This window comes from Mycobacterium sp. NGS45 (assembly GCF_059812645.1).
Genome location: NZ_JCALDB010000009.1, coordinates 1 through 55,461, shown reverse-complemented (window position 1 = coordinate 55,461; position 55,461 = coordinate 1). Strand labels below are relative to the sequence as shown.

55 protein-coding genes and 2 pseudogenes (1 of these 57 only partly in view) are annotated in these 55,461 nt (G+C 68.5%); 44 read left to right on the top strand and 13 right to left on the bottom strand.

The window, feature by feature from the left end; all coding sequences use genetic code 11:
* Positions 1-567 carry the 3' portion of a TetR/AcrR family transcriptional regulator gene (locus tag AC5Y3P_RS10215; RefSeq protein WP_500045778.1) on the top strand. 81 nt of this gene lie to the left of the window's left edge, so the window shows 567 of its 648 coding nt (coding positions 82-648); its start codon lies off the left edge, out of view; it ends in the stop codon at positions 565-567.
* Here the strand turns inward: AC5Y3P_RS10215 and AC5Y3P_RS10210 are convergent.
* Positions 539-1,996 carry an NAD-dependent succinate-semialdehyde dehydrogenase gene (locus tag AC5Y3P_RS10210; RefSeq protein ID WP_500045777.1) on the bottom strand — a complete coding sequence of 486 codons (1,458 nt, stop codon included), beginning with the start codon at positions 1,994-1,996 and terminating at the stop codon, positions 539-541. The two genes, AC5Y3P_RS10215 and AC5Y3P_RS10210, sit on opposite strands and share 29 nt — an antisense overlap.
* 89 nt (positions 1,997-2,085) lie before the next feature.
* Positions 2,086-2,691 carry a TetR/AcrR family transcriptional regulator gene (locus tag AC5Y3P_RS10205; RefSeq protein WP_500045776.1) on the bottom strand — a complete coding sequence of 202 codons (606 nt, stop codon included), beginning with the start codon at positions 2,689-2,691 and terminating at the stop codon, positions 2,086-2,088.
* Positions 2,692-2,763: 72 nt separating this feature from the next.
* On the opposite strand from AC5Y3P_RS10205, the gene AC5Y3P_RS10200 reads away from it, so the two are divergent.
* The 5 genes from AC5Y3P_RS10200 to AC5Y3P_RS10180 all read left to right on the top strand — a co-directional run bounded on the left by AC5Y3P_RS10200 (position 2,764) and on the right by AC5Y3P_RS10180 (position 8,077).
* Complete coding sequence (locus tag AC5Y3P_RS10200; protein WP_500045775.1) at positions 2,764-3,930, top strand: spirocyclase AveC family protein; 1,167 nt, start codon at positions 2,764-2,766, stop codon at positions 3,928-3,930.
* Between the two features lie 35 nt (positions 3,931-3,965).
* Positions 3,966-4,754, top strand: coding sequence for a CbbQ/NirQ/NorQ/GpvN family protein (locus AC5Y3P_RS10195; RefSeq protein WP_500045774.1), 789 nt, complete (start codon positions 3,966-3,968; stop codon positions 4,752-4,754).
* Positions 4,751-6,448, top strand: a complete 1,698-nt coding sequence (locus AC5Y3P_RS10190; RefSeq protein ID WP_500045773.1) for a nitric oxide reductase activation protein NorD — start codon at positions 4,751-4,753, stop codon at positions 6,446-6,448. Before AC5Y3P_RS10195 ends, AC5Y3P_RS10190 begins: the two co-directional genes overlap by 4 nt.
* Positions 6,449-6,470: 22 nt before the next feature.
* Positions 6,471-6,929 carry a PPOX class F420-dependent oxidoreductase gene (locus tag AC5Y3P_RS10185; protein WP_500045772.1) on the top strand — a complete coding sequence of 153 codons (459 nt, stop codon included), beginning with the start codon at positions 6,471-6,473 and terminating at the stop codon, positions 6,927-6,929.
* Positions 6,930-7,033: 104 nt separating this feature from the next.
* Positions 7,034-8,077, top strand: a complete 1,044-nt coding sequence (locus AC5Y3P_RS10180; protein WP_500045771.1) for a coiled-coil domain-containing protein — start codon at positions 7,034-7,036, stop codon at positions 8,075-8,077.
* A gap of 2 nt (positions 8,078-8,079) precedes the next feature.
* Here AC5Y3P_RS10180 and AC5Y3P_RS10175 read toward each other — a convergent pair whose 3' ends face one another.
* The gene (locus tag AC5Y3P_RS10175) at positions 8,080-8,853 is read right to left on the bottom strand and encodes a DUF1906 domain-containing protein (RefSeq protein ID WP_500045770.1); all 774 of its coding nucleotides are present in this window, start codon (positions 8,851-8,853) and stop codon (positions 8,080-8,082) included.
* A 133-nt stretch (positions 8,854-8,986) separates the two neighbouring features.
* Between AC5Y3P_RS10175 and AC5Y3P_RS10170 the strand changes: the two genes are divergently transcribed.
* Genes AC5Y3P_RS10170 through AC5Y3P_RS10125 form a run of 10 tightly spaced genes read left to right on the top strand, consistent with a single transcriptional unit; the run spans position 8,987 to position 17,173 of the window.
* Positions 8,987-9,970, top strand: coding sequence for a thiamine pyrophosphate-dependent dehydrogenase E1 component subunit alpha (locus tag AC5Y3P_RS10170; protein WP_500045769.1), 984 nt, complete (start codon positions 8,987-8,989; stop codon positions 9,968-9,970).
* Positions 9,971-9,974: 4 nt separating this feature from the next.
* Positions 9,975-11,000, top strand: coding sequence for an alpha-ketoacid dehydrogenase subunit beta (locus AC5Y3P_RS10165; protein ID WP_500045768.1), 1,026 nt, complete (start codon positions 9,975-9,977; stop codon positions 10,998-11,000).
* Between the two features lie 5 nt (positions 11,001-11,005).
* Positions 11,006-12,532 carry an AMP-binding protein gene (locus AC5Y3P_RS10160; protein WP_500045767.1) on the top strand — a complete coding sequence of 509 codons (1,527 nt, stop codon included), beginning with the start codon at positions 11,006-11,008 and terminating at the stop codon, positions 12,530-12,532.
* Positions 12,532-13,587: an acyl-CoA dehydrogenase family protein gene (locus AC5Y3P_RS10155; protein WP_500045766.1), complete on the top strand. Its 1,056-nt coding sequence runs from the start codon at positions 12,532-12,534 to the stop codon at positions 13,585-13,587. Before AC5Y3P_RS10160 ends, AC5Y3P_RS10155 begins: the two co-directional genes overlap by 1 nt.
* 2 nt (positions 13,588-13,589) lie before the next feature.
* Positions 13,590-14,801 (top strand): acyl-CoA dehydrogenase family protein, encoded by a 1,212-nt coding sequence (locus AC5Y3P_RS10150; RefSeq protein WP_500045765.1) that lies wholly within the window; start codon positions 13,590-13,592, stop codon positions 14,799-14,801.
* A gap of 1 nt (position 14,802) precedes the next feature.
* Positions 14,803-15,150, top strand: coding sequence for a 2Fe-2S iron-sulfur cluster-binding protein (locus tag AC5Y3P_RS10145; RefSeq protein WP_500045764.1), 348 nt, complete (start codon positions 14,803-14,805; stop codon positions 15,148-15,150).
* The gene (locus AC5Y3P_RS10140) at positions 15,143-15,571 is read left to right on the top strand and encodes a Zn-ribbon domain-containing OB-fold protein (protein ID WP_500045763.1); all 429 of its coding nucleotides are present in this window, start codon (positions 15,143-15,145) and stop codon (positions 15,569-15,571) included. Before AC5Y3P_RS10145 ends, AC5Y3P_RS10140 begins: the two co-directional genes overlap by 8 nt.
* Positions 15,571-16,716 (top strand): thiolase family protein, encoded by a 1,146-nt coding sequence (locus AC5Y3P_RS10135; RefSeq protein WP_500045762.1) that lies wholly within the window; start codon positions 15,571-15,573, stop codon positions 16,714-16,716. Before AC5Y3P_RS10140 ends, AC5Y3P_RS10135 begins: the two co-directional genes overlap by 1 nt.
* Positions 16,717-16,728: 12 nt before the next feature.
* Complete coding sequence (locus AC5Y3P_RS10130) at positions 16,729-16,920, top strand: ferredoxin (RefSeq protein WP_500045761.1); 192 nt, start codon at positions 16,729-16,731, stop codon at positions 16,918-16,920.
* 34 nt (positions 16,921-16,954) lie between these two features.
* Positions 16,955-17,173 carry a biotin/lipoyl-containing protein gene (locus tag AC5Y3P_RS10125; RefSeq protein ID WP_500045760.1) on the top strand — a complete coding sequence of 73 codons (219 nt, stop codon included), beginning with the start codon at positions 16,955-16,957 and terminating at the stop codon, positions 17,171-17,173.
* Positions 17,174-17,175: 2 nt separating this feature from the next.
* On the opposite strand, the gene AC5Y3P_RS10120 is transcribed toward AC5Y3P_RS10125, so the two are convergent.
* Complete coding sequence (locus AC5Y3P_RS10120) at positions 17,176-18,189, bottom strand: NADP-dependent oxidoreductase (RefSeq protein ID WP_500045759.1); 1,014 nt, start codon at positions 18,187-18,189, stop codon at positions 17,176-17,178.
* A gap of 142 nt (positions 18,190-18,331) precedes the next feature.
* A complete protein-coding gene (locus AC5Y3P_RS10115) occupies positions 18,332-19,171 on the bottom strand; it encodes a dienelactone hydrolase family protein (RefSeq protein ID WP_500045758.1) in 840 nt (279 codons plus the stop codon).
* Between the two features lie 55 nt (positions 19,172-19,226).
* Between AC5Y3P_RS10115 and glmS the strand changes: the two genes are divergently transcribed.
* A complete protein-coding gene (glmS, locus tag AC5Y3P_RS10110; RefSeq protein ID WP_500045757.1) occupies positions 19,227-21,095 on the top strand; it encodes a glutamine--fructose-6-phosphate transaminase (isomerizing) in 1,869 nt (622 codons plus the stop codon).
* 23 nt (positions 21,096-21,118) lie between these two features.
* On the opposite strand, the gene AC5Y3P_RS10105 is transcribed toward glmS, so the two are convergent.
* Complete coding sequence (locus tag AC5Y3P_RS10105) at positions 21,119-22,645, bottom strand: HNH endonuclease signature motif containing protein (RefSeq protein WP_500045756.1); 1,527 nt, start codon at positions 22,643-22,645, stop codon at positions 21,119-21,121.
* A 359-nt stretch (positions 22,646-23,004) separates the two neighbouring features.
* Between AC5Y3P_RS10105 and AC5Y3P_RS10100 the strand changes: the two genes are divergently transcribed.
* The 14 genes and pseudogenes from AC5Y3P_RS10100 to AC5Y3P_RS10035 all read left to right on the top strand — a co-directional run bounded on the left by AC5Y3P_RS10100 (position 23,005) and on the right by AC5Y3P_RS10035 (position 37,138).
* A complete protein-coding gene (locus AC5Y3P_RS10100; RefSeq protein ID WP_500045755.1) occupies positions 23,005-24,420 on the top strand; it encodes an NAD(P)H-hydrate dehydratase in 1,416 nt (471 codons plus the stop codon).
* Positions 24,421-24,457: 37 nt separating this feature from the next.
* Positions 24,458-25,846, top strand: a complete 1,389-nt coding sequence (gene gad / locus AC5Y3P_RS10095; RefSeq protein WP_500045754.1) for a glutamate decarboxylase — start codon at positions 24,458-24,460, stop codon at positions 25,844-25,846.
* Positions 25,847-25,878: 32 nt separating this feature from the next.
* Complete coding sequence (gene alr, locus AC5Y3P_RS10090; RefSeq protein WP_500045913.1) at positions 25,879-27,051, top strand: alanine racemase; 1,173 nt, start codon at positions 25,879-25,881, stop codon at positions 27,049-27,051.
* Between the two features lie 16 nt (positions 27,052-27,067).
* Positions 27,068-28,135 carry an alpha/beta fold hydrolase gene (locus AC5Y3P_RS10085; RefSeq protein ID WP_500045912.1) on the top strand — a complete coding sequence of 356 codons (1,068 nt, stop codon included), beginning with the start codon at positions 27,068-27,070 and terminating at the stop codon, positions 28,133-28,135.
* Positions 28,128-28,598 (top strand): tRNA (adenosine(37)-N6)-threonylcarbamoyltransferase complex ATPase subunit type 1 TsaE, encoded by a 471-nt coding sequence (tsaE, locus tag AC5Y3P_RS10080; protein WP_500045753.1) that lies wholly within the window; start codon positions 28,128-28,130, stop codon positions 28,596-28,598. The genes AC5Y3P_RS10085 and tsaE overlap by 8 nt, the downstream gene beginning before the upstream one ends.
* Positions 28,595-29,248, top strand: a complete 654-nt coding sequence (gene tsaB, locus AC5Y3P_RS10075; RefSeq protein WP_500045752.1) for a tRNA (adenosine(37)-N6)-threonylcarbamoyltransferase complex dimerization subunit type 1 TsaB — start codon at positions 28,595-28,597, stop codon at positions 29,246-29,248. Before tsaE ends, tsaB begins: the two co-directional genes overlap by 4 nt.
* Positions 29,245-29,712, top strand: coding sequence for a ribosomal protein S18-alanine N-acetyltransferase (gene rimI / locus AC5Y3P_RS10070; RefSeq protein WP_500045751.1), 468 nt, complete (start codon positions 29,245-29,247; stop codon positions 29,710-29,712). The genes tsaB and rimI overlap by 4 nt, the downstream gene beginning before the upstream one ends.
* Positions 29,709-30,734 carry a tRNA (adenosine(37)-N6)-threonylcarbamoyltransferase complex transferase subunit TsaD gene (gene tsaD, locus AC5Y3P_RS10065; protein WP_500045750.1) on the top strand — a complete coding sequence of 342 codons (1,026 nt, stop codon included), beginning with the start codon at positions 29,709-29,711 and terminating at the stop codon, positions 30,732-30,734. The genes rimI and tsaD overlap by 4 nt, the downstream gene beginning before the upstream one ends.
* A 230-nt stretch (positions 30,735-30,964) precedes the next feature.
* Entirely contained in the window at positions 30,965-31,267 is a 303-nt protein-coding gene (groES, locus tag AC5Y3P_RS10060) for a co-chaperone GroES (RefSeq protein WP_500045749.1), read from the top strand.
* Positions 31,268-31,359: 92 nt separating this feature from the next.
* On the top strand, positions 31,360-32,985 hold the full coding sequence (groL, locus tag AC5Y3P_RS10055) for a chaperonin GroEL (RefSeq protein WP_500045748.1): 1,626 nt from the start codon (positions 31,360-31,362) through the stop codon (positions 32,983-32,985).
* A gap of 145 nt (positions 32,986-33,130) precedes the next feature.
* Positions 33,131-34,645 carry an adenylate/guanylate cyclase domain-containing protein gene (locus tag AC5Y3P_RS10050; protein ID WP_500045747.1) on the top strand — a complete coding sequence of 505 codons (1,515 nt, stop codon included), beginning with the start codon at positions 33,131-33,133 and terminating at the stop codon, positions 34,643-34,645.
* A gap of 235 nt (positions 34,646-34,880) precedes the next feature.
* Positions 34,881-34,955: pseudogene (locus AC5Y3P_RS10045) on the top strand (DUF2510 domain-containing protein); the annotation flags it as partial.
* A gap of 72 nt (positions 34,956-35,027) precedes the next feature.
* Positions 35,028-35,579: a DUF4352 domain-containing protein gene (locus AC5Y3P_RS10040; RefSeq protein WP_500045911.1), complete on the top strand. Its 552-nt coding sequence runs from the start codon at positions 35,028-35,030 to the stop codon at positions 35,577-35,579.
* A 50-nt stretch (positions 35,580-35,629) separates the two neighbouring features.
* Positions 35,630-37,138 carry an adenylate/guanylate cyclase domain-containing protein gene (locus tag AC5Y3P_RS10035; RefSeq protein WP_500045746.1) on the top strand — a complete coding sequence of 503 codons (1,509 nt, stop codon included), beginning with the start codon at positions 35,630-35,632 and terminating at the stop codon, positions 37,136-37,138.
* Here the strand turns inward: AC5Y3P_RS10035 and AC5Y3P_RS10030 are convergent.
* A complete protein-coding gene (locus AC5Y3P_RS10030; RefSeq protein WP_500045745.1) occupies positions 37,135-37,701 on the bottom strand; it encodes a TetR/AcrR family transcriptional regulator in 567 nt (188 codons plus the stop codon). The genes AC5Y3P_RS10035 and AC5Y3P_RS10030 overlap by 4 nt on opposite strands.
* 144 nt (positions 37,702-37,845) lie before the next feature.
* Between AC5Y3P_RS10030 and AC5Y3P_RS10025 the strand changes: the two genes are divergently transcribed.
* Complete coding sequence (locus AC5Y3P_RS10025; protein ID WP_500045744.1) at positions 37,846-38,793, top strand: oxygenase MpaB family protein; 948 nt, start codon at positions 37,846-37,848, stop codon at positions 38,791-38,793.
* 50 nt (positions 38,794-38,843) lie between these two features.
* Positions 38,844-40,346, top strand: coding sequence for an adenylate/guanylate cyclase domain-containing protein (locus tag AC5Y3P_RS10020; RefSeq protein ID WP_500045743.1), 1,503 nt, complete (start codon positions 38,844-38,846; stop codon positions 40,344-40,346).
* Positions 40,347-40,373: 27 nt separating this feature from the next.
* Here AC5Y3P_RS10020 and AC5Y3P_RS10015 read toward each other — a convergent pair whose 3' ends face one another.
* Positions 40,374-40,718: a hypothetical protein gene (locus AC5Y3P_RS10015; protein ID WP_500045742.1), complete on the bottom strand. Its 345-nt coding sequence runs from the start codon at positions 40,716-40,718 to the stop codon at positions 40,374-40,376.
* A gap of 119 nt (positions 40,719-40,837) precedes the next feature.
* On the opposite strand from AC5Y3P_RS10015, the gene AC5Y3P_RS10010 reads away from it, so the two are divergent.
* On the top strand, positions 40,838-41,383 hold the full coding sequence (locus AC5Y3P_RS10010; RefSeq protein ID WP_500045910.1) for a TetR/AcrR family transcriptional regulator: 546 nt from the start codon (positions 40,838-40,840) through the stop codon (positions 41,381-41,383).
* A gap of 27 nt (positions 41,384-41,410) precedes the next feature.
* Here AC5Y3P_RS10010 and AC5Y3P_RS10005 read toward each other — a convergent pair whose 3' ends face one another.
* Together AC5Y3P_RS10005 and AC5Y3P_RS10000 are read right to left on the bottom strand one after the other, a co-directional pair.
* The gene (locus AC5Y3P_RS10005) at positions 41,411-42,238 is read right to left on the bottom strand and encodes a DUF7373 family lipoprotein (protein ID WP_500045741.1); all 828 of its coding nucleotides are present in this window, start codon (positions 42,236-42,238) and stop codon (positions 41,411-41,413) included.
* Positions 42,174-42,662, bottom strand: a complete 489-nt coding sequence (locus AC5Y3P_RS10000; protein WP_500045740.1) for a DUF7373 family lipoprotein — start codon at positions 42,660-42,662, stop codon at positions 42,174-42,176. The genes AC5Y3P_RS10005 and AC5Y3P_RS10000 overlap by 65 nt, the downstream gene beginning before the upstream one ends.
* A 75-nt stretch (positions 42,663-42,737) precedes the next feature.
* Here AC5Y3P_RS10000 and AC5Y3P_RS09995 point away from each other — a divergent pair, with 75 nt between their 5' ends.
* Both AC5Y3P_RS09995 and AC5Y3P_RS09990 read left to right on the top strand, forming a co-directional pair.
* A complete protein-coding gene (locus AC5Y3P_RS09995; RefSeq protein WP_500045739.1) occupies positions 42,738-43,466 on the top strand; it encodes a hypothetical protein in 729 nt (242 codons plus the stop codon).
* On the top strand, positions 43,463-45,016 hold the full coding sequence (locus AC5Y3P_RS09990; protein ID WP_500045738.1) for an HD domain-containing phosphohydrolase: 1,554 nt from the start codon (positions 43,463-43,465) through the stop codon (positions 45,014-45,016). Before AC5Y3P_RS09995 ends, AC5Y3P_RS09990 begins: the two co-directional genes overlap by 4 nt.
* A 3-nt stretch (positions 45,017-45,019) precedes the next feature.
* On the opposite strand, the gene AC5Y3P_RS09985 is transcribed toward AC5Y3P_RS09990, so the two are convergent.
* A complete protein-coding gene (locus AC5Y3P_RS09985) occupies positions 45,020-45,310 on the bottom strand; it encodes a WhiB family transcriptional regulator (protein WP_500045737.1) in 291 nt (96 codons plus the stop codon).
* 387 nt (positions 45,311-45,697) lie between these two features.
* Between AC5Y3P_RS09985 and AC5Y3P_RS09980 the strand changes: the two genes are divergently transcribed.
* The 3 genes from AC5Y3P_RS09980 (at position 45,698) to AC5Y3P_RS09970 (ending at position 48,331) form a co-directional block, all read left to right on the top strand.
* The gene (locus AC5Y3P_RS09980; protein ID WP_500045736.1) at positions 45,698-46,483 is read left to right on the top strand and encodes a hypothetical protein; all 786 of its coding nucleotides are present in this window, start codon (positions 45,698-45,700) and stop codon (positions 46,481-46,483) included.
* Between the two features lie 122 nt (positions 46,484-46,605).
* A complete protein-coding gene (locus tag AC5Y3P_RS09975; RefSeq protein ID WP_500045909.1) occupies positions 46,606-47,184 on the top strand; it encodes a sigma-70 family RNA polymerase sigma factor in 579 nt (192 codons plus the stop codon).
* Entirely contained in the window at positions 47,177-48,331 is a 1,155-nt protein-coding gene (locus AC5Y3P_RS09970) for an anti-sigma-D factor RsdA (RefSeq protein ID WP_500045735.1), read from the top strand. The genes AC5Y3P_RS09975 and AC5Y3P_RS09970 overlap by 8 nt, the downstream gene beginning before the upstream one ends.
* A 37-nt stretch (positions 48,332-48,368) precedes the next feature.
* Here the strand turns inward: AC5Y3P_RS09970 and AC5Y3P_RS09965 are convergent, their stop codons facing one another.
* Complete coding sequence (locus AC5Y3P_RS09965) at positions 48,369-48,773, bottom strand: DUF5319 domain-containing protein (protein WP_500045734.1); 405 nt, start codon at positions 48,771-48,773, stop codon at positions 48,369-48,371.
* A 96-nt stretch (positions 48,774-48,869) separates the two neighbouring features.
* Between AC5Y3P_RS09965 and guaB the strand changes: the two are divergent.
* The 5 genes and pseudogenes from guaB to AC5Y3P_RS09940 all read left to right on the top strand — a co-directional run bounded on the left by guaB (position 48,870) and on the right by AC5Y3P_RS09940 (position 54,422).
* Positions 48,870-50,466: pseudogene (gene guaB, locus AC5Y3P_RS09960) on the top strand (IMP dehydrogenase).
* Between the two features lie 23 nt (positions 50,467-50,489).
* The gene (locus AC5Y3P_RS09955) at positions 50,490-51,617 is read left to right on the top strand and encodes a GuaB3 family IMP dehydrogenase-related protein (protein ID WP_500045908.1); all 1,128 of its coding nucleotides are present in this window, start codon (positions 50,490-50,492) and stop codon (positions 51,615-51,617) included.
* Positions 51,618-51,777: 160 nt separating this feature from the next.
* Positions 51,778-53,514, top strand: coding sequence for a GMC oxidoreductase (locus tag AC5Y3P_RS09950; protein WP_500045733.1), 1,737 nt, complete (start codon positions 51,778-51,780; stop codon positions 53,512-53,514).
* Between the two features lie 143 nt (positions 53,515-53,657).
* Positions 53,658-53,981 carry a CD225/dispanin family protein gene (locus tag AC5Y3P_RS09945; protein WP_500045732.1) on the top strand — a complete coding sequence of 108 codons (324 nt, stop codon included), beginning with the start codon at positions 53,658-53,660 and terminating at the stop codon, positions 53,979-53,981.
* 9 nt (positions 53,982-53,990) lie between these two features.
* Entirely contained in the window at positions 53,991-54,422 is a 432-nt protein-coding gene (locus tag AC5Y3P_RS09940; RefSeq protein WP_500045731.1) for a DUF2752 domain-containing protein, read from the top strand.
* Here the strand turns inward: AC5Y3P_RS09940 and AC5Y3P_RS09935 are convergent.
* Positions 54,413-55,405 (bottom strand): alpha/beta hydrolase, encoded by a 993-nt coding sequence (locus AC5Y3P_RS09935; protein ID WP_500045730.1) that lies wholly within the window; start codon positions 55,403-55,405, stop codon positions 54,413-54,415. The two genes, AC5Y3P_RS09940 and AC5Y3P_RS09935, sit on opposite strands and share 10 nt — an antisense overlap.
* Positions 55,406-55,461: the final 56 nt, after the last annotated feature.

Below are 55,461 nucleotides of genomic sequence, written 5' to 3'. Positions count from 1 at the left end.
GCCTGCCGCTGCTTTGCGCAGTACGGCTACGGACCGGCGACCAATGGCCTGATCGCCGACATGGCCGGGGTGACCGCCGGCTCGGTCTACTACCACTTCGGTTCCAAGAGCAAGCTTTTCGACGCGGTGTGCGAGTACGTGTACGGCAAGATCATCGCGGCCTCCAGTGAGGCACTGGCCGGCGCGCACTCGGTGCGGGGCCTACTGCGCACCGTGCTCGACGAGTCGATGCGGATCAACCACGCCTCCCCGGAACTGGCCGGGTTCGTGGCCACCGCACCCATCGACGCCCGCCGGCACCCCGAGTTGACCGAGGCGTTCGGCAAACAGGCCGAGCGGATCGCCGGCACGCTGGCGCAGCGTGTTTCGGCCGGCCAGCAAGGCGGGTTGATTCCGGCCGATCTGGACCCGGTCGCAGTCGCCGGGATGATCAGCGCCGTGGTCGACGGCTTCGCGCATGCGGCGGCGTCCACCGATGTTGCGGCGATGGACGCGATGACCGCGCTGTTCGACCGCTTGCTGTTGGAATCCGATTCGGTCAGCGAGCGTCCAGTGCGAGGTACTTGACCTCCAGGTACTCGGCGATCCCTTCGAAGCCGCCCTCGCGGCCCAGTCCGGACTGCTTGACCCCGCCGAACGGTGCGGCGGCGTTGGACACCAGGCCGCGGTTGATCCCGATCATGCCGGCCTGCAACGCCTCGGAGACCCGCAGCGTGCGCCGCACGTCGTTGGTGAACAGGTAGTTCACCAGGCCGTACTCGGTGGCATTGCTCAACTCGACGGCCTGTTGCTCGGTGTCGAAGGTCGCGATCGACACCACCGGCCCGAAGATCTCCTCGCGGCTGAGCCGGCAATCGGCGGGCACCTCGGACAACACCGTGGCCGGGTAGCCGAATCCGGGCCCGTCGGGCAGCTCGCCGCCGAGCCGCAGCCGGGCACCGGCGGCCACCGCGTCCTGCACCAGGTCGTGCACCCGGGCGCGCTGCCGGGCGTTGATCATCGGTCCCAGGTCCACCCCGTCGTCGGTGCCCGCTCCGGTGCGGATGGCCGAAACCCGTTGCAGCAGCGCCTCGGTGAACGACTCGGCGATACCGGACTGCACCAGGAACCGGTTGGCGGCCACGCAGGACTGGCCCCCGTTGCGGAACTTGGCCAGCATCGCGCCGTCCACGGCCTGGTCCAGGTCGGCGTCGTCGAACACCAGGAACGCGGAGTTGCCACCGAGTTCCATCGAGGTGCGGATGACGTTCTGCGCGGCCCCGCCGAGCAGGGTGCGGCCCACCGGGGTGGAGCCGGTGAACGACAGCTTGCGCAGCCGCGGATCGGCCAGCAGGGGAGTGCTGATCTGCGCCGGCCGGCTGGTCGGGAGCACATTGACCACCCCGGCCGGCACACCGATGTCGTGCAGCACCTTGGTCAGCAGCAGGCTGGACAGCGGTGCGTCCTCGGCCGGCTTGATCACGCTGGTGCAGCCGGCGGCCAGGGCCGGGCCGATCTTGCGGGTGATCATGGCCAGCGGGAAGTTCCACGGCGCGATCAGCAGGCTGGGGCCGACCGGCTGGCGCAGGGTCAGGATGCGCGCGTCGTCCTCCGGGGTCTCGCGGAACTCGCCGGAGACCCGCACGGCCTGCTCGGCGAACCAGCGCAGGAACTGCGCGGCGTAGTTCACCTCACCGCGGGACTCGGCCACCGGCTTGCCCATCTCCAACGTGATCAGCCAGGCGAATTCCTCGGTGTGGGCGACCAGTTCGTGATACGCCGCCGTCAGCAGGTCGGCGCGCTGCCGGGCCGAGGTGCCCGCCCAACCCGACTGCGCGGCGGCCGCGGCGGCCAGCGCGGCGGTTGCGTCGGCGTCGGCGGCGTCGGCCACCTCGGTGAGCGCGGCGCCGGTGGCCGGGTTCAACACCTCGAAGGTCGCACCGTCGAAGGCCTGGCGCCATTTGCCGTCGATGTAGCAGTCGGTGGGAATCGAGTCGAGCAACTCAGCGACGTCCATGCTGGCCAAAGTCCTTCCGCGGGCAACTGACAGTACGATACCGTACTGCAGCGGGTACAGCTTGGTTCGCCCCGGCGGTGTGCCCGAACCTAGTCCGGCAGTTTGATCACCGAGGTGTACATCTCGATCACCGGCCGGTACAGGTCGATGCCGTCGAGCTGACTGCCCAGGATCACCGAGTCGCTGGTGGCCACCAAGGTTTCGGCGAAGGTCAGCGGTGGGATCGACAGCGTGGCGCCGAGCTTGGCCATGGATTCGACGATGAACTCGGCGAGTTTGTCGACCACCTCGGAGCGTTTGGCCGCCACCCGCTCCCGGGCCTCTGGGTTGCGGTGCAGATACAGCATGAACTCCAGCCCGAGCGCGGCCTGCTGGGCACCGCGGTCGATGCTCAGTTGGCGCCAGCGCTCGGCGATCTGGTCGAGTTCGTGCGCCCCCACCCGGTTCGCCGACGCCATCACCTCGGCGAAGCTGTCGAAATACCGGCGCCAGTAGCGGTCGCTGACCGCCAGGAACAGGTCCTCCTTGGTGGCGAAATGTTTGTAGATCGCGCCCTTGGTGTAGCCCGCGGCGTAGGCGATGTCATCGAGAGTCGCTGCCGTGAAGCCCTTTTCGCCGAACACCGTTTCGGCCGCATCCAACAGCAGGGAGCGGGTGTGTTCGAGCCGGCGCTCCCGGGTCCACCGCTGGGTCATGTCAACGAGTCTGCCACAAGTATCTGAAAATCTATTGAGTCACTCAGATACTCATGAGTATATTGACCCTCTGTGAGCGAGTTGGGGAACCAGAAACCTTCGAAGTCCGAGTCGTTGAGCACCGTCGGTCAGCTCGGCGCCACCCCGGCGCCGTCGGCGCGACGGGTCAAGATCTGGGCCACCGCCGGCGGCCTGATCCTGGCCTTGCAGATCTACGTCTGGATCCGCTGGATCACCGGCCCCTACTTCACCCCGGTCGATCCCGGCCCGACCGAGCCGCCGACGTTCATGAAAGTGGCGTTGATGCTCTGGCAGATCGGGTCGCCGGCGCTGTTCCCGGTGGCGATCTGGTGGTTCATCATCCGGCCGTGGCGGCGCGAGCGGCGGATCACGTTGGACGGCATGATCATGGTGTCCACCGGGTTGTTCTTCTTCCAGGATCCGCTGCTGAACTACATCAACACCTGGTGCACGTACAACGCGTGGGCGTTCAACATGGGCTCCTGGGCCCCGCACGTCCCCGGCTGGCTGTCCCCGGAGCGGCCCGGCGCCCAGGTCGCAGAACCGTTGGGTATCAACGTCTCCGGCTACGCCTTCGGTGTGCTGCTGTGCACCATCCTGGGCTGCTGGGTCATGCGCAAAGCCCAGCAGCGCTGGCCGAACCTCGGCACCAAGGGGCTGATCGGCGTCGCGTTCGCCTTCGGCTTCGTCTTCGACTTCGTGATGGAGGGCTTGGTCCTGATGCCGCTGGGGATGTACACCTTCCCCGGCGCCATCCAGTCGCTGTCGATCAACGCCGGCACCTACTACCAGTGGCCCATCTACGAAGGATTCATGTGGGGCGGTGTGCAGGCCGCGCTGTGCTGCCTGCGCTTCTTCACCGACGACCGCGGCCGCACCGTCGTGGAACGCGGACTGGACAACGTCCGCGGTGGTTTCGCCAAGCAGCAGTTCGTCCGGTTCCTGGCGATCTTCGCCGCGGTCAGCGCCTCGTTCTTCGTGTTCTACATCATCCCGGCGCAATTCATGGCCACGCATGCCGATCCGTGGCCCGAGGACGTGCAGAAGCGGTCCTACTTCACCTCGGGTCTGTGCGGTGACGGCACCGACCGGCCCTGCCCGGATCCCTCGCTGCCGATACCCACCCGGCACTCCGGCTACATCAACGTCGACGGCGAGTTGGTGCTGCCCGACGGGGTGGACATGCCGCCGGTGATACCGCACGAGGGTCGGGAGTGACGATGTCGACACACAACGGCACGATCACGGCCGAAATGACTTCTGCCGCACCGTTCTACCGTCCGGTGAGCGACGAGGTGCAGGTGTTCCGGGCCGCGGCCCGGCGCGGGCTGCCGGTGTTGTTGAAGGGTCCGACCGGGTGCGGCAAGACCCGGTTCGTCGAGGCGATGGCACACGAACTGGGCCGCGAACTGGTCACCGTCGCCGGTCACGAAGATCTGACGTCGGCCGACCTGGTGGGCCGGTTCCTGCTCAAGGGTGGTGAAACCGTGTGGGTGGACGGGCCGTTGACCCGCGCGGTGCGGGCCGGCGGCATCTGCTACCTGGACGAGGTGGTCGAGGCGCGCCAGGACACTACCGTGGTGATCCATCCGCTGGCCGACCACCGCCGGGAACTGCCGATCGACCGGCTCGGTACCACGTTGGCCGCCGCGCCCGGATTTCAGCTGGTGATCTCCTACAATCCGGGTTATCAGTCGGTGTTGAAGAACATCAAGGAATCCACCCGGCAGCGGTTCGTGGCTATCGAGCTGGATTTCCCGCCGCCGCAGGTCGAAACCGAGATCGTCGCGCACGAGGCCGGTGTCGACGCCGACACCGCCGCGGTGCTGGTGCGGATCGGCAACGCGATCCGCAATATCGACGGCTCACCGCTGCGCGAGGCGTCCTCGACCCGGATGCTGGTGCTCGCCGGTGGGCTGGTCGCCGAGGGGCTCACCGTCCGGCGCGCGGTGCAAGCCGCGGTGGTCGAAGCGCTGTCCGATGACCGCGACGTGATCGGCGCGCTCGGCGAGCTCGTCGACGCCATCCTGCCGGCGACGTGACCGGCCCGGAATCCCAAGGGCCGCAGCGCCTGCAGCTACTGGCCGGCTATCTGGCCGGGCGCGCACTCGACGTCACCGCAGCCGCCGCGGGTCAGCCGGCCCACACCGACGGTCAGGCGATTTTCGTCTCGCGCGACGCCGCCCTGGACCAGCAGCGCCGCGAAGTGCTGATCCAGGCCGGCCTGCTCGGCGCCGGCAGCCTGGACGCGGCTCTGGTCCGGCAACTGCGGGCACGTCCCGGCTTGGCCCGCCGCTATCTCGGGATCGAAGGCCATCGGGTACTGGCCGAACTGGCCGACCGGTTGCCGTTGGCCGCGGTGCTCGGTGTCGACGGCGCACCGGCCAGTGCGTCCCCGGACGAGTCACTGCGGTTGGCGCGCAGCCGAACCCGGATAGCCGAGCCGCCGCCATGGTTCGGTGTGATCAAGCCGGCCGCGCTGACCGGCGGCGCCGCCGCCGCGGCCGCCGCGGCCACCGATCAGGATCTGCACTTCGAGATCACCGCCCCGGCAGAAGATTCCGCGGATGACCCCGACGACGATGACGACGACGGGCCGGCGCAGCGCAGCAAAATCCTCGGGCTCTTCGACAACCCGCTGTTCAATTCCGAAGCGGTGGGCGACTTCCTGCGCAAACTGTTGGGCAGCTCGTCGGGTTCCGGGGAGAGCGAGTCCGGCGGCGCCGAACTGCGGGCCCGGTCCGCGCGCCGGGGCCGCACCCCGGGTCCGCAGGCCCGCCCGTTGCCCACCCGGATCCGGTTCACCGACGAGGCCAACCCGGGCGCGGCCGTCGGGGTCGGGGGAGCGCTGCACCCGGAATGGGACGAACACCGCCAGCGCTACCGACCCGAGTGGTGCCGGGTCATCGACTACCCGTTCACCGCGCCGGCCGACGTCGCGGCCGCCGGGATCGTGCCCGACGAGGTGCTGCGCCGGCGGTTGTCCCGGATCGGATTGGGTCTCAAGACGCTGCGGCGCCGGCCCGACGGTGACGACCTGGACATCGAGGCGCTGGTCGACCTGTCGGTGGATCTGCGGTCGGGCTTTTCGCCGGACGAACACATCTACGCCGAACACCGCAAGATCGCCCGCAACCTCGGCGTGCTGATCCTGCTGGACGCCTCGGGCTCGGTGACCGACACCGACCCGGCCGGTCTGGCGGTGCACGACCACCAGCGCCGTGCGGCCGCCACCATCGCCGCCACCCTGGAAGACCTCGGTGACCGGGTCGCGGTCTACGCCTTCTGGTCCAAGGGCCGATCCGCGGTGCACCTACCCGCACTCAAGACGTTCGACCAGCGGTTCACCGCGCTGAGCCGGGCCCGGCTGCACGGGTTGCAGCCCTCGAACTACACCCGGCTGGGCGCGGCCATCCGCGGCGCCGGGCAGATCCTCGCGACGCAGGCCGGCACCCCGAACCGGCTGCTGCTGGTGCTCTCCGACGGCCACCCCTACGACCACGGTTACGAAGGCCGCTACGCCGAAGCCGACGCGCACCGGGCGCTCGACGAACTGCGCCGTGACGGCGTCGGATGTCTGTGTCTGTCGGTCGGCACCGACACCGACGTCGACGCGCTCGAGCGGGTGTTCGGTTCGGCCAGCCACGCCGGCGCCGCGACCCTGGCCGAGTTGTCGCCGCGGATGGACGAACTGTTCCTGTCCGCGCTGCGCGAGCTGGCCGCGCCCCGCAGCTGAGATCCGGCCGTACGGTGGTCCGATGAGCAGAAAATTCGCCACCGCGGACCGGGTCGGTCGGAACGAGATGCTCGACTTCGTCCGGCCCCGGCACAAGATGATTCTGACTACCTTCCGGGCCGACGGGACGCTGCAGAGTTCCCCGGTCACCGGCGGCCTGGATGACGCCGGACGCATCGTGATCGCGAGCTACCCGCAGCGGGCCAAGTCGGTCAACCTCAGTCGTCGTCCGCGGGCCAGCGTCGTCGTGCTCTCCGATGACTTCAACGGTCCCTACCTGCAGGTCGACGGGGACGCGGAAGTCATCACGCTGCCCGACGCCGTCGAACCGCTCGTCGAATACTTCCGTGCGGTCGCCGGTGAACACTCGGACTGGGACGAATATCGGCAGGCGATGCGGGACCAGGGCAAGTGCCTGATCCGGGTCAGCCCGACGCACTGGGGACCGATCGCCACCGGCGGTTTTCCGCCGCCGCGCTGAGGCGGCCGGGTGGACATCCTCGACACCAGTTCGTAGCCTGTCCGAGGAGTCGAGAGAGCTGGGCCACGATCGGTCCTCGCAGATCTAAGGACCGAACTACCGGTATGAACAACATTCGCCGCTGCGTACAGCGAACGGTGTGCTGCATCGTGGCCGCGGGCGTGGCGGTGTCCGTCTCGATGACCCAGGTGGGCGCTGAACCGGCGGCTGACGCACTGGCCAAACTCGATGAACTGTCCCAACAGGCGCTGCAGGCCCGCGAGGCTCTCACCGCCGCCCAAGCGGACTTCGACGCCAAGACCGCCGAGCAGACCGCGACCGAAGAACGCCACCGGGCCGACCTGGCCGCGCTCGAGGCCGCCAACGCCGAGCTGGGGCCGCGCCAGTCGGCGGCCAACCGGATGGCGATGGTGAGCTACATGCGCGGAGGCACCGGTCAGCTATCGGCGGTACTGAGTGCGAAGTCCCCGCAACAGCTGATCGACGATCTGTCGCTGCAACGCGTGATCGCCCAGCAGACCGCGCACCAAATCGAGGACCTACGCTCGGCGCGGACGCGTGCGGCTGCGGCCGCGGCGGCCTCCGAGCAATCGGCCGCCGACGCCCGGGCCGCCGCCGAACAGGCCGACCGGGTGCGCGCCGAGCTGCAGGACAAGGTCAAGGAACTGCTGACCCAGATCTCGGCCGCCGAGGGTCAGTACGCCGCGCTGACACCGCAGCAGCGGGACATCGTGAACAACGCAGCGGCGCTGGTTGCGCCCGCCCCGCAGTTCGCGCTCGCCCCCGACATCGCCGAGGCGCTGCCCGTCGGGGTCGCCCCCGAGGCCGGGTTGCAGCCCAACACCGTGCTGGCCGCCCGCGCCGTCAGCGCGCAATTCCCCCAGATCGCCCACATCGGCGGGGTCCGGCCGGACTCGCTGCCGTGGCATCCGAGCGGCCTGGCGATCGACATCATGATCCCCAATCACGACACTGCCGAGGGGATCGCGCTCGGCGACGCGATCCTTGCCTATGCGCTCGCCAATGCCGGCCGGTTCGGGTTACAGGATGTGATCTGGCGCGGCACCTACTACACGCCGGGCGGCCCGGCCGGGTCGGGTTACGGCCACTACGACCACGTGCACATCACCACAACACCGCGCCGCTGACCTCAGGGATGCAGGTTCCACTGGCCGCAGTCGGCGGCCAGCACGTCGTTGACGTCGACCCGGATGCCGCCGACCACCGGTCCCGGATTTGATGCGGTGTCGATGATGCGCTGATAGAGCACCGCCGCGGGGTGGATCTTGCCGCCGGACCAGGACCGGGTCTGCCAGATCCACTTGCGCCCGGCGGTGCTCGAGTTGCCGATCACGCCGTCCTCGAGGGCCCACTGGCAGACGTTCACACCGGCGTAGATACCGGTGCGCAGCACCCCGATCACCGAGTTGATCCCGCGAAACCAGGGCAGCGCCTGGCTGTTCCAGGTGTTGCGGTCGATGTCGTCGTCGACGCTGAAGAAGATCGGCGCGGTCTGTCCGCCGCCGGCGGCGGTGTGCAGCTGCCAGCCGGTGCGCGCGTCGGCGACGCCGCCGGCGAACCCGCGGGTGAAGTCCGACGGTGCGGTGCCACCCGGCTTGCCGTACTGGTAGTTGCTGACGATCACCAGTCCGGCGGCGTGCAAGGAGCGGGCGTAGGGAAGCGTGATCGGTTTGGCGCCGAACGACGAGCCCGGCCGCGAGGTCGATACGTAGTTGATCACCCCGGAATGGCCGGCGGCGCGGATGTCGGCGGCCGGGATCTGCTTCATCGCGAAATCGATCAGGGTGGCCCCGGCGGCCGACGCCGTGGGTGCCGCGACGCCGGCCGACGCCGCGCCCAAACCGGCCAGCGCCGTCGTCGCACCGGCATAGCGCAGGGCGTCACGTCGGGTGATGGGCCGCATCGCGCGATGTTAACAAAGTGACGGCTGCTACCTATGGTGCCGCGCCGAGCTCCGGCTGCTCGTCCGGCATTGACACTCGATAGTGACGAGTGTTACTAATTAATTAGCTAACCGACTAATAGATTGGGAGTCGATGACGTCCACGGCAGATATCGGCCTCGGGCTCACCGAGCTGACACAGATTTTCCGGACGGCCACCCGGATCAAGGTGTGCGATGAGAAGTTCCGTTCCTTGATCCTGACCGGCCAGGTCAGCGCCCAGTATTACTCGCCGCGCGGCCAAGAGATCGTGTCCTCGTCGGTCGGCGCGCTGCTGCGCCCGGACGACTATCTGGTCACCACCTACCGCGGTCTGCACGACCACCTGGCCAAGGGTGTCCCGATGCGCGAGCTGTGGGCCGAGTTCTTCGGCAAAGCCACCGGAACCTGCAAGGGCAAGGGTGGCCCGATGCATATCACCCACCCGGATTCCGGGCTGATGGTCACCACCGGCATCGTCGGCAGCGGACTGCCGATCGCCAACGGTCTGGCGCTGGCCTCTCAGCTGCAGGGCAGCGACCGGGTCACGATCGTCAACTTCGGCGACGGTGCGACCAACATCGGCGCGTTCCATGAGGCGTGCAACCTCGCGGCGCTGTGGAAGCTGCCGGTGGTGTTCGTGTGTCACAACAACCGCTACGCCGAGCACACCTCGTTCGAGGACGGCACCAGCGTGGACCGGGTGGCCGACCGCGCCGCGTCGTACAAGATGCCCGGCGTCCGGGTGGACGGCAACGACCCGGTGGCGATGTACACCGCGGCGCGCACCGCGATCGAGCGGGCCCGCGCGGGCGAAGGCCCAACCCTGTTGGAGGCCATGACCTTCCGGTTCTACGGCCATCAGATGTCGGACCAGAACGAGTACATGAAGCCGGGCGAACTCGATGCCGAACGCGGTAACGACCCGGTGCTGCGGCTGCGGGCCCGGCTGATCGAAGACCAGGTGCTCACCGAGGCCGAGATCGAGGCCATCGAGGCCGAGGCGAAGGCCGAGGTGCAAGACGCCTTCGTGTTCGCCGAATCCAGCCCGGTGCCCGAGCTCTCCGAGCTGCTGACCGACGTCTACGGAGAGGTGTGAGGTCATGACCACCACAGAAAGCACAGCAACAGCAGTGGAAACCACCCCGATGCTCGGCTTCCAGGCGCTCGGCAGCGCGCTGGACGATGCCCTGGGCCGTGACCCGTCGGTGTTCCTGCTCGGTGAGGACATCGCCGACCCCAGTGGCGGCGTGTTCAAGGTGTCGGCGGGCCTGTCCACCAAGTACGGCACCGACCGGGTGCGGGCCACCCCGATCAGCGAGCAGGCCATCATCGGTGCCGCCGTGGGCGCCGCGATCGCCGGCATGAAACCGGTCGCCGAGATCATGCTGATGGACTTCCTGGCCGTGTGCATGGACCAGGTGTCCAACCACGCCGCCAAACTGCGCTACATGTCGGGCGGGCAGACCACCGTGCCGCTGACCATCCGCTGCGCGGCCGGCGCCGGCATGCAGTTCGGTGCCCAGCATTCCGAGATGCTGGAAGCCTGGCTGACCCACGTCCCCGGCCTCAAGGTCGTGGTGCCGTCCAACCCGGCCGACGCCAAGGGTCTGCTCACCGCCGCGATCTTCGACCCCGACCCGGTGGTGGTCGTCGAGCAGAGTCTGCTGTATTTCGCACCGCCGCAGCCGGTTCCGGTCGGCCACCACGTGGTGCCGCTGGGCTCGGCGGCCACCGTGCGCGAGGGCCAGGACATCACCTTGATCAGCTACGGTCGCCAGGTGCACACCAGCCTGGCTGCCGCCGAACGACTGGCCGCCGACGGCATCGAGGCCGAAGTGATCGACCTGCGCTCGCTGGTGCCACTGGACGAGAAGACCGTGCTGGAATCGGTGGCCCGCACCCGCCACGCCGTGGTAGTCCACGAAGCGGTGCGGCGCAACGGGTTCGGGGCCGAACTGTCCGCGCTGATCACCGAGAACCTGTTCGGCGAGCTCGGCGCCCCGGTGGCCCGGGTGGCCGGCCCGAACACCCCGATCCCGTTCGCCAAGGTGCTCGAGGATGCCTTCGTGCCCGGCGAAGACGCCATCGTCGCGGCGGCCAAGAACGCCCTGTCGCGGAACGGCTAACCTTCGTGGTTCATGCGATCGAGCAATACGCTCGTTTGGATCCCGACGCGGTCGCGCTCACCGACGGCAGCACCGCATGGACCTGGCCACAGCTCAATTCACGGCTAAACCGAGCCGTGAATTGGATGCTGGCGCAGGACATCCCCGCCGGCAGCCGGGTGGCGGTGCTGGGCGCCAACAGCGTGCACGTGGTGCTGGCGCACCTGGCCACCACCTACGCCGGACTGTCGACGGTGCCGGTGAACTACCACCTGACCGCCGATGAGATCGGCTACATCCTGCGGGACGGCGCCGTGCACACCGTGTTGTGCAGCGCCGATGCCGCGGCCACCGTGCGCGCGGCCGATTCGGACGTGCAGGTGTTGTCCTGGCCGGAGTTGGACAACGTGCTGGCCGAGTACCCCGACACCGAGCCGTCGGCCGACATCGCGCCGGCCAAACCGCTCTACTACACCTCCGGGACCACCGGCTACCCCAAAGGTGTCGAACTGCCGGATCAGATGTTTCCCGGCGGCGCGTCGATGGTCGAATACGTGCAGCGGATCATCGATTCACCGATCCGCACCCCCGGCAAGCATCTGGTGGTCGCACCGATGCACCACACCGGGCCGATGGCCGGCGTACGCGGCATCCTGGCCGGCCAACCCCTGGTGATCCTGCCGCGCTTCGACGCCGAGCAGGTGCTGGCCACCATCGAGGCCGAGCACGTCGAGGCCACCATGATGGTGCCCACCCACTTCTCCCGACTGCTGCAACTACCGGCCGAGGTTCGTGACCGCTACGACGTCAGCAGCATGCGCAGCATCGTGCACACCGGCGCGGCCTGCCCGGTCGAGGTCAAGCGCGCCATGATCGAGTGGTTCGGCCCGATCCTGATCGAGGCCTACGGCTCCACCGAAGCCGGCACCGTCACCTTGATCACCGCCGCGGAATGGCTGGAGCATCCGGGTTCGGTGGGCCGCGCCATGCCAGGCTACGAATTGACCATCCGCACCGCCGACGGCGAGCTACTGCCCACCGGCACCGAGGGATTGGTGTGCGTGCAATCCCTGGTCGGACACCACCCGACCTATCACGGGGATCCGGAGAAGACCCGACGCAGCTATGTCGCCGACGGCGTGTTCGCACTCGGCGAGATCGGCTACCTCGATGCCGACGGCTACCTGTTCCTCACCGACCGCGCCTCGGACATGGTGGTCAGCGGCGGCGTCAACGTCTACCCGGCCGAATCCGAGGCCGTGCTGCGCCGGCACCCGGGGGTGGTCGACGTCGCCGTCATCGGCATCCCGCACCCCGACCTCGGCGAGCAGTTGTGCGCGCTGGTGCAGGCCAACGACCCGAACCTGGACCCCGCCGAACTGGTGGCCTGGGCCCGGGATCGCCTGGCGCACTACAAATGTCCGAACCTGGTCGAGTTTGTCGACTTCGATCTGCGTTCGGTGATGGGAAAACTGAACAAGCGGCAGCTGCGAGATCAGTACCTGGCCCGCCGCGCCACTACGCCGGTCATGCGGCCGGCTGGGAGGCCCTGATGGACACCGCCGAATTGACCCGCGAGGCCGCCCCCGTGGCGTTCGCGTTCACCGAGGAACACACCGCGCTGCGCGAGATGCTCACCGAGTTTTTCGTCGCTCCGGGCGAAACCGGCTGGCGCAAACTGCTTTCCGAGGTCGGCGCCGACGAGATCGTGTTCGACGCCGGCCAGCCGGGGGCCTCCGCCACCGCGGTCGACCTGGCCATCCTGGCCGAGCAGGCCGGCGCGGCACTGTTCGGCGGCCCGCTGCTGCCCAGCGTGGCAGCCGGTGTGCTGGCGGCGAGCGTCGACGCGCCCACCCTGCTGGATCCGCTGCGCGACGGCACCCGCACCGTGGGCGCCGCGTGGGGTGCCCACCTGAGCGTCGATGCGGCCGGCGCCGTCTCGGTCGCGGCCGCCCCGGTGTGGAACGCCGGTGCCGACGACGTCGTCGTGGTCGGGACCGTCGACGGCGCACCCGTGGTCGCGCTGCTCACCGATGTCGCCGACGGCCTGACCGAGTTCTCCGGGCTGGATCTGACCCGTCCGGTGGGCCGGCTGGAGGTGCGAAACGTCAAGCCGGCCATCCTGCTGCGCGGCGACGAGGCCGCCGCGGTGCGCGCCGCGCTGACCCGCCGGGTCGACCTGGTCACTGCGGCCGAGCTGCTCGGTGTGGCCCAGCACGCATTGACCGGGACGGTCGAATACGTGGACAAGCGAATCCAATTCGGCCGCAGCATCGGTTCGTTTCAGGCGGTCAAGCATCGGCTGGTGGATCTGTTGGCCGCGGTGGAACTGGCCCGCTCGGCGGTTTACGGCGCGGCCTGGCACCTGGGCAGCGACCCGCAGGCGGTCAGCACCGAGATCGATCTGGCCGTGGCTGCGGTGTTGGCCCGCAAGGCTGCGCTGGCGGTCACCAAGGCCACCGTGCAGTTGCACGGCGGCATCGCGGTCACCTGGGAGCACTGGGCGCACCTGTACCTGCGCCGGGCCAATTCGGTGCTGGCGCTGACTGGTTCACCGGGGGAGCATCGGGGCCGGCTGGCCGATTTGATCGATCGACGGGATGCATGAGCGTGTCTGAATCATCGGAACTCGACTACGACCAACTGCGCGCCGAGGTCAACCGCTGGGTGGCCGAACACTTCCCGGCGAAGTTCCGCGGCGCGGTGCAACCCGGCAGTGCCACCACGCTGTACGACTTCGACCCGGCCGCGGCCGCGGGCTGGTATGCCGCACTGGGGGAGCGCGGCTACAGCGTGCCGCACTGGCCCCGGGAGTACGGCGGTCTGGGTTACACCGAACAGCAAGCCGCCGTGGTGCGTTCGGTGTTGCATGAGCACGGCGCCGGGCTGCCGGAGTACTACTTCGTGCCGCCGATGCTGATCGGGCCGGCCATCATGGACTGGGGCACACCGGAACAGCAGCAGCAGTATCTGCCCGGCATCGTGTCCGGCGCCGACATGTGGTGCCAGCTGTTCAGCGAACCCGGCGCCGGCTCGGACCTGGCCTCGCTGGCCACCCGCGCAGTCGCCGAAGGCGATTCGTGGCGGGTCAACGGCCAGAAGGTGTGGAGTTCGTTCGCCACCGGATCGCGCTACGGCATGTTGCTGGCCCGCACCGATCCCGACCAACCCAAGAACGCCGGTATCACCTGTTTCCTGGTCGACATGGCGGCCCCCGGTGTGACGGTGCGGCCGCTGCGCCAGCTCACCGGCGACGAGCACTTCTGCGAGGTGTTCCTGGAAGACCTGGTGCTGGGCCCGGACACCGTGCTCGGCCAGGTCAACGACGGCTGGCGGGTGGCGATGTCGACGCTGAACGCCGAACGCTCCGGGCTGTCCGAGACGTCGAGTGCCAGCGGTGTGCCGCTGGCCCCGGTGCTGGAACTGGCCCGGCGCACCGGACGGTGGAACGACCCGGTGATCCGGGACCGGCTGGTGGACCTGTTCGCCGTCGAGCATGCACTGGCGTTGACCAACCTGCGTTCGATCGCCGAATCCCGCACCGCCAGTGGATCACCCACCGGATCGATCACCAAGCTGGTGCTCTCCGAGTTGTCACAGGAGATCAGCGAACTCGGCTTCGAGATCGGCGGGGCCGAAGCCGCGTACTGGGAGGGTGAGATGCCGCTGGAGACGCACAACCTGCTCGACAGCCGCCGCTTCACCATCGCCGGCGGCACCTCGGAGGTGCAGCGCAACATCGTCGGTGAGCGGGTGCTGGGCCTGGAACGCGAGATTGATCCGGGCCGGGGCAAGCCTTGGCGTGAACTCCGGCGCAGCTGACATGCCGACCGTCACCGTCCGGCCGTCCGGCATCACGTTCGAGGCAGCGGACGGGCAGACGGTGATGGCCGCCGCGCAGGCGGCCGGGCTGCGCTGGCCCACGGTGTGCGGCGGTAACGGCGACTGCCTGGTGTGCCACGTCAGCGTGCTGGAAGGCCCGGAACGGCTCACCGAGGCCTCGGCGACCGAGACCGCCGCGGTACGCAATCTGACCGGCGACAAGGGCGGACGCGGCGAACACGTGCGGCTGGCCTGCCAGGCGGGGGTGCGCGGAGACGTGGTGGTGGAAAAACGTGGAGTGCGCCAAAAGCGCAAACCGACAGCAGAACAGGAGGATCCGGGTGCCTGACGTCATCGATCCGGACATCATGGAGGTCAGCGACGGCCGGCTGCGCCTGATCGGCGGCCGCTGCGGAGCGTGCGGGGAGATCGAATTTCCGCGCAAGCCGTCCTGCCGCGACTGCGGCGGCGCCGACATCAGCCCGGTGCCGCTGGCCGACCGGGGCGTGCTGTGGAGTTGGACCGTGCAGCGGTTCCCACCGCCGAGCCCGCCGTATTACGGCCCGGCCGACGAATTCGAACCGTTCGGCGTCGGCTACGTCGAGCTGCCCGGCGAGGTGATCGTCGAGACCCGGCTCACCGAATCAGACCCGCAGCGGCTGCGCATCGGCATGCCCATGACGCTGACCACGGTCGACGTCATCACCGAAACCGGGTACACCAAGCCGACATTCGCGTTCGAGCCGGCTCAGCACGAAGGCGGTCAGTGATGAATTCCGTTGCGATCATCGGCGTCGGCTGCCGGCCGTTCGGCCGCTATCAGGACACCACGGTGCGGACCGAGGCGGTGGCCGCTGCGCGCGCCGCGCTCGCCGACGCGGGTGTGACCTGGCCGCAGATCCAGTACGCGGTCGGGGGCAGCATGGACGGCGGACCGGCCGACACCCTGGTCTCCGACCTGGGTTTGACCGGGGTGCCGTTCGTCAATGTGTTCAACGGCTGCGCCACCGGCAGCAGTTCGCTGATCTCGGCGGTGCACACCATCAGCGCCGGGGCCGCGGATCTGGCGCTGGTGATCGGGTTCGACTCGCATCCGCGCGGCGCGTTCAGCATCGACCCGAAGGCGATGGGGCTGGGGCAGTGGTACGGCAGCAGTGGTCTGGCGCTGACCTCGCAGTTCTTCGCGCTGAAGATCCAGCGCTACCTGCACGAGCACGACCTGTCGCCGGACCTGCTGGCCAAGGTGGCCGCCAAGGCGTTCCGCAACGGCTCGCTGAACCCCAACGCCTGGCGGCGCAAGCCGCTGTCCGAGGCCGACGTGGAGGCCTCGATGATGCTGTCGGATCCGCTGCGCCAGTACATGCTGTGCTCACCGGGCGACGGCGCCACCGCGCTGGTGCTGTGTAACGCCAAGCGGGCCAAGGAGTTCAGCTCGAACCCGGTGTACGTGGCGGCCTCCGCCGTGTGCACCCGCCGGCCCGGATCGTTCGAGGTGCTCAGCCCGTCGCTGTCGGTGCGGCGCGGGGTCAGCCCCAGCGTGGACGCTGCGGCCGCGGCGTTCGAGCTGGCCGGTATCGGACCCGACGACGTGGACCTGGCGCAGTTGCAGGACACCGACGCCGGCGCCGAGATCATCCACATGGCCGAGACCGGGCTGTGCGCCGACGGCGAGCAGCAGGCCCTGATCGAGGCCGGCGAGACCGAGCTGACCGGCCGGCTGCCGATCAACACCGACGGCGGCGTGCTGGCCAACGGGGAACCGATCGGCGCTTCGGGGCTGCGACAGATCCACGAGAACGTGCTGCAACTGCGTGGAACGGCCGGCGGACGTCAGGTCGCCGGGCAGCCCAAGGTGGCACTATCCCATGTCTACGGTGCGCCGGGTCTGAGCGGCGTCACCATCCTGACCAAGTAGGGGAGCGCCATCATGAAGGTGACCGTGGATCTGGATCGCTGTGTCGGCAACGGGGTTTGTGAAGCCTTGGCGCCGGACCTCTTCGAGGTCGGTGACGACGGGCAGGCCCACCTGCTGGTCGATGACATCCCGCCCGAGCGCGAACGCATTGCCCACGAGGCGGTGGAGTCCTGCCCCGCCGTCGCCCTGAAGACCGCCAACTGACATTCGAAAGGCTTGTCCACCAATGGAAATCAAGATGCCGAAGCTCGACGTGACGATGACCGAGGGAACCTTCCTGGGCTGGCTGGTGCCGGACGGCACCACCGTCGAGGAGGGTGAGGACCTCTACACCGTCGGCACCGACAAGGTGTCCACCGACATCCCGGCGCCGATCGCCGGCGTGCTGCGCTACGGTGCGGTGGAGGAGGACGAAACCTACCCGGTCGGAACGACTTTGGGAAAGCTGGAGGTTTAGCCTCAGCTGTTCGTCACCTGCACGAACTGCAAACCGGTGTTCTGTCCGCGGGCCAACCGGTTCATCGCCTCGACGGTGCTGTCCAGGCCGGTGCTGAACTCCTCGCGGTAGACCACGCTGCCGTCGAGCAACCACGGGGTCAGCAGGTCGCGCACCTCGGCGCGCCGCGCCATGAAGTCGCGCACGATGAAACCCTGGATCAGGCCGCGCTTGTTCACCAGGTTCATCAACGACCGGCCCGCGGTCTGCGCGCCGCCGTTGTAGGAAGACACCATGCCGCACAACGCGATTCGAGCATGCATCGCGATCCGGTCCAGGATCAGGTCGAACACCGGGCCGCCGACGTTCTCGAACCCGATGTCGATGCCGTCCGGGCACAGCTCGTCGAGGCGGGCGCCGACGTCGTCGTTCTTGTAGTCGATCGCGCCGTCCACACCGCACTCGTCGAGCAGCCACGCACATTTGGCCGGTCCACCGGCGATGCCCACCACCCGCAGCCCGAGCTTCTTGCCGATCTGGCACACCAGCGATCCGACGCTGCCGGCCGCCGCGGTGACCACCAGCGTTTCGCCGGGCTTGGGTCGCCCCACCTCGGTGAGCCCGCAGTAGGCGGTCAGTCCCTGCAGATCCAGCACGCCCAGGTAGGCGGTCAGCGGAATGTCGGGATGCGGATCCAGTCGGGACCAGGCGCGCGCCGAGCCGACTGAATACTCCTGCCAACCGCCCATCCCGGTCACATAGCTGCCCACCGGGAGCCGTTCGGATTCGGACTGCTCCACCACGCCGAGGGTGATACCGCGCATCACCTCGCCCAGCGGCTGGGCCGGCAGATAGCTGTCCTCGGCGTCCATCCAGATCCGCATCGAGGCCGGAACCATCAGGTAGATATTGCGCACCAGCACCTGCTCGGGCCCCGGTGCAGGCACGGCTGCCGTGCGGACCTCGAAGTCGGCTGCCTCGACCAGGCCGGTGGGCCGGAAAGTCAGATGCCAGGCCGTGTTGATCAGCGCAGTCACGAAGAGCCGCCCCTCGATGTGGTCTGGAGCATAATTGTATTGGTTGGTTAATTAGTATAGGTGCCCATCGAGTTAGCGCCCAGGTAGGCGTTCTCTCGAACTTTGTCTACCTGGTGCAATTCTCAACGCAGAGTTGGCAGCGTTAGCGCAGCAGCGCGGCGACCTTCTGCTCCAGCGCAATCGGCTCGGCATCCGGATCCGGCGCCACGGTGCGGGGCAGGTGCACCTCGGGATCGGCGAACTCCCGGTAGGTCTTGTCGCCGGTCAGCGCGAACAGCAGGTAACCGGTCAGCAGCGCCCGCACGCTCTTCTGCGTGCGCCGGTCGGTGCCGCCCAAGCCGAAGAACTTGTTGAGCTTGCGGCCATCGGCCAGCCCGTCGACCTCGGCCTTGCTGACCGTGCGCAGCACCGCGCCCGGCCAGGCTGTGGCCAAGGACTCGGAATTGGTGCGCAACGACGACGGGTCCGCCGGCGCGGCGAGCACCAGTCCGGGCAGCTTCAGGGTTGCTGCGGGTTGCTCGGCGGGCGGTTTGGTCACCGCGGGGAAGATCGCCGCGACGGCCTGCAGCCGCGAACCCAGCCCGGCTGCGGTGAACACCGCGGCCGACCCACCGAATCCGTGGCCGGCCACGGCCAGCTTGCCCGGGTGCACGCTGATCTTGCCCGGGCCCAACCGCACACCGGTCACCACGTCGAGTGTGGTGCCCAGGTCGTAGGACAGGTTCAGCACCGACGGCGCCAGCCCGCGCTCGGTGTCCGGCGCGGCGGCCACGATGCCCCAGGACGCCAGGTGTTCGAGCAGCCAGCCGTACTTGGCTGCCGATGTGACCCAATCGTGGCCGAAGGCCACGGCGGGCAGATTCAAACCGGCTTCGGGCGTGTAGACCACCCCGGGAATCCCGGCAAAGGCCAGGTCACCGCGTAGAACGCGGTGTGGGCCGCGGCGGGTCAGGGCGGCGAAGAGCTTCTTGGTGCTGGCCACCCATCGACGTTAGCTCACCGCACCTCGGTCGGCGGCTGCACTACCCTGGACAACCATGTGCGGAATCGTCGGCTACGTCGGGCATCGTCCGGCCCGTGAGGTCGTCGTCGGCGCGTTGCGCCGGATGGAATACCGCGGCTACGACTCCTCGGGGGTGGCCCTGCTCGACGGCGACGGCGGCATGACCGTGCGGCGCCGCGCCGGCCGGCTGGCCAACCTGGAAGAGGCGCTGGCCGACACCGACGCGGACCTCCTGGCCGGCAGCGCCGGCGTCGGACACACCCGCTGGGCCACGCACGGTCGGCCCACCGACCGCAATGCGCACCCGCACCGCGACGCCTCCGGCACCATCGCCGTCGTACACAACGGCATCATCGAGAACTTCGCGGCGCTACGGGTCGAACTGGAGGCCGCCGGCGTCGAGTTCGCCAGCGACACCGACACCGAGGTCGCCGTCCACCTGGTTGCCCGTGCCTATAAGCAGGGCGAGACCGCGGGCGACTTTGTCGGCTCGGTGTTGGCGGTGCTGCGCCGGCTGGAGGGTCACTTCACCCTGGTGTTCGCCAACGCCGAGGATCCGGGCACGATCGTGGCCGCGCGCCGCTCCACCCCGCTGGTGGTCGGCATCGGTGAGGGCGAGATGTTCATCGGCTCCGACGTCGCGGCGTTCATCTCCTACACCCGCAACGCCGTCGAACTCGGCCAGGACCAGGCCGTGGCGATCACCGCCGACGGATACCAGATCTACGACTTCGCCGGTAACCGCGACGACGCCAGCGCCCGCCCGTTCCACATCGACTGGGACCTGTCGGCCGCGGAAAAGGGCGGCTACGACTACTTCATGCTCAAGGAGATCGCCGAGCAACCGCAGGCCGTCGCCGACACGTTGCTCGGGCATTTCGTCGACCACCGGATCGTGCTCGACGAGCAGCGGCTCTCCGATCAGGAGCTGCGCGAGGTGGACAAGGTGTTCATCGTCGCGTGCGGCACCGCGTATCACTCCGGGATGCTGGCCAAATACGCCATCGAGCACTGGACCCGGCTTCCGGTCGAGGTCGAACTGGCCAGCGAATTCCGTTACCGCGACCCGGTTCTAGACCGCAGCACGCTGGTGATCGCGATCTCGCAGTCCGGTGAGACCGCCGACACTCTGGAGGCCGTGCGGCACGCCAAGGAGCAGAAGGCCAAGGTGCTGGCGATCTGCAACACCAATGGCAGCCAGATCCCGCGCGAGGCCGACGCGGTGCTCTACACCCGGGCCGGACCGGAGATCGGGGTGGCGTCCACCAAGACGTTCCTGGCCCAGATCGCCGCCAATTACCTGGTCGGCTTGGCATTGGCGCAGGCCCGCGGCACCAAGTACCCCGACGAGGTGCAGCGCGAATACCAGGAACTGGAGGCCATGCCGGACCTGGTGGCCAATGTGCTGACCCGGATGGATGCGGTCGCCGCGATTGCGGCCCGATTCGCGCAGAGCCCGACGGTGTTGTTCCTCGGTCGCCACGTGGGCTACCCGGTGGCGCTCGAGGGTGCGCTCAAGCTCAAGGAACTGGCGTACATGCACGCCGAGGGCTTCGCGGCCGGCGAGCTCAAGCACGGCCCGATCGCGTTGATCGAGGACGACCTGCCGGTGATCATCGTGATGCCCTCGCCGAAGAACGCCGCGATGCTGCACGCCAAGTTGTTGAGCAACATCCGCGAGATCCAGGCCCGCGGCGCGTTGACCATCGTGATCGCCGAGGAAGGCGATGAGACGGTACGGCCCTACGCCGATCACCTGATCGAAATCCCGGCTGTCTCAACGCTGTTCCAGCCGCTGCTGTCGACGATTCCGCTGCAGGTGTTCGCCGCCGCGGTGGCCCGTGAGCGCGGATACGACGTGGACAAGCCGCGCAACCTGGCCAAGTCGGTCACCGTCGAGTAGCCCAGCACTCACCGCTTCTGGAACTAGAAGTCGGGTTCCAGCGGGTAGGGAATGTCTGGCAGGTCGTCGTGGCCGGTGGCGTCCAGTCGGTTCTCGGCGCGTTCGGTGCGGATGCGTTGGGCGCGGTCTTGGCTGCGGGTGGTTTTGCGTAGCGGCATCATCAGACCGCGGTGTGGACTGCTGGGGACGGTGGGGCCCGGCGGGGGTGCGGGGGTGCTGATGTTCCAGTGCGGGAACAACACGCCAGCCAACGGTGTGGTGGTGTAGCGCAGGCCCGCGGGTGTGGTGATGGTCAGACTCGAGTCGGGGGCTTGCTGGTCGGTGAAGCCGGTCCAGAAAGTCTTGACTAGGTGATGTTTTCGGCAGTAGCAGTGCATCTCGCCGGGGTGGGTGGTGCCGGTGGGGTAGGGGCGGGTGTGGTCGATATCGGTGAGGTGGGCGGGGCGGTTGCAGCCGGGCCAGCGGCAGGTGAGGTCGCGTAGCCGGACCCACAGTGCCAGTGCCTTCGTAGGCCGGTAGTGCGGTTGCGGTTCGGGGGCGGGAGGTTTGAGGTCTCGTACTTTGGCGCCGCGAGCGATGAGGTCGGCCAACAGGGGCGCGGAGACCAAGGGGCCGCCGAGGATGACCCCGAACGGGTTGCGCGCGGGCTGCTCAGCCCTGTTGACTTCGCTGGCGCCCGCTGCTGGTGGGTTGGCGACCTCGCGGGCGGTTCCGTTGAGGTCGGTCGTGGGTTGGGTGGGGGTGGCGTTGGTGAGGATGTGGATGACGATGTTGCTGGTGCGGCCGTCGTCGCCGGCGGCGGGGCAGTGCGGGTTGGTGCATTGGCAGGCCAGGAAGTGTGAGTGAGCGGCGAGGGCGCCCAGCGCGTCGGCGCGGCGTTGGTCGAGGGTGCGTGGGTCGTCGGGGCAGACGCTGTGGGCCAGGGTGGTGATGGCCTGTTCAAGGAGGGCGGCGTCGGTGTTGGTGAGGGTGCCCCAGACGTTGCTGGCGGTGGCGTCGGTGTTGTGGTCGCCGATGTTGAAGTGGCGGCCGCGGGCGCGGGTGTTTGCGCGGCGGACGGCGTCTTGGTCGAGTCCTTCGATGTAGGCGTCGAGGGTGCGTTCGAGTTTGTACCGGGACACGCCGTGCCAGTCGCGTAGGCCTTTGGTGATCAGGTCGTCGAGTTCGGCCAGGGTGGCCTCGTCTTGGACGAGGTGGGTGCGGTCGACGATGGTTTGGGCTTGGTAGCGGTTGATGGTGCCGGCCAAGAACAGCGCCCCGACTTTCGGTAGCCGATCGCGGAGGGCGACGGCGAGGTTCATCTGTGCTGAGGCCCCGTTGTGGCCGATGTGCAGGGCGCAGGACACTTCGGCGGCCGCGGCGTCCCAGTCGTCGCAGCTCCAGTCGGGGTGCTCATCGGTGCAGCGGCGTCGAGTCAGTTCGGCGATGGCGGCCAGAGCACGGGCATCAGCAGCAGCGGCGACGCGCGCCCAGTCGGTGATCGCGGCGGCCAGGGTGGCGTCGTCGACGTCGGCCAACTCGGCCGGCTCGGGAAGCGATCTATCGAACATGTGTTCGATTTTAAGTGCAGGGTCCGACAAACTCGATGACGCGTTGACCTCTCTGAAATGCGCGCGTACGGCGCGCCTGTCGGGGTGATCTGTGGTGCTCTCGGTAGGCCCTGAGGATGGGGTTGATATCGGTACAGCGCAGGGCAGTGACCGAAACGATCGCGATCCGCGACTCGCAGGCGGATAAGCGGAGTAGAGGCCTCATGGCCGCGTTGGCAGCCCAGATTGGTGTCCACGCGAAAGACGTCGAGCGTTCGGAATCCGTCAGCGACTGGGACGCCCGATCCCGAGCCGGGTCCGATCGGTGACCGAAGCCGCAATGCCGCTATCCCGAGTGCCGACCCCGTAATCTGACCCGCATGCGGCACTACTACACCGCCCAGCAAATCCGGGACGCCGAGGCCCCGCTGCTGGCCGCCCTGCCGGACGGGGTGTTGATGCGCCGCGCGGCGTGGCCACTGTCGGTGGCCATCGCCAAGGAATTGCAGGCCCGTACCGGCGCTGTCGCGGGGCGCCGGGTGTGCGCGGTGGTCGGCTCCGGCGACAACGGCGGTGATGCCTTGTGGGCGGCGACCTTCCTGCGTCGCCGCGGCGCCGCCGCCGACGCGGTGCTGCTGGATCCGCAGCGCGCCCACGCCAAGGCGCTGAGAGCCTTTCGCAAGGCCGGCGGTCGGATCATCGAAACCATCCACCCGACAACCGATCTGGTGATCGACGGGGTGGTCGGCATCGGCGCCACCGGACCATTGCGGCCAAACGCCGCAAAGGTATTCGCCGAAAGCCAAGCCCCCGTGGTGGCGGTAGATCTGCCGTCCGGCCTCGACGTGGCCACCGGCGCCGCCGACGGACCACACGTGCAAGCGGCGCTCACCGTGACCTTCGGCGGGCTCAAACCCGTACACGCACTGGCCGACTGCGGCCGGGTCGAGCTGGTCGACATCGGCTTGGACCTGCCCGAGACCCACCTGCTCGGCTTCGAAGCCGCCGACGTCGCCGCCTGCTGGCGGCTGCCCGGGCGCACCGACGACAAGTACACCCAAGGCGTCACCGGGATCCTGGCCGGATCGACCACCTACCCGGGGGCGGCGATCCTGTGTGCCGGCGCCGCGGTGGCCAGCCAGTCCGGCATGGTCCGATACGTGGGAAGTGCTGCTGCCGAAGTGGTTTCACATTGGCCCGAGGTGATCGCCGCCAACGACCTGGCGTCCGCCGGCAGGGTGCAGGCCTGGGTGATCGGGCCGGGTTTCGGTACCGGGCACACCGAATCTGTCACGCTGCGCACCGTGTTGGGCACCGACCTGCCGGTGATCGTCGACGCCGACGCACTGACCCTGCTGGCCAAGCATCCCGAACTGGTGGCCGAACGCGACGCACCCACGGTGCTGACCCCGCACGCCGGGGAATACGAACGGCTGGCCGGGCATCCGCCCGGCGCCGACCGGATCGCCGCCGCCCGCGAACTCGCCGAACGCACCGGTGCCGTCGTGCTGCTGAAAGGTCACGTCACCGTGATCGCCGACCCGGACGGTCCGGTCTACCTCAACCCGGCCGGCGGGTCCTGGGCTGCCACAGCCGGTTCCGGCGACGTGCTGTCCGGGATGATCGGCGCGCTGCTGGCTGCCGGGCTGCCCGCCGCCCGCGCAGCCGCCGCGGCCGCCTTCGTGCACACCCGCGCGGCCGAACTGGCCGCGCACGATCCCGGACCCCAACCGGCGCCGACGTCGTCGTCGCGGATTCAGGCCCACATCCGTCCCGCATTGGCCATGCTGCTCTGAGAGGCGGCGCAACGCCGCCACTGACAAGGAAGGTTCCATGCCCAACGTCACGCACCATTCCTCGCTCGCCCCCGCCTACACCGGCCGGTTGTCCACCTCACCGATCCCGGCGCTGCGGCTGCCCGACGAGTCGATGGAGCCCGAACATGCCTACCGGTTCATCCACGACGAGCTGATGCTCGACGGCAGCTCCCGGCTCAACCTGGCCACCTTCGTCACCACTTGGATGGATCCCGAAGCCGGGCAACTGATGTCGGAGACCTTCGACAAGAACATGATCGACAAGGACGAGTACCCCATCACCGCGGCCATCGAGCAGCGTTGCGTGTGCATGGTGGCCGACCTGTTCCACGCCGAGGACCTGCGCGACGACGACCCCTCCACCGCAATCGGCGTCTCCACCATCGGCTCCAGCGAAGCGGTGATGCTGGCCGGGTTGGCGATGAAATGGCGCTGGCGGCAACGACTGGAAGCTGCCGGGCAGGACTGGAAGGGTCGCACCCCCAACCTGGTGATGGGTTCCAACGTGCAGGTGGTGTGGGAGAAGTTCTGCCGCTACTTCGACGTCGAAGCCCGCTATCTGCCTATGGCCGAGGGCCGCTACGTGATCACTCCAGAGCAAGTGCTCGAGCACGTCGACGAGGACACCATCGGTGTGGTGGCCATCCTGGGCACCACGTTCACCGGCGAACTCGAACCGGTCGCCGAGATCTGCGCGGCGCTCGATCAGCTGGCCGGACAGGACGGCAAACCCGACATCCCGGTGCACGTGGACGCCGCCAGCGGCGGGTTCGTGGTGCCGTTCCTGCACCCGGACCTGGAGTGGGACTTCCGGCTGCCCCGGGTGGTGTCGATCAACGTCAGCGGGCACAAGTACGGCCTGACCTATCCGGGCATCGGGTTCGTGGTGTGGCGCAACAGCGAGCAGCTGCCCGAAGAACTGGTGTTCCGGGTCAACTACCTCGGCGGTGACATGCCGACGTTCACGCTGAACTTCTCCCGGCCGGGCAACCAGGTGGTGGGGCAGTACTACAACTTTCTGCGGCTGGGCCGCGACGGCTACACCCAGGTGATGCGCACCCTGGCCGAGACCGCGCAGTGGCTGGCCCGGGAGGTGGCCGGGATGCCGATGTTCGAGGTGATCACCGACGGTTCGGCGCTGCCGGTGCTGGCGTTCCGGCTGGTCGGAGACCCGGGCTACACGGTGTTCGACATCTCCGCGCTGCTGCGCGGTTACGGCTGGCAGGTGCCGGCCTACACCATGCCCGAGGACGCCACCGACGTCGCCGTGCTGCGCGTGGTGGTGCGCGAGGGTTTCTCCGCCAACCTGGCCCGAGCACTGCGCGATGACCTGGTCGAGGTGCTGGACAAGCTGGACAAGCTGCGGCCCGGCGGGCTGTCCACCGAGGAGCATTTCGCTCACTGAGCACCGACCTGGGACAATCGGGGGCGGTGACCATGACCGACCACACCCTGACCCCGCTGACCCCGGCCACGACGACCGCTGCCCCGACCGCGGTCGTCGATCTCGGCGCGCTCGCGCACAACGTCGGCGTGCTGCGTGAGCACGCCGGTTCGGCTGCGCTGATGGTCGTGGTCAAGGCCGACGGTTACGGGCACGGCGCGGTCGAGGTGGCGCGGGCCGCGCTGGCCGCGGGCGCCGCCGAGTTGGGCGTGGCCACCCTGGCCGAGGCGCTCGAGCTGCGTGCGGCCGGCATCACCGCGCCGGTGCTGGCCTGGCTGCACCCACCCGGCACCGACTTCGCACCGGCGCTGGCCGCCGATATCCAGATCGGGGTGTCCTCGGCGCGCCAGCTCGGTGAGCTGCTCGACGGCGTGCGGCGCAGCGGAGTGCTGGCCACCGTGACGATCAAGGTCGACACCGGCTTGCACCGCAACGGGGTGGACCCGGCCGACTTCGGTGACCTGGTGGCCGCGCTGGTCCGCGCGCAGGCGGACGGCGCGCTGCGGGTGCGTGGCTTGATGTCGCACCTGTCGCACGGCGACGAACCCGAGCATCCGGCCAATGACGCGCAGGGTGCGTTGTTCACCGAACTGCTGGCCGACGCGCGCCGCGCGGGCCTGGACATCGAGGTGGCCCATCTGTCCAATTCGCCGGCCATCCTGGCCCGCCCCGACCTGGCCTTCGACATGGTGCGCCCGGGCATCGCGATGTACGGCTTGGATCCGCTGCCCGGCAACGCACACGGCCTGATCCCGGTGATGACGCTCTCGGCGCCGGTCAGTTTGATCAAGTCCGTGCGGCCCGGCGACGGGGTGTCCTACGGACACACCTGGATCGCCGACCGGGACAGCACGCTGGCGCTGATCCCGCTGGGCTACGCCGACGGCATCTTCCGCGCGCTGGGTGGCCGGCTGGAAGTCATGATCAACGGCCGCCGCCGGCCCGGCGTCGGGCGGATCTGTATGGACCAGTTCATGGTTGACCTCGGGCCCGGTCCGGTCGACGTGGCCGAGGGTGACCAGGCGGTGCTGTTCGGTACCGGCGCCGACGGCGGGCCCACCGCGGCCGAATGGGCCGATCTGATCGGCACCATCCACTACGAGGTGGTGACCAGCCCGCGCGGGCGTGTGCAACGGGTCTACCGGCAGGTTGCTGACCGTGGCTGAGCGGCCCCGGCGTTGGATGGCCGGTGCCGCCGGTCTGGGCACCGTGAGCGCGGTGGCCGGCGTCAGCGCCGCCCGCTCGATGATGCGCCGGCAGCTGGTGGAGGATCGTTATGCCGGTGAGGATTTCGGTGTGCTCGACGCCGACCGCAGCTGCGTGGTGACCACCCCGGACGGCGTCGACCTGGCGGTGCGGGAGGTCGGGCCCACCGACGCCGCGGTGACCGTGGTGTTCGCGCACGGCTTCTGTATGGCCATGGGCGCCTTCCACTTTCAGCGCGCCGAGTTGGCCACGGTGTGGGGTGACGGGGTCCGGATGGTGTTCTATGACCAGCGTGGGCACGGCAAGTCCGCCTGCGCCGACCCCAAGGCCTACACCGTCGACCAGCTGGGCCGCGACCTGGAAACCATCATCGCGGTGCTGGCGCCGCGCGGTGCGGTGGTGCTGGTCGGACATTCGATGGGCGGTATGACCGTGCTGTCGCATGCCCGGCAGTTCCCGGAGCGCTACGGCCGGCACATCGTGGGGGCGGCGATCATTTCCTCTGCCGCCGAGGGTCTTTCCCGCTCACCGCTGGGGGAGATACTGCAGAACCCGGCGCTGGAGGCGGCCCGGTTCGGTGCGCGCTACGTGCCGGGGCTGATTCACCGCGGTCGCGGGTTGGCCCGCCGTGTGCTGGCCCCGGTGCTGCAGGCCGCTTCGTTCGGCAGCGACAAGGTCAGCCCGACCGTGGTGGCCTACGCCGAGCAGATGATCCACGACGCACCGATCGGATCGATGGTCGGCTTCCTGCATGCGCTCGGCGTGCACGACGAAACTGACGGCCTGCCGGCGTTGGCTGCGATTCCCACCTTGATCGCGTGCGGATCCGCCGACGTGCTGACCACCCCTGAGCATTCCGAGGAGATGGCCTCGGTGCTGCCGAAGGCCGAGCTGCTGATCATCGGCGGCGCAGGACATTTGGTGCAGATGGAGGAGCCCGAGGTGATCGACGATGCGCTGATCCGGCTGGTGGAACGGGCCACCCCGAACCGGTTGGTCGCGATCACCCGCCGGCTGCGCGACAAGGTGCGTCCTCGTGACTGAGCAGACCGAAACCGGCAGCGCGGTGTTGCCGACCGCCGAGGACACCCTGGCGCTGGGCCGACGGTTGGGCGCGGACCTGCAGGCCGGCGACGTCGTGGTGCTGTCCGGTCCACTGGGCGCCGGAAAGACCATGTTGGCCAAGGGGATCGCTGCGGCGATGGACGTCGAGGGCCCGGTCACCTCACCGACCTACGTGCTGGCCCGGGTGCATCCGGCCCGCCGATCCGGCGCCCCGGCCATGGTGCATGTCGACGTGTACCGGCTGCTGGATGCCGCCGGTGTCGATCTGCTCGGTGAACTGGACTCCCTGGACCTGGACGCCGATCTGGACGACGCCGTCGTCGTCGTCGAGTGGGGTGAGGGCCTGGTGGAGCGGCTCTCCGAGCATCATCTGGACGTGCGGCTGGAACGCCACACCGATTCCGAGACCCGGACCGCGAGCTGGCAGTGGGTGCGCTCGTGACCGAACTGATCCTGGCCATCGACACCGCCACTGCGGCCGTTACCGCGGGCGTAGTGCGCCGCTCCGGCGGTGGTGCCGAGACCCTGGCCGAGCGCAGCACCGACGACCCGCGGGCGCACGCCGAATGCCTGACTCCGAATGTGCTTGCCGCCCTTGCCGATGTCGGGATGAAGCTGACCGACATCGAAGCCGTGGTGGTGGGGTGTGGACCCGGACCGTTCACCGGGTTGCGGGTCGGGATGGCCACCGCCGCGGCCTACGGCCATGCCCTCGGCGTGCCGGTGTACCCGGTGTGCAGCCTGGACGCGATCGGCGGTCGCACCGTCGGTGAGGTGCTGGTGGTCACCGATGCGCGCCGCCGCGAGGTGTACTGGGCGCGCTACCGCGACGGGGTGCGGATCGCCGGCCCCGACGTCGCCGCGCCGGCCGACGTCGATGTGGACGGCGTGGCCGCGGTGGCCGGATCACCCTCGCACGCAGCGTTGTTCGGTCTTCCGGTGGTGGGACCGCAGGTTCCGTCGCCGGCCGGGCTGGTGACCGCGGTGGCTGATTGGGACGCCGGGCCCGAGCCGCTGGTGCCGCTGTACCTGCGCCGACCGGACGCCAAGACGCTGGCCGAACGTGCAGCCGGGAAGGCGGCCGGGCCATGACGGGCGAGTTGGGGGCGGTCGTGATCGACGCGCTGCGGCCGGCCGATGCGGCGCGGTGCGCGCAGCTGGAGTCCCAGCTGTTCCCCGGCGACGATCCGTGGTCGGCGCGGGTGTTCCTGGCCGAGTTGGCCGTTGCGCACAACCGGTACCTGGGCGCTCGGGTCGACGGCCGGCTGGTCGGTTACGGCGGCATCGCGCGGCTGGGCCGGCACGAACCGTTCGAGCACGAGATCCACACCATCGGCGTCGATCCGGCCTATCAGGGCCACGGTCTGGGCCGGCGGCTGCTCAACGGGCTGCTGGACTTCGCCGGTAACGGCGCGGTGTTCCTAGAGGTGCGCACCGACAACGTGCCGGCGATCACGCTCTACGAGAGCGTCGGGTTCGTCAACGTGGGGCTGCGCAAGCGCTACTACCGGATCAGCGGCGCCGACGCCTACACCATGCGGAGGGATCCGAGATGACCGTCATCCTGGCGATCGAAAGTTCTTGTGATGAAACCGGAGTCGGCATCGCGCGGCTGGGTTCTGACGGTTCGGTGACGCTGCTGGCCGACGAGGTGGCCTCCAGCGTCGACGAGCACACCCGCTACGGCGGCGTGGTTCCGGAGATCGCGTCGCGTGCGCACCTGGAGGCGCTCGGGCCGACCATGCGCCGCGCGCTGCAGGTCGCCGAGGTGGCCCGCCCCGACGTGGTGGCCGCCACCATCGGTCCGGGTCTGGCGGGTGCGCTGCTGGTCGGTGTGGCTGCGGCCAAGGCCTACGCGGCGGCCTGGGATGTGCCGTTCTACGCGGTGAACCACCTCGGTGGGCATCTGGCCGCCGACGTCTACGAGCACGGTCCGCTGCCGGAGAGCGTCGGCCTGCTGGTGTCCGGCGGGCACACCCACCTGCTGCATGTGCGCTCGCTGGGTGAGCCGATCGTCGAGTTGGGCAGCACCGTCGACGATGCGGCCGGTGAGGCCTACGACAAGGTGGCGCGGCTGCTCGGGCTGGGCTATCCCGGCGGGCGGGTGCTCGACGAGCTGGCCCGCACCGGGGACCGGGACGCGATCGTCTTCCCGCGCGGCATGACCGGACCGCGCGACGATCCCTATGCGTTCAGCTTCTCCGGGCTCAAGACCGCAGTGGCGCGCTATTTGGAGGGGCACCCGGATGCCTCGCATGCCGACGTGGCCGCCGGCTTCCAGGAGGCCGTCGCCGATGTGCTGACCCGCAAGGCGGTGCGGGCGGCCACCGATCTGGGGGTTTCGACGCTGCTGATCGCAGGCGGTGTGGCCGCCAACTCCCGGCTGCGCGAGCTGGCCGAGGAACGCGCCGCGGCGGCCGGATTGACCCTGCGGGTGCCGCGGCCCAGGTTGTGCACCGACAACGGCGCAATGATCGCGTCTTTTGCGGCACACCTGCTGGCCGCCGGTGCCGAGCCGTCACCACTGGGCGTGGCCACCGATCCGGGCCTGCCGGTGATCCGCGGACAGGTGGCATGAGCTCGCCGGCCGCCGCCGACCCGGTGGCCGCTAGTCAGGGGAGCGGGCCGGCATGTTCGCTGTGGGCGAGTTCCCGGCACCTGCACCAGCCCACCCTTGAGTGCTAGCACTCTCACGTATAGAGTGCTAGGCGGCAGTCGGACATTCCCCGTGTCGGCACCCGCGACGACGGCGCGAGGACTGGCCCGCGCTGCTGTACATGACACCTACATCAGTGAAGGGGCTCCATCGTGGCGAGCGTGAACATCAAGCCACTCGAGGACAAGATCCTCGTTCAGGCCAACGAGGCCGAGACCACGACCGCGTCCGGTCTGGTCATCCCCGACACCGCCAAGGAGAAGCCGCAGGAAGGCACCGTCGTCGCAGTTGGCCCCGGCCGCTGGGATGAGGATGGCGAGAAGCGGATTCCTCTGGACGTGTCGGAGGGCGACGTGGTGATCTACAGCAAGTACGGCGGCACCGAGATCAAGTACAACGGCGAGGAGTACCTGATCCTGTCGGCGCGCGACGTGCTGGCTGTCGTCGGCAAGTAGCGTCTCCAAGTAAGCGATAAGTGTTCCGCCCCGGACATCCCCGCATGTGCGGGTGGTGTCCGGGGCGGTGCGCTTGAGACCGAAAGACACTCATGAGCAAGCAGATTGAATTCAACGAAACCGCACGCCGCGCCCTCGAGGTAGGCGTCGACAAGCTCGCCGACGCGGTCAAGGTCACCCTGGGCCCGCGCGGCCGGCATGTGGTGCTGGCCAAGGCCTTTGGTGGCCCCACCGTCACCAACGACGGTGTCACGATCGCGCGCGAGATCGATCTGGAAGACCCGTTCGAGAACCTCGGTGCTCAACTGGTGAAGTCGGTCGCCACCAAGACCAACGACATCGCCGGCGACGGCACCACCACCGCCACGGTGCTGGCCCAGGCCATCATCAAGGGCGGTCTGCGCAACATCGCCGCCGGGGCCAACCCGATGGCGCTCGGTCTGGGCATCAGCAAGGCCGCCGACGCGGTGTCCGAGGCGCTGCTGTCCGCCGCCATCCCGGTCGATGGCAAGAACGCCATCGCCCAGGTTGCCACGGTGTCCTCGCGTGACCCCGAGGTCGGCGAGATGGTCGGCGAAGCCATGCTCAAGGTGGGCGGCGACGGCGTCGTCTCGGTCGAGGAATCCTCGACCCTGAACACCGAACTCCAGATCACCGACGGCGTCGGCTTCGACAAGGGCTTCCTGTCGGCGTACTTCGTCACCGACTTCGATTCGCAGGAAGCCGTTTTCGAAGACGCGCTGGTGCTGCTGCACCGCGACAAGATCAGCTCGCTGCCGGACCTGCTGCCGCTGCTGGAGAAGGTCGCCGAGGCGGGTAAGCCACTGCTGATCATCGCCGAGGACGTCGAGGGCGAAGCGCTGTCCACCCTGGTGGTCAACGCAATTCGCAAGACGCTCAAGGCCGTTGCGGTCAAGGCGCCGTTCTTCGGTGACCGTCGCAAGGCGTTCCTGGAGGACCTGGCCATCGTCACCGGCGGTCAGGTGGTCAACCCCGACGTCGGCCTGGCGCTGCGTGAGGTCGGCCTGGAGGTGCTGGGTACGGCCCGCCGGGTTGTGGTCAGCAAGGACGACACCGTGATCGTCGACGGCGGCGGCACCAAGGAGGCCTTGGACGCGCGGGTCAAGCAACTCAAGGCCGAGGCCGAGGCCAGCGACTCGGACTGGGACCGCGAGAAGCTGCAGGAGCGGGTGGCCAAACTCGCCGGCGGCGTCGCGGTGATCAAGGTCGGCGCTGCCACCGAGACCGCACTCAAGGAGCGCAAGCACCGCGTCGAAGACGCCGTGGCCTCGGCCAAGGCGGCTGTCGAGGAAGGCATCGTGTCCGGCGGCGGTACCGCGCTGGTGCAGGCCGCCAAGGTGCTCGACGAGCTCAAGGCGTCGGTGTCCGGCGACGAGGCCACCGGTGTCGAGGTGTTCCGCGCCGCGCTGACCGCGCCGTTGCACTGGATCGCAGCGAACGCGGGCCTGGATGGTTCCGTCGTGGTCAGCAAGGTCCGCGAACTGCCGGCCGGGCATGGCTTCAATGCCGCCACCCTCGAGTACGCCGACCTGGCGGCCGACGGCGTCATCGACCCGGTCAAGGTGACCCGCTCGGCCGTGCTCAACGCCGCGTCGGTGGCCCGGATGGTGCTCACCACCGAGACCGCGGTTGTCGACAAGCCGGAGGAGGCCGACGACCACGCAGGCCACGGGCATCACCACGGCCACGCGCACTAGGTAGTACCAACGAAACACCCCCGGTCCTGGTAGGGCCGGGGGTGTTTTCGTGGTCGGTGGGTGGGTACCTGGTGTTGCCCGGACGGCGTTCTTGATCTGAACCAACCGCCTCAATTGGGCCGCCACCGGGAATTAGTCTGCTGACATGCACCGGGTCCTCCAGTGGGCGTGGGATCGGCACGGCCCGCGCTACTCCTGGCTGGTCTGGGGCATCGTGCTGATGAGCGGTCTGATCTTCTTCTTCGCACCGATCATCATGCTCGCTTCCGAGCAATCGGACCGATATGCCGAAGTGCTCCTCCTCACCGTTGCCGTGCTGCCGGTCTGGGCCTACGTGATGGTGCGGCCACGCTCGGCGAAGTTGCGCCTGATCGAGGATTGGGCCGCCGGTCGTGACGTCGATGCGATGACGGCGTTACGGGCCACCTACAGCTTTGGGCGGGCGTCGATTGCACGGGTGATCGGGATGGATGTGCTGGGCGGCGCCGTGTACTGGGTGATGCTCAGTGTGCTCGCAGGTGCAACCGGGTGGCGGGTGGTCCAGTGGGGTGTCGTCGGCGTCGCGACCGGAGCCGCCATTCCGATGGTCAGCCTGCACAGTTTCACCGAGGCCGCCCTGCGACCGCCCCGCGCCGCCATCGGCGGCGAAGCGGGTATCGGTGATTCCCTGCCGCGCTCGCGACCGACGCTTGCCGCCTGGACCGGATTGTCAGTGCTGGCTGCGTTGTTCCTGTCGGCCGTTGTGGCAGCGATGCTGGCTGCCGTGTTGGGTGGCACGCGCGTGGACCCGGTACTCGTCGTCGTGGTCGGATGCGTGCTCACGTTCGTGGGCGGCCCGGTCGTCATCGCGCTGACCGCACCGTACTTGCGACCCGTTCGGGATCTCGCCGAGGGGACCAAGCGTGTTGCGGCCGGCGATTACAGTCGACGGCTGCCGGTAGTCCAGGACGACGACCTGGGCGCTTTGGTGGCGTCGTTCAATCGGATGCAGGCGGGTTTGGCTGAGCGGCAACGACTTCAGGCCGCATTCGGAACCTATGTGGATCCTGATCTGGCTGCGCGGTTGTTGGAGCAGGGCGATGACGTGTTCGCCGGTGAGCATCGGGAGGTGACGGTGATGTTCCTCGACATTCGGGAGTTCACGCCGTTCGCCGAAACCAACAGCGCCGAGGATGCGGTGGCCCGGCTCAACGACTTGTTCGAGATCGTGATTCCGGCCGTGGTCGATGCCGGTGGGCATGTCAACAAGTTCCTCGGCGACGGGGCGCTGGCGGTGTTCGGGGCGCCGAATGATCTGGCGGATCATGCGGGGGCGGCAGTGGTTGCGGCACTGCGGATTCAGCAGTTGGTGGCCGCGCACTTCGGCGACCAGCTGCAAGTGGGGATTGGGATCAACACCGGGGTGGTGATCGCCGGAACGATCGGTGCGGCAGGGAAATTGGAGTTCACGCTGATCGGTGACGTGGTCAATGTTGCGGCCCGGGTGGAGCAGCTCACCAAGACCACCGGAGACGCGATCCTCCTCACCCAGCAGACCGTCGACGCCCTCGATTCGCGTCCACTCGGGCTCATCGACCGGGGCGGCCACGCCCTGAAAGGAAAGTCAGCGGCCGTCCAGATCTATGGACTCGTCGCCACGACCCCAGAGCGGGCCGCCTGACCTTGGCCCGGCGACGGCGCTGCGCCGCTACGAAAAGGCGTGGGCAACTGCCGATCACGCGAGCTGCCAAGGCGTCGACCTCATCGAATTCGGATCGGACGGACGGATCTTTAGGCTCACCGCTCGACGAGTTTGATCTTCCCCGCCGGGAAAGCCCCTGGTCGGCTTGGGTCGCAGGATTTGTCGGTCCTCGTTGTTAGCCTGCCGGCGACTGCAACATGAAGGGGGAATTCAAGTGACTGAACCGTCGCCCGTACCGGGCTGGTATCAGGATCCGGCCGATCCGAGCCGCCGGCGGTACTTCGATGGCAAGGTGTGGACCGAGCACTTCGCTCCGCCGAGTCCGCCGCCGCCGGGGGCGGTCCAACCACCGAAGCAGGGCATGTCCAGGGGGCTCAAGGTCGGTCTCGGCGCCGGGGCCGTGTTCCTGGCGTTGGGCGTCATCGGCTCATTGGGTGACGGGGAGGAGAAGGGTGAGCCGGCAGCGAGTCCGACCACGCCGGCAGCAGCCGCGGTCGTGGACGAGCCAGCCGAATCGACTGTCCGGCAGGCGAGCGACGAGATCGCTCCGGTCGGAGCTTCGGTTCGCGACGGCAAGTTCGAGTTCGAGGTCCTCGGCGTCGAACGGGCCGCCACGAAGGAAGGGCTCTTCGAGCCGGAGAAGGCCAAGGGTGAGTTCTTCACCGTCCGCTTGCGGGTGACGAACATCGGTGACGACGCACGGAGCTTCTCGGCGTCCAACCAGCATCTGATCGTCAACGGCAACAAGTACGACGCCACGACTTCGATCAGCGACGAAAACTGGCTGGAGGACGTCAATCCGGGTCTCAGCATCGAGGCCGGCGTGACCTTCGACATTCCGCCCGGCGCGGTGCCGGAAGCGATCGAGTGCCACGATTCGATGTTCTCGGGCGGAGCTTTGCTCGCGCTCTAGAGGGAAACGAAACGCCCCCGTCCACGCGGCCGGGGGTGTTTCGTTTACTCATGGATCGGATGTGGAACTGGGTCTGGGACCGCTACAAATCCAGGTACTCGTGGGCGTGCTGGGTGATCACGATCCTCTTGGGCCTGCCCGTGTACCTGGGGTGGTCGGTCGCCATCGTCGCTTTCGAAGGATCTGACCGCTACCTCGAGGCGATTGCGGTCACGGTCCTCGCCGTGATCGCCTACCTGTACGTGCAGATACTTCCTGGCAACAGCAGCGCGCGATTGGCCGAACGATGGGCCGTCGGCGAGGACATCGATCCGCAGGCCGCGTTACACGCCACCTACCGGTACGGCCGACAAGTGATTGTGCGGGGGACAATCGCCACTTTGGTCTGGACCACTGCCCTGTTCGTCGGAGTCGCGGCAATCGCCGGAGCCAGCGGTTCACGGCTCATTCAGTACGCGCTGATGGGCGCCAGCGCCGCAATTGCCCTGCATTTGAGCACTGTGCACAGCTACACCGAAGGGGCGTTGCGTCCCGCCCGCGTGGCGCTCACTTCCGTTGCCGGAATCGATGATTCGTCCCCACGCGCGCATCCGTCGTTCGGAACCTGGACCGTCGCGGCGATGCTGGCGGTTGGCCTCGCCTTCACCGTGTTGGGCGCACTGTTGGGAGATGTGTTCGACGTGGCCAGACATGGCCCGGCGCTGGCCGTCGGGCTCGGCGGTGCGCTGGTGGCTGCCATCGGACCGTCGGTGTGGGCCGCGTTCTCGCCTCTGCTGCAACCCATCCGCGATCTGGACGAAGGCACCAAACGGGTAGCAGCCGGCGATTACAGCCAGCGGCTGCCGGTGGTGCAGGACGATGACCTCGGAGCGCTGGCAGCATCATTCAACCGGATGCAGGCGGGTCTGGCCGAGCGGCAACGCCTGCAGTCTGCGTTCGGAACCTATGTCGACCCCGTCCTGGCGGCACGACTACTCGAGCAGGGCGACGACGTGTTCAGCGGGGAGCGCCGCGAGGTGACGGTGATGTTCCTCGACATCCGCGATTTCACGCCGTTCGCTGAAGTCAACTCCGCCGAGGACACCGTGGCCCGGCTCAACGATCTGTTCGGGATCGTCATCCCTGCCGTCGTCGATGCCGGCGGACATGTCAACAAGTTCCTCGGGGACGGTGCGTTGGCGGTGTTCGGCGCGCCGAACGATCTGGTGGATCATGCTGGTGCGGCGGTCAACGCCGCAATGCGTGTCCAGCGCCTGGTCGACGAGCGATTCGGTGCCGAGCTCCGGATCGGCATCGGGGTCAACACCGGGGTGGTGATTGCCGGAACGATCGGTGGCTCAGGGAAATTGGAGTTCACATTGATCGGTGATGCGGTCAACGTCGCGGCCCGGGTCGAACAACTTACCAAGACCACAGGCGACGCGATCCTGCTCACCGAGCAGACCGTGGCGGCCCTGCAGCCTCGGCCGGCACTGCTCGACCGTGGCCTGCACGCGGTGAAGGGGAAGTCGGCCGCGGTCCGGGTGTTCGCCGTCGACCTGCAGTCGGTCACCGCTTAACCACGCCCGCCCACCAGCAGCCCCGCGGAGGCGAACTTCAAACCGGCGCGCAGTTCATCGAGCTGGATCGGGTCGTCGGACTCGATGTAGCGCAGCGTGGTTGCCACGGCCATGTTGAAGAACAACCAGGCCAACGCATTTGGGCCCAGTTCCTGGCGGTACTGACTGCGGTAGTGGTTCATGTGCAGTGTGGTCATCGCCAGCAGGGTGGTGTTCAGACCGGAGATGTTCTCGAACGTGCGCACATGGTCCGGTCGTTCGGCGAGATAGCGGATCAACCGGCGGTTGGCGATCGTGAAGTCGATCAGGATGTCGATCGAGGACTCCATCGCCGATTCCGGCCGGTCCAAGGTGATCGCCCGCAGCATCTCCTCGATGGCTGGTGCCTGCTCGGCCGCGAGTTGCTCGATCGCGGCGTTGATCATCTGTTCCTTGTTGGCGAAGTACTGATAGATCGATCCCTTACTGACCCCGGCTTGCTCGGCGACCAGGTTGGTGGTGATCTGCTCGGGCGCGTATTTGTGCAGCAGCACTGCCGTCGTGGACACGATTTTTGCGACCATCTCACGGGAACGAGTCTGCTTGGGGAGCTTTCGACGCTCTGAACTGCGCGTTTGTGCGGTCACATCAGACTCCTAACGCGACTTGAATGCGACTCAGAGGTCAGATTAGCGTGCATGTCAGTTACTTGACGAGAGGGAAAAGCCATGACCTCCGCCCCGGAACTCGACACCCGGCCCGTCGCGGCCGAGGACCTCGAGCCGATCGAGCTGGTGCCGCCGGACTCACTGACCTTCGAGCACACCGGACGGTGGACGTTCCTCATTCTCGAAGGCGCGGCCTTCATGATGCAGGCCATGCATCCGGTGATCGCCGAGGTCACCGGTCGCTACTCGGCGGCTTTCCACGGTGATCCGGGTGGGCGTGCCATCCGCTCGGTGGACTCGGTGCTGCGCTGGACCTACGGCGGCACCGAAGCACGCGCCGAGGGTGACCGGGTGCGTGCCCTGCACCAGCCGATCACCATGAAGAGCGAACACACCGGCAAGCAGATCAGCGCGCTCAATCCCGAGGCCTACCAATGGGTGATCGCCACCGGTTACATCGTCAACGCGCAAGCCGGCCGGTTGATGATCGGCCGGGAGTTCACCGACGATGAAAGAGAGGAGCTGCTGCGCGACAACCGTCGGCTGGCCCGGCTACTGCACGTGCCGATGCGGGGCTACCCCGAGACCCAGCAGGAGATGGCCGATTACTTCGAGTCGATGATCGACACCCTGCAGGGCACCCCGCAGGCGCTGAAATTGATGGAAGACCTGAAGACCGGCCGGGTAGACCTGCCGCCGGCGCTACCGAAACCCTTGGCGCCCTTGGTGCGAGCGGCCTTGCTGCCTGCGCTGCGGCTGAACTACCTGTCCATCGTCGGGCTGCTCGACCCGCGGCTGCGGGCCAAACTCGGTGTGACCTGGAGCGCCAAGGAAGAACGCGAATTGCAGCGCGCCTACGCGGTGATCCGCACCGCCTACCGGGTGTTGCCGGACCGGCTCACGTATTTACCGTTGGCCTATCACGCGCGCAAACATCATCAGTGCCTGGAGAAGATGAAGCAGCGTCAGGAGAAGTCGTTCGCCTACCACCTGCCGAAGGATCGTTGAGCAGGCTCATTCTTCGATAACGGCGGGCGCCGGACAATTAGTCTCGCGCAATGGAACGCTTCTTTCAGTGGGCGTGGGATCATCACGGGCCGCGGTATTCCTGGGCGGTCTTCGCACTGGCGTTCGCGGTGTCGTTCCCGGTCTACTTGTTCGGGGCGTTCGTGGTGGTGATCTTCGAAGACAGCCAGGGGTATCTGGCGGCAGTCGGCGTCACGGTCATTGCCATGCTGGCGCTGGCCTACGGAGCGATACTGCCGGGCAGCTCGGCGTGGCGTCCCGCTCAGCAGTGGGCATCAGGTCGCGATGCGGACCGGTTCGCGGCGTTGGAGGCGACCTACCGGTGGTCGCGCAGCTTGGTGTTCCGCTCATCGGTGGTGGTTGCGGCGTGCGGTGCGCTGTTGCACCTCACCGTCGCGGTGCTCGCCGGAGCACCCGGTGGCCGGCTGTCCGAGTATGTGCTGCTGGGTGCGGTGTTCGGACCCAGCACGTTCCTGATTGCGGCGCACAGCGTGGCGGAAGCTCCGATGCGTCCGGTCCGGATTGCCCTGGCCGGTGCCGTGGGCACCGGGGATCGGCTGCCTCGTTCGCGGCCGACCTTTGCGGCATGGTCGAAGTTGTCCATGCTCGCGGTGGCTCTGGCGTTCGCCTTGGCGGGCGCGATGTGCTCGGCCCTGTTCGAAGCGAACCAATCGCCGGTCCGCTGGGTGCTGATCGGCATTGGTTTGACGCTCGGCTTTGGCGTGCCGATAACGGTCGCCGCCGCGTTTTCACCGTCCATGCGCCCGCTGCAGGACCTGGCCGAAGGCACCGAACGGGTGGCCTCGGGGGAGTACGGTCGGCGACTCCCGGTGGTCCAGGACGACGATCTCGGCGCGCTGGCAGCGTCGTTCAACCGGATGCAGGCGGGATTGGCCGAGCGGCAACGCCTGCAGTCCGCTTTCGGTACCTACGTCGACCCCGTCCTGGCGGCGCGACTGCTCGACCAGGGCGACGACGTGTTCACCGGTGAACGCCGGGAGGTCACCGTGATGTTCATCGACATCCGTGACTTCACCCCGTTCGCCGAGGCCAACGCGGCCGAGTACACCGTGGCCCGCCTCAACGCGTTGTTCGAGATCGTGGTGCCCGTCGTGGTCGACGCCGGTGGCCATGTGAACAAGTTCCTCGGCGACGGTGCGCTGGCGGTGTTCGGCGCCCCGGACGACCTCGCCGCGCACGCCGATGCCGCGGTGCGGGCCGCCGCGGACGTCTACCGCAAGGTCGAACGCCACTTCGGCGGGGAGCTTCGGATCGGGATCGGCATCAGCACCGGTCCGGTGATCGCCGGCACCATCGGTGCAGCCGGCAAGTTGGAATTCACCTTGATCGGCGACACCGTCAATGCGGCAGCTCGGGTGGAGCAGCTCACCAAGGTCACGGGTGACCCGATCCTGCTGACCCAGCAGACCTTTGCCGCCCTGACCAGTACGCCCGCCGGCCTCGCCGACCGGGGTGCGCATGTGCTGAAGGGAAAGTCCGGTGCCACAGTGCTTTTCGGCCTGACCCCGAAGTAGGGTCAGGCCGAAAGTATGGAGCGCCGGTCAGGCAGCGGTCTTGATCAGCCGATCGTCGTCGGTGGTGACATCGTCGCTGGTGACATCGTCGAAGGCGCGGCGGTACATCTCCTGGTAGCGGTCGATCTGCGCCTGGCGGATCGGGGCCGCGAAGATGCTCAGCTGCTCGTCGGCCTTGATCTCGGCGCGGGCGCCGAGCCGGAAGCCCACGACAGAACCGATCATCATCAGTACCAGTGCCGCGGCGGCGACCAGTGCGTACTGGCTGCCGATTGCCAGCATGGCAACCAACACGCCCAGCGAGACGAAGGCAAGCAGCAGGCACACATAGCCCGCGTAGACGAGGCCGGAACGGCGGGAAAGCTTGAACATGACATCACCTCTCTAAGTTCTATGGCTTTAATAATACGCTACGCGTAGCGTATCGCGCAAGGGTTTGGGCGTACTGTTATTGCCCGGCCGGGAGGCGCCTGGCGGAACGGACGGTGACGATGGCGCAGCGGCGCAACGTCGAAAACGGCATCGCAAAATCGACCTTGCACCTGTTGCGTACCCGCGGCGCGCGGGCGGTAACCGTCGAAGCCGTCGCAGCGCACTCCGGCATCGCCAAGACCACCATCTATCGGCGTCATCAGAACCGCCGCGACATGCTCGCCGGGGCGCTGTCCGGGCTGGCCAGCCCGCCCCCGCTGCCGCCCGAGGCCACCGCGCAGGAGCGGCTGCGCTGGCTGATCGTGCACGCCGTGGAGGCCATCGAGGACGGCGTCGGGATCGGCGGCTTTGCGGCCATGCTGACCGACGAGGACCCCGAGTTCAGCTCATTGTTCCGGCAGATCCTGGTCGATCAGCGCGGCGTGCTGGCCACCGCGATCGAACAGCGCAACACCGACGGCGCGATGCGCGACGACATCGACTTCGCGGCGCTGATCGATGCCGTGGTGGGCGGCTACATCGCCGAACGGGCGCGCACTGGCGTCGTCGCCGCCGGGTGGGAGCAGCGACTGTTCGACCTGTTCTGGCCCGCGGTGCGCGCCTGATCAGCTTGACCGCGGTCGGCTACCGAACTATTCGCCGGCCAGCAGTCGGTACTGCGCCGAAACGCGTTGTTTGACGTCGTCCTCGGTGTCGGCGAACACCGTGAAGGCGTACCGGTCGGCGGTCGCGACGCAGAAGTACTTCCACTCGATGCGCCGCCAGGACGGTGCGGCGTCCGGCGGTTGTGCGCCCTTGGCTCGGGTCACGCAGTACGCCGACGGAAGCCCGGGCACGTCGCCGATGGTGTCGTCGTTGGATTCGTCGGCGGCCTGGTCGACCAGCCAATCGCCCAATTCGCTTGCGGCTTCGGCGTCGCGGGCCCGGTAGACGGTGGGGATGAACTGGGTCACCGCATCCACCCCGGTTGCGGTGAACACTTCCTGAGCCCGTATCGGATTGTTCTCGAAGTGCAGCCAGGCGTCGGGCTCCCAGGCGCCGATCGTCACCCCGACGTCGGTCTCGCCGTCGCGCAGCGTGGCCGCCAGCATGCCGTCGGTGAAATCAACCGGCAGTTCGCCCATTTGGTCTACTGGGGTGGGCTGGAACTGGTCCAGCGCGACGATTTGCGCATCGATCACCGACTGCACCCGCGTCTCAGCGGTGATCGGGGCGCCGGTGGCGGTCCGCACGTACTGGATCAGCATGAAGGGACCGTGCGCGCTGAAACTCTGCACGCTGTCCAGACCGGCTGCGTTGAGGTGCCGGTTTGCGAACGCCTCCGGATGTCCGGGGATCGGCGCAGCCTCTCGCGCGGTCCCGTCGGTGGGCAATTGTGCTGCGGCGGACGATATTTCAGTGGCCGCAGCCGCTGCTGCCTCCGGGGTGGGGAAGCGCAGCACGGCGTTGACCAGCTCCACCGGTAGTGCACCGCGCGGTCCGGAAGGTGGTGAAACCCGTTACGAAGCCGTGGGTTTCGGCGATTGCGGCCTGCTGTTCATCGAACAGATCGCTGCCCTGCAGTTGCTGGGCGGTGGGCATCGGCAGGGTCAGGTGGGTCTTGTTGATCTCGCCGCGCCAGCGCAGCTCGGGATCCAGCTGCCACGGCCCGACCACGGCGGACGCCATCCGGTGGGCTTCGGCCAACGCAGAACTGTTCGGGCCGCGGTCGCCGGACTTGCCGAACGGCTCTTGCGGCACCACCGAGTACTTGCCGGTGTCCATCACCGTCACGTCCACCTGTTCGGTGGCGTCGGCGACCGGGATCGCGGTGCCCTCCGTCGGCGCAGCGCAGCCCGCCAACAGCAGCGCGGCTGCCGTCATCGCCGTTGCCAGCGTCTTCACCTGGTGGCCTCCTTCGGCAAAAGTTGAGGCAGTTGCCCCATTCGTCGGGGCCGTCGGCCGTCCGACGATGTTCTCATGTCCACCATCTTCAGCCCCCGTACCGCCGCCACCGAGGTGGCCGCCAACCCCACGTTGCCGACCGGCGCCGCCGAAACCGTGACCGGTTTCGGCGTGATGGGTTTGCCGTTCGGCAGCGGCCACTACTTGGCGTTGCGCGACTTTCCGGCGGCGTCGTTCCTGTCGGACGGCACCCCCGGCTATCGGTCGGTGTGGCACCGCGACCCGACCGGGGTGTGGACCTTCTACGCCACCACACCCGGTGAACTCAGTTGTGCGCGCTACTTCAGTTCGGCTACGCCCAACGACGCGGTCGTCTGCCCGATCGGCGTGACCTGGACCGACGATTTCACGCTCACCGTCGAGATTCCGGACGTGCTGGATTGGGTGGTGCAACTGCGGCACACCGCGGCGACCCGGCTGATGAGTCGGGTGGCCTTGGCACTGCCGGAGGCGTGCTGGACCCATCCGGTGAGTCTGGGCATGATCGGCCGGGTCGCCGGGCCGGTGCTGCGTGCCGGGCAGGTGCGATTGGCCGGCACGATGCCCAACGGTCAGCGATTCCGGATCGCACCCAAACGGATGTGGGCGGTCGCGGCTTCGCGCGCCGAACTGTTCGGCACCGACCTGGGCAGTCTGGCGCGGCTGCCGCAGCAGGCCCGGTTGGCCGACTTCCGGGCACCGCAGCGCGGTCTGGCCGTTGTGGGCCAGGGACGGTTCGATCCGGAGCAGAATCAGGGGCGATGACCCGCACCGACGACGCCCTCCGGGTGACGCGGGCTGAACTGCTCGCGGCACTGTCGGTCGCGATCGACCTGGGTCTGGGCCAACCCGCCGAGCACATGCTGCGCTCGGCGCTGCTGGGCACCAGGATTGCCGACCGACTCGGACTCGATGGTGCGCAGCGGGACTGTGGCTACTACCTGAACCTGTTGATGTGGATCGGCTGTCACGCCGATTCCCATGAGTACGCGCGCTGGTTCGGCGATGACATCGCGGTGCGCCGCGACGCCTACCAGGTCGACTGGTCGGGGTTGCCGTACTTGCGGTTCCTGCTCGGCAACGTGGCCCGCGGCGAACCGTTGGCCCATCGGTTGACGACGATGGCCACACTGCTGTTCGAGGCCCGCGGTGCCTTCGCCCGAATGATTCATTCGCACTGCACATCGGCCGCGCTGCTGGCGCAGCGGTTCGGGCTCGCCGAGGACGTTCAGATGGCACTGGGCTACACGTTCGAGCGCTACGACGGCTCCGGCCTGCCGGCCGGCGCTCGCGCCGACCAGATCCCGATCGCCATGCGGGTGGCGCAGGTGGCCGACGTCGTCGAAGTGCATTACCGCAACGGCGGACTCGACGCGGTTCGCACGGTCTTGGCCGCGCGCAGCGGCGGGCAATTCGACCCGCAAGTGGTCGCTGTGGTGGCCGCCGACGCCGAATCGCTGTTGACCGCGCCGGACGGCGACAGCTGGACTGCTGCGCTGGCGCAGGCACCCGAAGCCGGCCGACGCCTCGACGACGCGCAGCTGGAGACCTTGTTGGCCGCGCTGGGGGAATTCGTGGATCTGAAATGTCCCTTCACCCTTGGCCATTCGACCGCGGTGGGTCGGTTGGCCGGCGCGGCGGTGAGCGCGGCCGGGTGCGATCAGGCGACGGTCACGCTGACCCGACGGACCGGCTACGTGCATGATCTGGGCCGGATCGGGGTGAGCAACCAGATTTGGTCCAAACCCGCGGGGTTGTCCAGCACCGAATTCGAACGGGTGCGCCTGCATCCGTACCTGACCACGCGAATTCTCAACCGGGTCACCGGTCTTCGCGACGTCGCCGTCCTCGCCGGCAATCGCCACGAATGCGTCGACGGCAGCGGCTACCCACGCGCTCTGGCCGGGGCCGCCCTGGGCATGCCGGACCGGATCCTGGCGGCGGCGGTGGCCTACCAGTCGGCGCTGGAGCCCCGACCGTACCGGCCGGCGTTGTCGACGGCCGACGCGCAGCGCCGGCTACGGGGCCGGGTGCGGTCCGGGGAACTGGACGAGGTCGCAGTCGAGGCGGTGCTACACGCCGGCGGGCAGTCCGGCCGGCGCGCATCGTTGCGGCCGGACGGACTCACCGCTCGGGAAGTCGAAGTGCTGCGTCTGGTGGCCACCGGCGCCACCAACCGGCAGATCGCGAGTGCCCTGGTGATCAGCGAGAAGACGGCCCGCAATCACGTCGAGCGGACCTACGCCAAGATCGGGGTGTCCAACCGGGTGGGGGCCAGTCTGTACGCGGTGCGACACGGCCTGGCCGGATCGTGAACCTCAGGCGGTGCGTCGGATGCCGCGTTTGAGCAACAGCTCACGCTCGGATTCGCTGAGTCCGCCCCAGATGCCGTAGGGCTCCCCGACACTGAGGGCGTGCGTCCGGCACTGCGTGATCACCGGGCAACTACGGCACATCTCCTTGGCGCGCATTTCCCGCTGCGCCCGGGCCCGGCCACGCTCGCCATCAGGGTGGAAGAACATCGAGGAATCGACGCCTCGGCACACGCCGTGCATCTGCCAATCCCAGATGTCTGCATTGGGTCCAGGAAGCTGCTGCGGCTGTGGCATTGGAAAACCCTTCTGGCCAAGGTCCTTTGATGCCAAAGGAAAGTGAGATCCGAGTGCGTCGCCGATGACATTCTCGATGTGCACCCACAAGGTAGGGGGATGGCCGAAATTGCGTCAATAGTCTTGCGCTGTGCGGAATGACATATTCGCAGCCCGAGAATTTACGTCACGTTCATCTATTTGTTCATTTGCAATCCGGATCGCTGCTATCGAGCCCGTTCCCGGCGCGCCCGGACGGGTCCGGCGGCATTCCCAAGCCATATCCCGATCGGGCAGTTGATCTGCCGGTAACGCCGCGCAGACAAACTGTTAACCCAGATAGCGGCTTGATAGCGTGCCGCGGTGCCCAGTCCGTCGTTTGAGCCGTCCTCGGCAGCCTGCCAGAGGTTGATCGAGTCCGCATTCGGAGCCGAGCCGGGACGCTGGCCGCTGCCGGCCACCGAGACACCGCGCGAACACTGGCTGCGCGCGGTGGCCGCGGCCGGGCAGGGCTACTACGGGGCCGCCTACGCGGAGCTGGCGGTGCTGCGCCGCAGCGTGCCGGCCGGCGACCCGCTGGCTTCGCTGGCCTACAGCACGCAGGGTTCGCTGCTGCGGCAGTTGGCTGGGCACCGCGAGGCGCGCGGCTGGGACGGCCGGGCCGCGTTGCTGGCGGGTTCGGACGTCGAGGCGCGAGTCGACGCGCTGGTCGGTTTGGCCGCCGACGCGCTCGGGGTCGGCAGGTTTGCCGCCTCGGCCGCGCTGCTGGACCGCGCCGCGACCACACTGGCCGGCGCACCCGACCCCGAAGCGGTCCCCGAACGGCTGGCGGTGCGGTTGCAGTGGGTCAGTGCCGAGCTGGCGATGGCCCGCGGGGAGGCCGGCGCCGCCGTCGCGCACGCGCGTCGCGCCGTGCAACTCGCCGAGGCCGGCCCGTCGCTACGACATCGGGTGAAAAGCCAGGTCGTGTCCGCAGCCGCGGCGTGCTGCGCGGGTCAGCTCGAGCAGGCCCGCCGCCTGGCCGACGCGGCCCTGGAGACCACCGCGGCGCTGGGCCTGGTGCCACTGCGCTGGGCGCTGGCCAGCTTGCTGGCCGGGATCGGCAGCGACGCACACAGCGCCGGGGAGGTCGCCGCGATCCGCGATTCGGCCGCCGTAACGGTCCGCCGGCGCGGCGGAACCTGGCGTAGCTGAGCCCGCCGACGCGGCCCGCCCCCAGCGCGTTGCCGATTCCGGCCCCAGGTCGACGGTTATTGTTTAGGCGTGCCGCGCCGCCGGGATCTGTCCGGCTCGTAACGTTGGAGAAGCCGCCGTCGATGACAATTCCAGGAGAACGTCTCGACGCCGTCGTTGCTGACGCAATGGCCGGTGACCGAGATGCGCTCCGGGAAGTGCTGGAGACCATCCGCCCGGTCGTGGTCCGGTATTGCCGGGCACGAATCGGAACCGCGGAGCGCAGCGGGCTCTCAGCTGATGACGTGGCACAGGAGGTGTGCTTGGCCGCCATGATGGCGTTGCCGCGCTACCAGGATCAGGGACGACCGTTCCTGGCCTTCGTGTACGGCATCGCAGCGCACAAGGTCGCCGACGCGCACCGGGCCGCCGCCCGCAACCGCGCCGAGCCGACCGAATCCGTGCCCGAGCGGTATTCGCTGGACATGGGTCCCGAGCAGATGGCGATCAACTCCGACGCGGCTGCTCGGATGGACGCCTTGCTGCAGGTGTTGCCAGAAAAACAGCGCGAGATCTTGATCTTGCGCGTGGTCGTCGGCATGTCCGCCGAAGAGACGGCGGAGGCCGTCGGCAGCACGGCCGGCGCCGTGCGGGTGGCCCAACATCGGGCGCTCGCGCGGCTCAAGGCGCAGATCGCAGAGACGGGATATGACCGTGGCTGACTTCGAACGGGGCGGACCCGAATCGTTGGATGCCATCGCGCAGACCGATCAACTGCTCGACGCGTTGGCCGCGGAACGCCGGGTTCGCCCGGCCGACCCGGGCGATGCCGCGCTGTTCGAGCTGCTCGAAGCCTGGCGCGACGACGTGCGCGGCCCGTCGGCCGGACTGATCGACCTGGACGCCGCCGAGGATGCGCTGCACGAAGGGTTGTCGGCGCGGGCGTCCACGCCACCGTCTCGGCGCGGCCTGACCTTGGTCGGGTCGATCGCCGCAGCCATGCTGTGCGTGGGCGGTTTCGCCGGGGTGGTGGCCGGGGCCGGCCCCAACGACGCCCTCTACGGACTGCGCACCACGGTGTTCGGCGAGCCGCAGTCGGTGCGCGACGACCGCGTGATGCTGGCCGCGCAGACCGAGATGGCCGAAGTGCAGCGGATGATCGAGGCCGGCAACTGGGAACAGGCCCAGCAGAAGCTGGAAGCGGTCAGCACCTCGGTGCAGACGGTCGATGACACCGCGCGCCGTCAGGAACTGCAAGACGAGTGGAATCTGTTGCACGCCAAGGTCGAAACCCGGGACCCGGAGGCCACCGTGCCGCCCAGCGAACAGCCCGGTGAGCAGGCCCTGACCGAGGCCGTCACCACGACCACCGAATCTTCGGCTCCCGAGACCAGCGAGACCACCGGCTCCGAGACGTCGGGCACCCAGACCACCGAGCCGTCGGGTGCCGAGACCACCGAGCCGTCCGGCACCGAGACGTCGGCGGTGACGAGCGCGCCGGCCACGTCCACCTCGGCGCCGGCCACCACGCCCACCTCGGCGTCGCCTTCTGCGACCCCGACCCCGACGTCGGCGCCGGCGACGACGGCGACGGCGACCAGTGCGCCGCGTACCTCCGCACCGCCGACCTCGGTGCCGACCACGCCGGGGTCACCGGCCGCGCAGGTGCCGACGTCGGTGACCGGAGGGCCGGTCACCAGCACGGTGGTTCAGGTCGAACCCAGTGCGCCGGCGGCCGCCGAGGAAGAAGTAGTCGAGCAGGCACCGGCTGCCGAGCCGTCGGTGGCCGAGGCCGCCGAGGAAGAGGAAGAAGCCGTCGTCACCACCACCACCACCACCACCACGGTGGCGGCCGACGACCAGGGCTGAGCGAGCGGGCTGAGCACGCGGCGATCAAAGCCGCAGATCAGCGATATCCATCACTTTCCGAGGCTGCTTCGTTGAGCGACGCATCGGCGTAGCCCCGGCAGTAGTCCCAGGTGACGTAGGCGTCCGGTTCCGGGTCGTAGGCCGGTTCGTGCGGGCGCACGGTCCCGTCGACCAGCAGTTGCAGCAGGTTGGCGCGCAGCATGTCCCAGTCGTGGTAGTGGTCCTGCTGACAATCGTCACAGCACACCACCAGACCGCGAATCCCCTTGTGCGCCAAGAGAGCTTCGTAGATCGCCAGGTCGGCCAGATCGGCTTCGACCGCGGCACGCTCCTGCGGGTCCAGTGGGGTACCCGGCTCGATGGCATCCAGTGCTGCTGACGGGTCGTGGGGGTCGTCAGCAAACGGATCCGGTGGCAATCCCGGTGGCAGGTGGTCGCGCACGCCTCCACCCTACGCAGCCAGCTGCGCGGAGGCCAGCGGATCCCAGGCCAGGCCGCGGCGCCGGGGGCGTCATCGGGGCTGCCACGAGCCGATAGGATGGTCTCCTCGCCGTACATTCCAATGGGAGGCCTCGCCGATGGCTCGACCAGTATCCGACGCCGAATTCCGCACCGACGCAGTGCCGACCGGTGGCGATGATCCGACCAAGATCGCGATGCTGGGTCTCACCTTCGACGACGTGCTGCTACTGCCGGCTGCCTCCGACGTCATCCCGGCCACGGCCAACACGTCGAGCCAGCTGACCCGCAAGATCCGGCTCAACGTGCCGTTGGTCAGCTCGGCGATGGACACCGTGACCGAGGCCCGGATGGCCATCGCGATGGCCCGCGCCGGTGGCATGGGCGTACTGCACCGCAACCTTCCGCTGGCCGAGCAGGCCGGCCAGGTCGAAACCGTCAAGCGTTCCGAGGCCGGGATGGTCACCGACCCGGTGACCTGCTCGCCGAACAACACGCTGGCCGAGGTCGACGCCATGTGCGCGCGGTTCCGGATCTCCGGGTTGCCGGTGGTGGACGACGCCGGCGCGCTCGTCGGCATCATCACCAACCGCGACATGCGCTTCGAGGTCGACCTGAACAAGCCGGTCGCCGAGGTGATGACCAAGGCGCCGCTGATCACCGCCCGCGAAGGGGTCAGCGCCGACGCCGCGCTGGGGCTGCTGCGCCGGCACAAGATCGAGAAGCTGCCGATCGTCGACGGACACGGCAAGCTCACCGGTCTGATCACGGTCAAGGACTTCGTCAAGACCGAACAGCATCCGAACGCGACCAAGGACAGCGACGGGCGGCTGCTGGTCGGGGCCGCCGTGGGCGTCGGCGACGACGCCTGGGAACGCTCGATGGCCCTGGTCGACGCCGGCGTCGACGTGCTGATCGTGGACACCGCGCACGCACACAACCGTCGGGTGCTGGACATGGTCGGCAAGCTCAAGGGTGAGGTGGGCGAGCGGGTCGAGGTGGTCGGCGGCAACGTCGCGACCCGCGGTGCCGCGGCCGCCCTGGTGGAGGCCGGTGCCGATGCGGTCAAGGTGGGCGTCGGACCGGGCTCGATCTGCACCACCCGGGTGGTGGCCGGGGTCGGGGCGCCGCAGATCACCGCGATCCTGGAAGCCAACGCGGCGTGCGCGCCGCACGGTGTGCCGGTGATCGCCGACGGTGGCCTGCAGTACTCCGGGGACATCGCCAAGGCGCTGGCCGCCGGCGCCTCCACGGCCATGTTGGGTTCGCTGCTGGCCGGTACCGCGGAGTCGCCCGGTGACCTGATCCTGGTCAACGGCAAACAGTTCAAGAGTTACCGCGGGATGGGCTCGCTGGGCGCCATGCAGGGCCGCGGCGCGGCCGGCGGCACCCGCGGCTCGTTCTCCAAGGACCGCTACTTCCAGGACGACGTACTCTCCGAGGACAAGCTGGTGCCCGAGGGCATCGAGGGCCGGGTGCCGTTCCGCGGTCCGCTGTCGACGGTGATCCACCAGCTCACCGGTGGTCTGCGGGCTGCGATGGGATACACCGGATCGGCCAGCATCGAGGACCTGCACCGCGCCCAGTTCGTTCGGATCACCGCCGCGGGACTCAAGGAAAGCCACCCGCACGACATCACCATGACCGTCGAAGCGCCGAACTACTACTCGCGCTAGAGGGAGAAACTTAAGTGCGCGATCTGGTCGAAATCGGCATGGGCAGAACTGCCCGCCGGACCTATGAATTGGCCGACGTCAACATCGTCCCGTCCCGGCGTACCCGGTCCTCCAAGGATGTGTCGACGGCCTGGCAACTGGATGCCTACCGGTTCGAGATCCCGGTGGTCAGCCACGCCACCGATGCCCTGGTGTCGCCGGAGTTCGCCATCGAACTGGGCCGGCTGGGCGGTCTCGGGGTGCTCAACGGCGAGGGCCTGATCGGCCGGCACGCCGACGTCGAAGCCAAGATCGCGCAGGTCGTCGAGGCGGCGGCCAAGGAGCCTGAGCCGTCGGCCGCGGTGCGGTTGCTGCAGCAGCTGCATGCCGCGCCGCTGGATCCCGAGTTGCTCGGCGCCGCCGTCGCCCGGATCCGGGAGGCCGGGGTGACCACGGCCGTGCGGGTCAGCCCGCAGAACGCGCAGGTGCTCACGCCGGCGCTGGTGGCGGCCGGGATCGACCTGCTGGTGATCCAGGGTTCGATCATCTCCGCGGAGCGGGTCGCTTCCGACGGTGAGCCGCTGAACCTCAAGACTTTCATCTCCGAGCTCGACGTGCCGGTGGTGGCCGGCGGGGTGCTCGACCACCGCACCGCGCTGCACCTGATGCGCACCGGGGCGGCCGGCGTGATCGTCGGCTACGGGTCGACGGCCGGTGCGACCACCAGCGACGAGGTGCTCGGTATCAGCGTGCCGATGGCCACCGCGATCGCCGACGCGGCCGCGGCCCGCCGCGAGTACCTCGACGAGACCGGCGGCCGGTACGTGCACGTGCTGGCCGACGGCGACATCCACAGTTCGGGCGATCTGGCCAAGGCGATCGCCTGCGGCGCCGACGCGGTCGTACTCGGCACACCGCTGGCGGCCTCGGCCGAGGCGCTCGGCGACGGCTGGTTCTGGCCGTCGGCCGCGGCGCACCCGTCGTTGCCGCGCGGCGCGCTGCTGCAGATCGCGGTGGGGGAGCGGCCGTCGCTGGACGACGTGCTCAACGGACCCAGCGACGACCCGTTCGGTTCGCTGAACCTGGTCGGCGGGCTGCGCCGGTCGATGGCCAAGGCCGGGTACTGCGACCTCAAGGAGTTCCAGAAGGTCGGCCTGACCGTCGGGAGCTGAGTGCCGGCCGGCCGGTCGGTTCGTGAACCGTGAATTGTGAACACGTTTCGCGAGAAGCCGCGTACACAATTGACGGTTCACGCACCCGACCCCGCCGCAGCCGCCCCAAGTTAGGGCAACCTCGCTAGAGGTTACCGGCGAGTAAGTCCATACTGAGCCGATGGATCCGGACTACGACGTTTTGATCATCGGCTCGGGTTTCGGCGGCAGCGTCAGCGCGTTGCGGCTCACCGAGAAGGGTTACCGGGTCGGCGTACTGGAAGCCGGGCAGCGCTTCACTGACGCGGACTTCGCCAAGACTTCCTGGGACCTGCGCAGGTTCCTGTGGGCGCCCAAACTGGGTTGCTACGGCATCCAGCGCATCCATTTGCTGCGCAACGTGATGATCCTGGCCGGGGCCGGTGTCGGCGGAGGTTCGCTGAACTACGCCAACACCCTGTACGTGCCGCCGGAGCCGTTCTTCAACGACAAGCAGTGGAAGCACATCACCGACTGGCGCGCCGAGTTGATGCCGCACTACGAGCAGGCCAAGCGGATGCTGGGCGTGGTCACCAATCCGACCTTCACCGACGCCGACCGGATCATGAAGGAAGTGGCCGAGGACATGGGCGTCGGCGACACCTTCGTGGCCACCCCGGTCGGGGTGTTCTTCGGTCCCGACGGCACCAAGACGCCTGGCAAGAAGGTGCCCGACCCGTACTTCGGCGGCGCAGGCCCGGAGCGCACCGGCTGCATCGAATGCGGCGAATGCATGACCGGTTGTCGGCATGGCGCCAAGAACACCCTGGTGAAGAACTACCTGGGGCTGGCGGAATCGGCCGGGGCCCGGGTGCATCCGATGACCACCGTGACCGGGTTCGAACAGCGCGCCGACGGCCTGTGGGAGGTGCACACCGTGCGCACCGGGCGGATGTTGCGGCGCAAGCGGCGCACCTTCACCGCCACCCACCTGGTGTTGGCGGCCGGGACCTACGGCACCCAGCGGTTGTTGTTCAAGATGCGCGACACCGGCAAGCTGCCCAAGCTCTCCAGCCAGCTCGGTGTGCTGACCCGGACCAACTCGGAATCCATCGTCGGCGCCGGTCGGCTCGCGGTCGGCGAGGATCTGGATCTGACTCACGGCGTGGCGATCACGTCGTCGATCCATCCCACCGGCGACACCCACGTCGAACCGGTGCGCTACGGCAAGGGCTCCAACGCGATGGGCCTGCTGCAGACCCTGATGACCGACGGCACCGGACCGCAAGGCACCGACGTGCCGCGCTGGCGTCAGCTGCTCGATCAGGCCCGCGAAGATCCGGGCAAGATGCTGCGGCTGCTCAACCCGTCCCGGTGGAGCGAACGCACCATGATCGCGCTGGTGATGCAGCATCTGGACAACTCGATCACCACGTTCACCCGCAAGACCAAGTTGGGGCTGCGGGTGATGAGCAGCAAACAGGGGCACGGCGAACCCAACCCGACCTGGATCCCGGCCGGCAACGAGGTGACCCGCCGGATCGCGGCCAAGATCGACGGGGTGGCCGGTGGTACCTGGGGCGAGCTGTTCAACATCCCGCTGACCGCGCACTTCCTCGGTGGAGCGGCGATCAGCGACAATCCGGAAACCGGCGTGATCGACCCGTATCAGCGGGTGTACGGCTACCCGACGCTGCACGTGATGGACGGTGCGGCGATCTCGGCCAACCTGGGCGTCAATCCGTCGCTGTCGATCAGCGCGCAGGCCGAACGCGCTGCGGCGTTGTGGCCCAACAAGTCCGGCGAGGAACTGCGCCCGGTGCAGGGCCAGCCGTACCGCCGGCTGGACCCGATCGCGCCCGAGCATCCGGTGGTACCCGCGCAGGCGCCGGGTGCGTTGCGGTGGCTGCCGATCGAGCCGGTGCGCTCGACCGGCTAACTCGGTCCGGCCGGCCAAGTTTCTGCAGTCGTCCGGCTGCGGGGTGCGTTAGCATCCGGAATGGTGCTTCGGAGGCGGGGTAGGACATCCGCACGCCGGGCTCCGGTTCGGTTCCATTCCTACTCCCCAGAGGATCTGCATCCATGAGCTATCCGCCGCCGCCCCCGCCCGATCAGCCGTACTACGGCGGACCGACGCCGGGCGCTGCCGGGCCGCCCCCGGACAACTACCTGGTCTGGGCCATCCTGGTCACCGTGCTGTGCTGTCTGCCGCTGGGCATCGTGTCCATCGTCAACTCCGCCAAGGTCAACGGGCTGTGGGCCGGCGGGAATTACGCCGAGGCGCAGAAGGCCGCCGAGGATGCCAAGAAGTTCGCCATCTGGGGCGCGATCGCCGGCGTGGTGGTCGCTGTCATCTACCTGATCGTGATGGTCGCCGGCGGCGTCGCCAGCATGTCGTCCTACTAGTCGGCAGCCGTGTCCGTCGTCGTCCACCAACCCGCCGTGCTGCGCCGCCTGGCGCAGCCGGTGGGGGTGGCGGCGGTCGCGGTCGCCGGTTGCGCGGTGATCGCGCTGGCCGACCCGACCACACCCGGCGGGCTGTTGCCGGTCTGCCCGACCAAGGCGCTGCTGGGCATCGACTGCCCGGGTTGCGGCAGCCTGCGGATGATCTATTCGATGCTGCACGGCGACGTGCTCGGCGCGCTGCGCTACAACGCGGTCGGTCTGCTTGCGATCGGTCTGCTGCTGTGGGCCTACGGGGCCTGGCTGTACGGCCGGCTGAGTAATCGGGTGGTGCGCAGTTGGCAGCACCACCGGTGGGCCGCGATGGTGGCGCTGGTCATCGCCGTGGCGTGGTTCGTGGTGCGCAACCTGCCGTTCGGCCCGTTCCCCGCGCTCTACGTGTGATCCGGCGCCAAATGGGTGCGCAGATGCTGGCTGTCGGCGCGTCGAAATTCTTGCATGGCAGCGGTTTTCGCCGCCAAGGCATCGGCCCCGTGATACATACCGGGCACGGTGAGCAGCTCACACGGCACCCCCGCGGCCTGTAACCGCTCGGCGTAGTCGACCGATTCGTCGTGGAACAGGTCCAGCTCGCCCACGCCGATCCAGGCTGGGGCCAACCCGGCCAGATCCTCGCGTCGGGCCGGCGCGGCATACTGCGGGGCGTCGGATTCCCGCGGCGGGTGCCCGAGGTAGCTGGTCCAGCCGAACCGATTCGAACCCGTCGTCCACGCGAAGCGGCCGCGGTGGCCGGTGTCGCGCAGCACGGTGCGATCGTCGAGCATCGGGTAGTACAGGGTCTGCGCGCGCAACCGGATGCCCTCGTCGTACGCGCGTTGGGCCACTGCCGCTGCCAGACCACCGCCGGCGCTTGATCCGGTGACCGCGATCCGCTCGGCGTCGATGCCCAGTTCCGCGGCGTGCTCGCGCATCCAGTACAGCGCCGCCATGCAGTCATCCAGCGCGGCCGGGTACCGATGCTCGGGCGCCAGCCGGTAGTCCGGGGAGACGACGACGGCGTCCAGTTCGCGCGCGGTGCGGGCGCTGTTGAACGCCTCGACCTTCGGTGAACCCAGGACCATGCCGCCGCCGTGCAGGTAGAGCACACCCGGACGCACCCGGGTGCCGTCGGGGGTGCTGACCTCGACCGGCACGGCGCCGACGTGCTGCGTGCGCACCGTCACGCCGCGGCCGGCGGGCGTCCGGATGCCGCCGAAGAGCATTCGGTTGAACCGCAGTGAACCCGCGGTGACATCGGTGGCCAGCAGCATCAGCAGCGGGCTGCGGTACTCGGCGGGGATGGCGGCCAGGTCGTCGCGCAGCGCGCGGTGGCGACGGAAGCCGGCCGCGGCCAATCCGAGGCCGGCGGCGGCGAGCAACTTCTTCATCACAGCGCAGGCTATCGGCGCCCCGCTGTCCGGGAGGGCAGTTCGGCGCCCACTAG

Bases quoted from the DNA above. Each gene is read 5' to 3' on its own strand.
- AC5Y3P_RS10210 (WP_500045777.1), bottom strand. From the start codon at position 1,996: ATGGACGTCGCTGAGTTGCTCGACTCGATTCCCACCGACTGCTACATC.
- AC5Y3P_RS10205 (WP_500045776.1), bottom strand. From the start codon at position 2,691: ATGACCCAGCGGTGGACCCGGGAGCGCCGGCTCGAACACACCCGCTCC.
- AC5Y3P_RS10195 (WP_500045774.1), top strand. From the start codon at position 3,966: ATGACTTCTGCCGCACCGTTCTACCGTCCGGTGAGCGACGAGGTGCAG.
- AC5Y3P_RS10185 (WP_500045772.1), top strand. From the start codon at position 6,471: ATGAGCAGAAAATTCGCCACCGCGGACCGGGTCGGTCGGAACGAGATG.
- AC5Y3P_RS10180 (WP_500045771.1), top strand. From the start codon at position 7,034: ATGAACAACATTCGCCGCTGCGTACAGCGAACGGTGTGCTGCATCGTG.
- AC5Y3P_RS10175 (WP_500045770.1), bottom strand. From the start codon at position 8,853: ATGCGGCCCATCACCCGACGTGACGCCCTGCGCTATGCCGGTGCGACG.
- AC5Y3P_RS10170 (WP_500045769.1), top strand. From the start codon at position 8,987: ATGACGTCCACGGCAGATATCGGCCTCGGGCTCACCGAGCTGACACAG.
- AC5Y3P_RS10165 (WP_500045768.1), top strand. From the start codon at position 9,975: ATGACCACCACAGAAAGCACAGCAACAGCAGTGGAAACCACCCCGATG.
- AC5Y3P_RS10155 (WP_500045766.1), top strand. From the start codon at position 12,532: ATGGACACCGCCGAATTGACCCGCGAGGCCGCCCCCGTGGCGTTCGCG.
- AC5Y3P_RS10145 (WP_500045764.1), top strand. From the start codon at position 14,803: ATGCCGACCGTCACCGTCCGGCCGTCCGGCATCACGTTCGAGGCAGCG.
- AC5Y3P_RS10135 (WP_500045762.1), top strand. From the start codon at position 15,571: ATGAATTCCGTTGCGATCATCGGCGTCGGCTGCCGGCCGTTCGGCCGC.
- AC5Y3P_RS10130 (WP_500045761.1), top strand. From the start codon at position 16,729: ATGAAGGTGACCGTGGATCTGGATCGCTGTGTCGGCAACGGGGTTTGT.
- AC5Y3P_RS10125 (WP_500045760.1), top strand. From the start codon at position 16,955: ATGCCGAAGCTCGACGTGACGATGACCGAGGGAACCTTCCTGGGCTGG.
- glmS (WP_500045757.1), top strand. From the start codon at position 19,227: ATGTGCGGAATCGTCGGCTACGTCGGGCATCGTCCGGCCCGTGAGGTC.
- AC5Y3P_RS10105 (WP_500045756.1), bottom strand. From the start codon at position 22,645: ATGTTCGATAGATCGCTTCCCGAGCCGGCCGAGTTGGCCGACGTCGAC.
- AC5Y3P_RS10100 (WP_500045755.1), top strand. From the start codon at position 23,005: ATGCGGCACTACTACACCGCCCAGCAAATCCGGGACGCCGAGGCCCCG.
- gad (WP_500045754.1), top strand. From the start codon at position 24,458: ATGCCCAACGTCACGCACCATTCCTCGCTCGCCCCCGCCTACACCGGC.
- alr (WP_500045913.1), top strand. From the start codon at position 25,879: ATGACCGACCACACCCTGACCCCGCTGACCCCGGCCACGACGACCGCT.
- AC5Y3P_RS10085 (WP_500045912.1), top strand. From the start codon at position 27,068: ATGGCCGGTGCCGCCGGTCTGGGCACCGTGAGCGCGGTGGCCGGCGTC.
- rimI (WP_500045751.1), top strand. From the start codon at position 29,245: ATGACGGGCGAGTTGGGGGCGGTCGTGATCGACGCGCTGCGGCCGGCC.
- tsaD (WP_500045750.1), top strand. From the start codon at position 29,709: ATGACCGTCATCCTGGCGATCGAAAGTTCTTGTGATGAAACCGGAGTC.
- groL (WP_500045748.1), top strand. From the start codon at position 31,360: ATGAGCAAGCAGATTGAATTCAACGAAACCGCACGCCGCGCCCTCGAG.
- AC5Y3P_RS10050 (WP_500045747.1), top strand. From the start codon at position 33,131: ATGCACCGGGTCCTCCAGTGGGCGTGGGATCGGCACGGCCCGCGCTAC.
- AC5Y3P_RS10040 (WP_500045911.1), top strand. From the start codon at position 35,028: ATGTCCAGGGGGCTCAAGGTCGGTCTCGGCGCCGGGGCCGTGTTCCTG.
- AC5Y3P_RS10035 (WP_500045746.1), top strand. From the start codon at position 35,630: ATGGATCGGATGTGGAACTGGGTCTGGGACCGCTACAAATCCAGGTAC.
- AC5Y3P_RS10030 (WP_500045745.1), bottom strand. From the start codon at position 37,701: ATGGTCGCAAAAATCGTGTCCACGACGGCAGTGCTGCTGCACAAATAC.
- AC5Y3P_RS10025 (WP_500045744.1), top strand. From the start codon at position 37,846: ATGACCTCCGCCCCGGAACTCGACACCCGGCCCGTCGCGGCCGAGGAC.
- AC5Y3P_RS10020 (WP_500045743.1), top strand. From the start codon at position 38,844: ATGGAACGCTTCTTTCAGTGGGCGTGGGATCATCACGGGCCGCGGTAT.
- AC5Y3P_RS10015 (WP_500045742.1), bottom strand. From the start codon at position 40,718: ATGTTCAAGCTTTCCCGCCGTTCCGGCCTCGTCTACGCGGGCTATGTG.
- AC5Y3P_RS10010 (WP_500045910.1), top strand. From the start codon at position 40,838: ATGGCGCAGCGGCGCAACGTCGAAAACGGCATCGCAAAATCGACCTTG.
- AC5Y3P_RS09995 (WP_500045739.1), top strand. From the start codon at position 42,738: ATGTCCACCATCTTCAGCCCCCGTACCGCCGCCACCGAGGTGGCCGCC.
- AC5Y3P_RS09990 (WP_500045738.1), top strand. From the start codon at position 43,463: ATGACCCGCACCGACGACGCCCTCCGGGTGACGCGGGCTGAACTGCTC.
- AC5Y3P_RS09985 (WP_500045737.1), bottom strand. From the start codon at position 45,310: ATGCCACAGCCGCAGCAGCTTCCTGGACCCAATGCAGACATCTGGGAT.
- AC5Y3P_RS09975 (WP_500045909.1), top strand. From the start codon at position 46,606: ATGACAATTCCAGGAGAACGTCTCGACGCCGTCGTTGCTGACGCAATG.
- AC5Y3P_RS09950 (WP_500045733.1), top strand. From the start codon at position 51,778: ATGGATCCGGACTACGACGTTTTGATCATCGGCTCGGGTTTCGGCGGC.
- AC5Y3P_RS09945 (WP_500045732.1), top strand. From the start codon at position 53,658: ATGAGCTATCCGCCGCCGCCCCCGCCCGATCAGCCGTACTACGGCGGA.
- AC5Y3P_RS09935 (WP_500045730.1), bottom strand. From the start codon at position 55,405: ATGAAGAAGTTGCTCGCCGCCGCCGGCCTCGGATTGGCCGCGGCCGGC.